We start from the raw sequence: 57,297 nt of genomic DNA on the forward strand, positions 1-57,297 counted from the left end.
GTCGCCGTCAACAAGGACCCCGAAGCCCCCATCTTCGAACTCGTCGACTACGGCGTCGTCGGAGACCTCTTCACCGTCCTCCCCCAGCTCACCGACGAGGTGAAGGCCCGCAAGGGCTGATCCCGCAGCGAGCCGGAGGGCGCGGTCCCCGCGGGGACCGCGCCCTCCGTCGTCCGTGCGGGTCAGCGGCCCGCGAGGGAGCGCACGAAGCGGTTGCCGTCGATGGTGCCCAGGCCGGAGGCCAGGTCGTAGCCCTTGGTGGCCTGGTAACCCGTCACCGCGTCCCAGGAGTTGTCGCCCGCGGTGACGTCGGTGATGCCGCTGAGCCGGGAGGGCAGCAGGGCCAGCCCGTACAGGCGCGGGTTGAGCTGGCCCAGGCGGTGGCCCGCCAGCTGGGCGGCCAGCGCGACGACGCCGGAGAAGACCGGGGTCGCCTCGCTGGTGCCGCCGACCAGGTGCCAGCCGACCGCCGTCGGGTCGTACGACTCGTACGTCCAGGCCGCGCCGTCCACCGCCGCGCTCATCGAGATGTCCGGGGTGCCGCGGTGGTTGCCGGTGGTGCCCGCCACGGCGGCCTGGTACCAGGGGCGGGCGAAGACGCCGGAGACGCCGCCGCCCGCCGCGCCGTAGTCGTCGTGCCAGACCTGGTCGGGGGCGGTGCGGTTGCCGCTGTCGTCCAGGGTCAGCCGGGTGCCGCCGACCGAGGTGACCAGCGGGTCCGCGGACGGCCAGGAGTTGACCTTGTACGGGTACAGGTCGCTGCCGTTGTCCATCGCGTCGGTGGCGCCGTCGTCGCCGGACGCGGCGAGCACCGTGACGTCCTCGGCGGCGGCGTACTGGAAGGCGTAGCGCAGCTTCTCGATCGACTTGAAGTCGCCCTTGGCGTAGCCCGGGAAGGTGTTCTCGGTGGCGCCGAAGCTCTGCGAGACCACGTCCACGTCGTGCGACTTCATGACGGCCTTCTCGGCGTCCATCATCTCCGGCAGGCCGGTGACGCCCTCGGTCTCGGCGACGCCGGTCTCCACCAGCACGATGTGCGCGTCGGGGGCGATCGCGTGCGCGTACTCGACGTCCAGGGTGCTCTCGCCCGCCCAGCCGGTGTGGTCCTCGTCGGTCGGGTCGAAGACCGGGACGTTCCCCCACTTGACCACCTCGACCCGGGTGTCCGGGATGCCCCACTGCCGGTCGAACACCTCCAGGTCGTGCTGGATGGTCGGCGAGCCGAAGGAGTCCACGATCACGATGGTGCGGCCCTTGCCCGTCACGCCCTGCCGGTACAGCGGGTCCAGGTGGTACGCGGTGCGGTACTGCAGCGGCGAGTAGCAGTGGATGCCGATCTGCGTGACGCAGTCCGAGGTCGATATCGGCGCGACCCGGCCGACCGCGTCGATCTGCCCGGCCGAGGCGGGACGCAGCTTGAAGACCGGCGGGCGGGCGGCGGACTGCGCGGTGGCGGTCGCGCCGGTCAGGGCGGTGGCCCCGACGGCGAGCAGCGCGGCGGCCCGCAGCGCGGTGGAGCGTCGGGTGCCCGCGGTGGCGGGGTGCATGCCCAAGGAGACTCCCAGAGGAGAAGGGGCCCGGGCCGGGTCCGGCCGGGACGGCCCCTATCCCATCGGCAGCGGACGGCCCCTTCCATAGTCCGAGCGGGCCGCCCCGATGGCCCCGCCCGGCCACCGGATTCGGTAAAGGGCGCGGCTGGGTTCGGTAACGCCCCAGCTCGGGGACGGCGCGCGGGGCGCTGCTGCGCGCGGGCGGGCCGGGCTCGTAGAGTCGGGCGGCATGGGACTGCTGACAGCACTCGACGGCGGGTACGGGGACCGGGCGGACGCCCTGGTGGTGGACGGGACCGCCCTGTCCCGGGAACAACTGCTGGGCGCCGCCGGGGCGGTGGCCGAACGCGCCGCCGGGGCGCCCGGCCTGGCCGTCCTGGCCCGGCCGACCGCCGAGACGGTCGCGGCGGTGGTCGGCGGCCTGCTCGCGGGCGTGCCGGTGGTGCCGGTGCCGCCCGACTCCGGGCCGCTGGAGCGCGCCCACATCCTGCGCGACAGCGGCGCCACCCTGCTGGCCGGCACCGGACTGCCCGAGGACGCCGACGGGTTGACGCCCCTCCCGGTCTCGCTGGCGGACCGCCCGGGCGGCGGCTGGCGGCCCGCGGCCGAGGACGGCGACCGGACCGCCCTGGTGCTGTACACCTCCGGCACCACCGGCGCCCCCAAGGGCGCGCTGCTCCCGCACCGGGCGCTCGCCGCCGGGCTCGACGCGCTCGCCGACGCCTGGCGGTGGGACGCCGACGACACCCTCGTCCACGGCCTGCCGCTGTTCCACGTGCACGGCCTGGTGCTGGGCGTGCTCGGCGCGCTGCGCACCGGCAGCCGGCTCGTCCACACCGGACGGCCCACCCCCGCCGGGTACGCGGCCGCCCGCGGCAGCCTGTACTTCGGCGTCCCCACCGTGTGGTCGCGGATCGCCGCCGAGACCGCCGCCGCCCGCGAACTGGCCGCCGCCCGGCTGCTGGTGTCCGGCAGCGCGCCGCTGCCGGTGCCGGTCTTCGAACGGCTGCGGGACCTCACCGGGCAGGCCCCCGCCGAGCGCTACGGCATGACCGAGACGCTGATCACCGTCGCCACCCGGGCCGACGGCGAGCGCCGCCCCGGCGCGGTCGGCGTGCCGGTGGCCGGGGTGCGCACCCGGCTGGTCGGCGAGGACGGGCAGCCGGTGCCCTCCGACGGGGAGAGCGTCGGCGAACTCCAGGTCCAGGGGCCGACGCTGTTCGACGGCTACCTCGGCCGCCCCGGGGCGACCGCCGCCGCCCGCACCGCCGACGGCTGGTTCCGCACCGGCGACGTCGCCGTGATCGGGCCCGACGGCTTCCACCGGATCGTCGGCCGCGCCTCCGTCGACCTGATCAAGAGCGGCGGCTACCGGATCGGCGCCGGCGAGGTCGAGGCCGCGCTGCGCGACCACCCCGGCGTGGCGGACGCCGCCGTGGTCGGCGTCCCCGACCCGGACCTCGGGCAGGCGGTGGTCGCGTACGTGGTCGTGGCGGACGGCGGCTCGGGCGGCTCGGTCGGCTCGGGCGGTTCGGGTGGCGTGGGCGGTTCGGGCGGCTCGGTCGGCGAGCGCGAGCTGATCGACTTCGTGGCGCGGCGGCTGTCCGTCCACAAGCGGCCCCGGCGGGTGGTGCTGGTCGACGACCTGCCGCGCAACGCGATGGGCAAGGTGCTCAAGAAGCAACTCCTGGACGAGGGACGGTGACCCGCCCCCCGCCCTTTCAGGAGGGCGGGGAGTGGGTACCACAGGGGTGGCGCGGGGGCCGGTGCCCCGCGCTGCCCGGCGCACCGCCGGGCCGGTACCACGGAGGGGCAGGGGATGCTGTGATCGTCTGGATCAACGGGGCGTTCGGGGCGGGCAAGACGAGTGTCTGCCGCGAGCTGGTCGGACTGCTGCCGGGGAGCCTGCTGTTCGACCCGGACACCCTCGGGCCGGTCCTGCGGGCCGCCCGGCCGGGCGCCGAACCGGGGGAGCTCCAGGACTCGCCCGCCTGGCGGCGGCTGGCCGCCGAGACCGCCGCCGCGCTGGCCGCCGAGGCCGACGGACCGGTCGTCGTCCCCGCCACCCTGCTGCGGCAGGAGCACCGCGACGAGATCTTCGGCTCGCTGGCCGGCCGCGGCATCCCCGTCCACCACGTCGTCCTCGACCCCGTCGAAACGATCCTGCGGGCCCGGATCGCCACCCGCGAGGACGTCCCCGGCGACCCGGAGGCCACCGCCCGGCTCCGCCGCCGCGCCCGCGAGGCGCTGCCCGCCTACCTCACCGCCCGGGGCTGGCTGGCCGGGGACGCCCGGATGGTCGACAACGGGGTGCTGACGCCCCGGCAGACCGCCGAACGGATCGCCGACCTGGTGCGCAGCGGCGCCGCGCGCTGCCCGATCGTGCGCAGCGAGGGCGGCGACGGGGACACCGTCGCCGCGGCGGTCCTGCTCTTCGACGACCGGGACCGGGTGCTGCTGGTCGACCCCGCCTACAAGCCGCACTGGGAGTTCCCCGGCGGCGTCGTCGAGCGGGGGGAGGCGCCGACCGCGGCCGGCATCCGGGAGGTCGCCGAGGAACTCGGCCTGCGGCTGCACCCGGAGGAACTGCGGCTGCTCGCCGTCGACTGGGAGCCCGGCGCCGGACGCGGACGCGGCGGCCTGCGACTGGTCTACGACGGCGGCCGGCTCGGCCCCTCCCAGGTGCTGCGGCTGCGGCTGCCCGCCGGGGAACTGCGCGACTGGCACTTCGCGACCCTCCGGGAGGCCGCCGAGATGCTGCCCGCCGGGCGGATGCGGCGGCTGACCGCCGCGCTGGAGGCCCGGGCGGTCGGCGAACTGCGCTACCTGGAGGGCGGGCGGCCCGCCGCGACGGGGGCGGCCTCGGCGCGGTGAACGGGAGGCGGTGAGCGGGAGGCGGTGACCGGACGGCGGTGGGTGCGCGGCGGTGGGTGCGCGGCGGACGGCCTCGTGCTGCGCGGGGCGGGGGCGTCGGCGGGCAGGATGGGGGGATGCCGTTCACCCTGAGCCACGCCGCCGCCGTCCTGCCCGGCCTGCGGGCCGCGAAGCGCAAGGGCGCGCTGGTCGCCGCCGGACTGGTCGCCGGTTCGCTGGCGCCCGACGTGCCGTTCTTCGCGGAGTCCCTCGTCCGGGGCGTCTACCGGCACGGCGCGTTGACGCACCGCTGGTGGGCCGCCCCGACCCTCGACGTGGCGGTCGGCGCCGGGCTGGTGGCCGGCTGGTACGGCCTGTGGCGCGAGCCGCTGCGGGCGGCCGTGCCCGGGCGGTGGAACCAGGTGGCCCCCGAGGGCCGGCCGGACGCCGGTGAACTCCTGCTGACCGCCGGGGCGTTGGCCGCAGGCGCGACCACCCACCTGGTCTGGGACTCCTTCACCCACCACGGCCGGGCCGGCGTCCGGGCCCTCCCGGCCCTGGAACGCCGGGTCGCGGGCGTGCCGCTCTACACCGCCCTCCAGTACGGCACCTCACTGGCCGGCCTGGCCGTCCTCGCCCGGTACGCCGGACCCTGGCGGGAGAGCCGCAAGGGCCCGGCGGCCCTGCTCGCCGCAGCCACCCTGGCGGGGGCGGCCGAACGCGTCCTGCGCGCCGAACGCGGCGTCATCGCCGAGACCTGCTTCGGCGCGGGCACGGGCCTGGCGGTCGGCGCGGCCGTACTCGGACTGTGCGGGGGAACCCGGAAGCCCGAACCGGAGTAGGACGGCAGGGGCTAGAGGTAGCCGTTGGTGGAGAGGTGGGCGCCGATGGCGTGGTAGGCGGCGGGGTTCTCGGGGGTGGGGGTGGCGAGGCCGTCGACGTAGCGGTTGTACATGCAGAAGGCGGCGGCGATCAGGACGGTGTCGTGGATGGTGTCGTCGTCGGCGCCGGCGGCCCTGGCGGTGGCGATGTCCTCGGGGGTGACGGACAGTCCGCTCTCGGCGACCTTGCCGGCGAGTCGGAGCAGGGCGCGCTGGAGGTCGGTGACGGGGGCGGTGTCGAGGTCGCGCTGGACGGCTTCGACCAGGGCGAAGTCGCCGTCGAGGCGGTGGGCGGCGGTCGCGCCGTGGGCGCCGGCGCAGTAGCGGGTGCGGTTGAGGGCGGAGACGTGGGCGGCGATCAGTTCGCGTTCGCCGACGCTCAGCGGGGAGTCGCCGCGCAGGAGTTGTTCGGCGAGTTCGCTCAGGCGCTGGCCGGCGGCGGGCCTGGCGAGGAGCAGGGCGCGCATGCCGGGCTGGCCGGCCGGGAGGTCGATGTGGGGCATGCGGGTCACTGAAGCGGTTCGGTGCGGGGTTGGCAACCCCTTGACCTGGGAAGGCGGAGTCGCACACGCGGGGGCGGGTGCGGGCCGTAGCGGAAGGCGGGCAGATTAGGATGGGCGACCGTGACTGACACCGGTAGCACCAAGGACCTGGACCCCGTCGAGCCGGTCGCGGCCCTCGCCGACGACGCCGGTGACGGGGCGTCGGAGGAGTTCGCGGACGCGGACCCGCAGGACCCGCAGGACGGGCAGGACGGGCAGGACGAGCAGGAGGAGCGGGAGGCGTCGGCGCTGCCCGACGGGGTGTGGGACGTCGTGGTGGTCGGCGCGGGCCCGGCGGGCTCCTCGGCGGCGTACGCGGCGGCCTCCCGGGGCCGGCGGGTGCTGCTGCTCGACAAGGCGGAGCACCCCCGGTACAAGACCTGCGGCGGCGGCATCATCGGCCCGTCCCGGGACTCGCTGCCGGAGGACTTCAAGCTGCCGCTGCAGGACCGGATCTCGGCGGTGACCTTCGCGCTGAACGGCCGGTGGACCCGGACCAGGCGTTCGAAGCGGATGCTGTTCGGCGTGGTCAACCGGGACGAGTTCGACCTGCGTCTGGTGCAGGCCGCCGAGCAGGCCGGCGCGGTGCTGGTGACCGGGGTGACCGCGACCGGGGTGGAGCAGAGCGGCGGCGACAGCCGCACGGTGTTCGTGACGCTCGCGGACGGGCGGAGGGTGGAGGCGCGGGCGGTGGTCGGCGCGGACGGTTCGGCGAGCCGGATCGGCCGGCACGTCGGCGTCACCTTCGACCAGATCGACCTGGGCCTGGAGGCGGAGATCCCCGTCCCCGAGGCGGTGTCGCGGCACTGGGCGGGCCGGATCCACCTGGACTGGGGCCCGCTGCCGGGCAGTTACGGCTGGGTCTTCCCGAAGACCGACTCCGGGACGCTGACGGTCGGGGTGATCTCGGCGCGCGGCGAGGGCGAGCGGACCAAGGAGTACCTGGCCGACTACGTCCGCCGCCTGGGCCTGTCCGGGTTCGAACCGCTGGTGGAGTCCGGGCACCTGACGCGCTGCCGGGCCGAGGACTCGCCGCTCTCGCGCGGCCGGGTGCTGGTCGCGGGCGACGCGGCCGGGCTGCTGGAGCCGTGGACCCGGGAGGGCATCTCGTACGCGCTGCGCTCGGGCCGGCTGGCCGGCGAGTGGGCGGTGCAGGTGGCCGAGGCGGGCGGCGCGGCGGACGTGCGGCGGCAGGCGCTGAACTACGCGTTCGCGATCAAGGCCGGGCTGGGCGTGGAGATGCGGGCGGGCAAGGTGATGCTGGCCTCGTTCGAGAAGCGCCCCTACCTGTTCCACGCGGCGGTGTCGCTGATCACCCCGGCGTGGCGGGCGTTCGCCCGGACCACCCAGGGGCACACGACGTTCGCGCAGCTGATGCGGGACCACCGGGCGGCGCGCAAGCTGGCCTCGATCGCGGGGCGGTAGCCGGTAGGCGGTAGCGGGTCGGGCCCGCCCGGGAGGAGGTTCCCTCCCGGGCGGGCCGTTCGGACGGGCGCGGGGGTTGGGGTTCGGGGGGCCGCCGCGCCCGCGTTCCCGGGGTCACCGCAGGCCGGCGTCCAGGGCGTTGATCAGGGTGCCGGAGGGGGTGTCGCCGGACATCTCCCAGACCATCGCGCCCAGCAGGTTCTTCGACTTCAGCCAGGCGGTCTTCTGGGCGATCGACCAGGTGTCGTCGAAGGTCCACCACTGGCCGCCGTTGCCGGTGTAGCCGTAGGTGGAGACCGAGGCCGGGTCGTGGTAGACGGTCAGGTTGGGCACCGAGGCGATCAGGTTGTTGTAGCCGCGGGTGCCGGCCTCCTCGGCGAACTGGCCGGGCGCGGCGCCGCCGGCGGCCTGCCAGGCGCCGTGCGCGCCGCCGTCGGTGACGTTCTGCCAGCCGCGGCCGTAGAACGGGAAGCCGATGGTGAGCTTGCGCGGGTTGACGCCCGCCGCCAGGTAGGTGTCGACGGCGTTCTCGACCGAGAAGTGGAACGGGTACGGGTCGTTCGGGTCGGCGTACAGGTTGGCCTGCTGGCCGGTGCGGTCGGGCTCCCACGAGTTGTCGCTGCCGGAGCCGTGGAAGTCGTAGCCCTGGACGTTGGCGATGTCGAGGGAGCGGAAGATCTGCGTGAGGTCCCAGCCCTGGCCGATCTTGGCCGGGTCGGCGGGGGTGAAGGCGGTCAGCAGCTTGTGCGAGCCGCCGAGGGCGTCGAGCTGGCGGCGGAACTCGGCCAGCAGCAGGGTCAGGTTCTGCTTGTCGGCGGCGGAGTAGTGGTTGCCGGGGTGGCCGTCGGGGGAGCCGGGCCACTCCCAGTCGACGTCGATGCCGTCGAAGATGCCGGCGGCCGTGCCGGGGCCGCCCGCGCCGTTGTAGGCGGGCAGGTTGCCCTTGATCCAGATGTCGATGCAGGAGGAGACCAGCTTCTTGCGGGAGGCGTCGGTGGCGGCGGCGTCCGAGAAGTACTTGGAGTAGGTCCAGCCGCCGAGCGAGACCACGACCTTGAGGTTCGGGTACTTCGCCTTGAGCTTCCTGAGCTGGTTGAGGTTGCCGCGCAGCGGCGACCAGCCGTCGTCGGCGACGCCGTCCACGGACTGGGCGGCGCTCATCGGGCGGGCGTAGTCGGCGTCGGCGTCCCCGGCGCCGGTGCCCTGGTCCGGGTCCTCCGGGTCGGCGGTGGTGCCCTTGGTGACGCCGGCCAGGCAGGTCAGGTTGACCGGGTCGATGTTCTCGAAGGCGTAGTTGACCACGTCGAGCTTGGCGGCGCTGCCGGAGGTGTCGAGGTTCTTGACGAAGTACTGGCGGCCGTAGATGCCCCACTGCACGAAGTAGCCGACCCGGGAGTACTTGCCGGGCCCGGCGAGGTCGCCGGTGGTGACGTTCAGGGTGGTGGAGGCGGGCGAGGCGTTGTCGGCGGCGTCCCGGGCCCGGACCGTGAAGGCGTACGGGGTGGCGGGGGAGAGCTGGCCGACGGTGGCCGAGGTGGTGGTGACGGTCTGCACCAGGGTGCCGCCCTGGTAGACGTCGTACGCGGCGACCCGCTTGTTGTCGGTGGCGGCGTCCCAGGCCAGCGCGACGCCGGTGCTGGTGACGCCGGTGGAGCGCAGGTTGCCGGGCGCGGTCGGCGGCACGGTGTCGGTGGCCGGGTCGACGGTGGCGGCGCTCAGCGCGGGCCCGGCCGGGCCGGTGTTGCCGCGGGTGTCCCGGGCCCGGACGGTGAGGCTGTACGCGGTGGCCGGGGTCAGGCCGGTCAGCGTGGTGGAGGTGCCGGTGGCGGTGCCGAGGATCACCGAGCCGTTCAGCACGTCGTACGAGGCGACCGGGAAGTCGCCCTTGGCCGCGGCCGGCCAGCTCAGCGCGAGGGTGTGCGCGGTGGCGTCGACCAGGGTCGGGGCGCCCGGCGCGGTCGGCGGCACGTCCGGGGTGCCGTCGCACTTGTCGCCGTTGACGCGGCAGTTGAGCGGGGCGGTGATCGGGCCGTTGCCGATGAACCAGAAGCTGTAGGGCTCGGTCGAGCCGTTCGCGGGCACCGTCGCGTTGTAGTAGGCGTTGGTGGCGACCACGTGGCTGCCGGTGGTGGTGGAGGTGCCGTTGTAGGTGCCGGTCATGGTGACGCCGGCGGGCAGGTCGAACTCCAGGGTCCACCCGGTGACGGCGGTGGCGTTGGGGTTCTTGACGACGAAGGTGCCCTTCCACCAGGACCCGTAGTTGTCGCCGGTGAAGGCGGCGGTCAGTTTGGCCGCGGCGTGCGCGGGGGTGGCGGCGAGCAGGGCGATCGGCAGTGCGAGCGCGGCGAGCAGGGCCAGCAGGCGGGCCCTGAGCCATGGCCTGGAGCGGACGTGCATCGGTACTCCCTGTCTGGTGTGGGGGATTCCGTACAGGGGTGCCGGGAGCGGCACTCAGGAGGGTAAGTGGACTGGACCAACTCGTCAACAGGTCTATACCGGAAGTGGGTTGACGATCTGTCAGCACCTTGATCCGCGAGGGTGTCGGCGGCGGCGCGGCACTCGGTGCGGGGCGGTGCCGGTGCTCTGCTGCGGCCCCGGTGGCGGGGGCTCAGGGGCCCAGGAGCTGTTCGGCCAGCGGGCTGCGGGCGTAGAGCACCAGGCGGCCGTGCCGGGCCCGGGTGACCAGGCGGGTGGCGTGCAGGACGGCCAGGTGCTGGCTGACCGCGCCGGGGGTGACGCCCAGGCGGCGGGCGAGTTCGGTGGTGGCGGTCGGTTCGCGCAGCAGGGCCAGCAGCCGGGCCTTGGGCGCGCCGAGCAGCTGCTCCAGGGCGCGCGGGGCGGGCGGCGGGTCGGGCGGGCCGGTCAGGGTGCCCTGGCCGCGGGCCACGTAGGTGATCGACGGGGTGAGGTCCGGGCCGATCGCGGTGATCGCGCCGCGCGCGAAGCAGGTCGGCAGCAGGGCCAGGCCGCGCCGGTCCACCACGATGTCCAGGTCGCCGACGCCCCAGTTCCGGTCGATCGCCAGCACCCCGTCCGACCAGCGCAGCCGGGCGTCGAGGTCGGCGAACAGCCCGGCCGCGCCGCGCTCGGCCAGCACCCGGGAGCGGTGCACGATGTCGGCGCGCAGCACCGAGCGGGCCCGCGGCCACCAGGCGGGCTCCAGGACGTGCGTCCAGTACGCCTGGAGCGCGTCGGCGACCTCGGCGATCAGCGCGGCGGGCTGGTCGGCGCGTTCGGCCAGCAGCGGCGGCAGCGCCCGGTGGTGCGGGAGGAAGGTCGCCGCCAGCTCGTCGGCCAGCCGGGCCGGGTCGAAGGCCCGGACCACCGCCAGCTCGGCCCGGAACTCCGGGAACGGGACGGCCGGACGGGGCGTCAGGAAGTCCGGCACGTACTTGTTGCCCGCGACCAGGGCGCGCAGCAGCGGCGCCTGCGGCAGCGCCTCGAAGGCCGGGCGCATCGCCGCGAACGCCGCGCCGTGCGGGTACTGCCCCGGGTGGGTCCACATCCGCAGGCTGAGCACCGCCTCCTGGAGCGGCGAGCAGGCGAAGTAGGTGGCGGCCAGGTCGACCAGCCCGAGCCGGAACCGCAGCACCACGACGCCTCCCGGGTGGTCCGTCCCGCGCCGACGGTTCAGGCGGGGGCTAAATCAATACCACGGCCGCTCCGTACCCGGTCTGATCGGGGCATGACCGCCACTGAACCCGCGGCCGCTCCGGCCGTGCCGCTCCCCCCTGCCCGCAGCCGGTTCGCCCGGCTGCTCCCCGAGGACCCGGTGCTGCGCCGGCTGTCCGCGATCACCCTGGTCAACACCGTCGGCAACGGCCTCGGGATGACGCTCGGGGTGGTGTACTTCACCCGGATCGTGGGCTTCGGCGTCGGCACGGTCGGCCTGGTGCTGACGCTCGCCGGGGCCTGCGGGGTGGCGGCGGGCGTCCCGGCCGGGCGGCTGTCCGACCGGTACGGCCCCAAGCGGGTGCTGGTCGCGCTGCTGGCGGCGCAGGCGCTCTGCGCGGCCGGGTACGTGCTGGTGCGCGGGCTGGCGGTGTTCGCGGTGCTGGCCTGCCTGGCGGCGGTCGCCGACCGGGGCGGCTCGGCGGTGCGCGGGGCGCTGTTCGCCGAGGTGCTGCCGGCCGACGGGCGGGTGGCCGGCCGGGCCTACCTGCGCTCGGTCACCAACGTCGGCATCTCGGTGGGCACCCTCGGCGCGGCCGCCGTCCTGCAACTGGACACCCGGGGCGCCTACCTGACGGCGCTGCTGGTCGACGCGGTCTCGTACGGGGCGATCGCGGTGCTGTACGTGCTGCTGGTGCCGGCCACGCCGCGCACCGCCGAGCAGGTCCGGCGGGCGGCCGACGGGCCGAACCCGGCGCTGCGCGACCGGGCGTTCCTGCTGCTGACCGGCCTGAACGGGGTGATCACCCTGCAGTTCGTGATGATCGAGGTCGGGCTGCCGCTGTGGGTGGTGCGCGACACCGACGCGCCGCGCTGGATGGTCGCGGGCGGGATGCTGGTGAACACCGCGCTGGTGATCGTCCTGCAGGTGCGGGCCACCCGGGGCACCGAGCGGCCGCGGGCCGCGGCCCTGGTGTTCCGCCGCGGGGCGCTGCTGGTGGCCGCGTCCTGCCTGGTGCTGGGCCTGGCCGCCGGGCTGCCCGGCTGGGCGGCGGCGCTGCTGGTGGCGGCCGGGGTGGGCTGCCAGGCGCTGGGCGAGGTGTACAGCCAGGCGGGCGCCTGGGCGCTCAGCTACGACCTGGCGGAGGACGGCGCGCACGGCGCCTACCAGGGCGTCTTCAACACCGGCATGTCGGGCGCGCTGATGCTCGGCCCGGTGCTGATGACCTCGGTGGTGCTCGCCCACGGCCTGCTCGGCTGGGCGCTGCTGGCGGCGCTGTTCGCCGCCGCGGGCTGGGGGATGACGGCGCTGGTGCGGCGCTGAACGCGCGGACGGGGCGGCGGGGCTGACCGGTCGTCAGCCTCGCCGCCCCGTCCGTCAGGGCGTCAGCAGCTCAGGTTCGAGCCGGTGGGCACGCCCAGGATGGAGGTGAAGCTGGTGTACGCGTTGATCCGGCTCTGCACCTGGGCGGGGTTGCCGCCGTTGCACTCGATGGAGCCGTTGATGGAGCGGATGGTCTCGCCGAAGCCGCTGCCGTTGACGATGGCGTTGTGCGGGGTCATGGTGCCCGGGCCGTTCTGGGTCATCCAGTACCAGATGCCGGTCTTCCAGGCGACGGCCGGGTCGGTCTGCACCAGGTTCGGGTTGTGCAGCAGGTCGATGCCCAGCGCGTCGCCGGCCGCCTTGTAGTTGAAGTTCCAGCTCAGCTGGATCGGGCCGCGGCCGTAGTACGCGGCCTGGCCGGCCGGGCAGCCGTACGACTGGCTGGTGTCGCAGTAGTGCGGGTAGTTGGCGGTGTTCTGCTCGACGATGTAGACCAGGCCGCCGGTCTCGTGGCTGACGTTGGCGAGGAACGCCGCCGCCTCCTGCTTCTTCACCGTGTCCGAGCCGGTGTTGGCGAACGCCGGGTAGGCGTTCAGCGCCGCGACCAGGCCGGAGTAGGTGTAGAAGGAGTTCCGGCTCGGGAACATCTGGTTGAACTGGGCCTCGGAGACCACGAACCCGCCCGGGTTGGGGGTGGTGGACGGGCTCGGGCTGGTGCCGCCGCCGGTGCAGGTGTACGGGCTCCAGTACCAGGTCGAGACGGTCGGGTCGTAGCCCGGGTTGTCGTGGGTGGCGATGTAGTACTGGCCGTTGGGCGCGTACTTGACGATCGCGCCGGTGGCGTACTGGGTGCCGGCCACCCAGGTCGGGTGGTTGCAGGTGCCCTGGGTCGGGGTCGGGCTGGTGGTGGTGCCGCCACCCCCGCCGCAGGCGCCCTGGTCGGCCCAGACGCCGGAGCCGCCGGTGCTCGGGGTCTCGCCCTGGGTCCACCACTTGGCGTTCCAGTTGTGCCCGTTGTAGGAGGCGGACATCCCGCCGGTGTACACCTGGGTCGCCGAGTACGGGGTGGTGCAGGCGGCGGCCGCGGTCGAGGTGGTGGGCACCATGACGGCCAGGCCGGTCGCGGCCAGCGCGCCGGTCAGCAGCGCGGCGATCCGGCCGCGGCGGGAGGCGGCGCGGTGCGCCGGGCGGGGGGAGGTGCGGGTGTGGGGCATTCGGCCACTCCTTGTGGGGGAACGAGCGGTGTACCCAGCACTCAAGCGAGTCTGTCCGCTGACTGTCAATAGGTCTAGACCTGAAGGAAGTTGAGGACGTGTACGGAACTTCGGGCGGCGCAGTGCGGCGGGAGGCGGCGGGAGGCGGCGGGATCGCGCCCCGCCGCCGGGCGGCGCGCGCCGGGGGAATCCGGTACTGGCCAGTAGGGCCGGGGTGTGCCAGGGTGCAGACGACGCCCCTCCGACCCACCCTCAGCCGGAAAGGCAGGCCCGCCCGATGACCCGCGAAGTGCCGCTCGTCCGCCGTACCACCGCCGACGCCGTCGCCACCCTGGAACTCGACTCCCCGCACAACCGCAACGCCCTCTCCGGCCGCCTGATGGCCGAGCTCACCGCCGGGCTCGCCGACGCCGCCGCCGACCCCGGGGTCCGCGCCGTCGTCCTCGGCCACACCGGCCGGGTGTTCTGCGCCGGCGCCGACCTCTCCGAGGCCACCGGCGACGACCCCACCGTCGGACCGCGCGGCCTGGTCGCCCTGCAACGCGCCCTGGTCGACTGCCCCAAGCCGGTCATCGCCCTGGTCGACGGCCACGTCCGGGCCGGCGGGCTCGGCCTGGTCGGCTCCTGCGACCTCGCCGTCGCCGGACCGGACTCCACCTTCGCCTTCACCGAGTCCCGCCTCGGCCTGGCCCCCGCCGTCATCTCGCTGCCGCTGCGCCCCAAGCTCGACCCGCGCGCCGCCGCCCGCTACTACCTCACCGGCGAGACCTTCGACTCCGCCGAGGCCGCCCGGATCGGCCTGGTCACCGAGGCCGCCGACGACGCCCCCGCCGCGCTGCGCACCCTGCTGGACGCGATCCGGCTCTGCTCGCCGCAGGGCCTGGCCGAGTCCAAGCTGCTCGCCAACGCCGCCGTCCGGGAGTCCTTCGACCGGCACACCGAGGAACTCGTCGCGCTGTCGGCGAAGCTGTTCGGCTCCGAGGAGGCGCAGGAGGGCATGCGGGCCTTCCTGGCCAAGCGGCCCGCCCGCTGGGTGCGCTGACCGGCGACGGCGCCAAGTTACCGGCCGGTGTGAGTTTGCTCCCGTTGCCGTTCCCCGGCCCGCACCGGCCGGTACGGTGAGCGCATGTCGATCGTCCGCAGGCTGCTCGGACCCGTCCGCGAGAGGTCGCGCCGGGCGGCCGGGCGCGCCGTGCACCGCGGCTGGCGCTGGGCGCAGGAGGCGGGCGCGGTCAGCAACCGCAACCCCGGGCCGTACCGGTTCGGCGAGCTCGGCGACGGCACCAAGCTCGCCTTCCCGCTCGGCACCGTCTTCAACGAGCGCTGGATCACCATCGGCCCGTTCGCCATCATCGGCGAACGCGTCACCCTGTCGGCAGGGTTCCTGCCCGGGCTCGACCTCGGCCCCGAGCCGATCGTCCGGATCGGCGGCGGCTGCGTGATCGGCCGCGGCAGCCACATCGTCGGCCACCAGCGGATCGAGCTCGGCGACGACGTGTGGACCGGCCCCGGCGTCTACATCACCGACCAGGCCCACGAGTACCGCGACACCGAGCTGCCGATCGGCAAGCAGTGGCCCCGCAACGCGCCCGTCTCGATCGGCGCCGGCTCCTGGATCGGCACCGGCGCGGTGATCCTCCCCGGCGCCCGGATCGGCCGCAACGTGGTGGTCGCCGCCAACTCCGTGGTGGCCGGCGAAGTCCCCGACTACGCCGTGGTGGCCGGCGCCCCCGCCCGCCAGGTCCGCACCTGGAGCCCCGAACAGGGCTGGCAGCCCCCCATCCGCCACGAGCCCCCCCGCCCCGTCCCCGACGGCGTCACCGCCGAACAGCTCCGCGCCCTGGTCGGCTGGGACCTGCGCCTCCCCGGCGAACAGCCGGCCCCCGAGTAGCGCCGCCGTCGGCGGCGGCCCGGACGGCGACGCGTCGGAGCGGACCGGCACCGGGCGGCCCGGAACCGTCGGCCCGGAACTCCGGCCCGCGCGGATCGCGCACCTGCGCCCGCGACCCCGCCGGACCTCGCGGTGCCGCGCCCCCGCCCGCGCTGCGGTGGCTGGATCCGGCGGGTGGCCGACTCGCGGACCCGGGCGTGCGGGGAGTCGACGGCCCGGCCGGTCCGCCACGGACGGCGGGACGGCGGGACGGCGGCCCGGGCGCGTGGGGGCGTCCGGGCCGCCGTCGTCGTGTTCCGGTGCTCTCCGCGGTGCGGCCGGAGGGGGTGATTGGCCGTCAGGCGGCGCGGTGGCGGCGGACGGTGAGGGCGAGCAGGCCGGCCAGGGCGGAGCTGGCGGCGACGGTGAGGAGGGCGGCGGGCAGCGAGAGGGCGTCGGCGAGGAAGCCGATCACCGGGGGGCCGATCAGCATGCCCGCGTAGCCCAGCGTGGAGGCGGTGGCCACGCCCTGCGGGCCGGCGGTCGCGCCGGCCCGGGCGATCGCCAGCGGGAAGACGTTGGCCAGGCCGAGGCCGACCAGGACGAAGCCGGTCAGCGCCAGCGGGACGGACGGCGCCAGGGCGGCGGTCGTCATGCCCGCGCAGGCGGCCAGGCCGCCCAGCAGCATCACCCTGGTCTGGCCGAGCCGTTCGGAGAGCCAGGTGCCGGAGAGCCGGCCCGCCGTCATGGCGAAGGCGAAGGCGGCGTAACCGGCGGCGGCCGTCGCGGTGCTGGCGTGCACGTCGTCGGTCAGGTGCAGGGTGGCCCAGTCGGCGAGGGCCCCCTCGCCGTACGCGGTGCACAGCGCGGTCAGGCCGAGCAGGACGACCAGCAGCCGGGCGTGCCCGGACAGTCCGGCGGGCGCGGCGGCGGCGGGCGCGGCGCTCTCGTCCGGGGCGGGGCGGACGGCGGCCGGGGCGCGCAGCAGGGCGGTGCCGGCCAGTGCGACCACGGCCAGGCCGAGCGCGCCGGAGGCGGCCAGCGCCCAGGAGGCGCTGATCCGGCCCGCGAGCAGGCCGCCGACCGCGGCGCCGAGCAGGCCGCCGAGGCTGTAGCCCGCGTGGAAGCTGGGCATGACGGGCCGTCGGAGTTCGGCGACCAGGTCGACCGCGGCGCTGTTCATCGCCACGTTGGCCGCGCCGTAGCCCGCGCCGAACAGCAGCAGCACCGCGCCGAGCGCGAGCACCGAGTGGGTGTGCGCGGGCAGCGCCACCGCGAGCGAGAAGACGGTGACCGCGGCGACGGTGACCCGGCGCGAGCCGTACCGCAGGCACAGCCGTCCGACCAGGGCCATGGTGGCGACCGCGCCGGCCGAGATGCACAGCAGGGCCAGGCCCAGCGCGCTGTGCGAGGCGGAGACCTGGGCGCGGACGTCCGGGATCCGGACCACCCAGGCGGCGAACAGGAAGCCGTCGACGGTGAAGAAGGCGGTGAGGGCGAGGCGTGCCGCCGACCAGGAGGAGCGTCGGCCGGACGGGGAGGTGGGGGAGGCGGGACGGGCTTCTGTTTTGTTTAGTAGCGGCACAAAGTCAGAATAGGGGAGTGCCGCACACACCTTCAAGCCCGAATCCCAGCCAGAATCCGAGCCCGAGCCCGAGCCCGGCCCGGCGGCCCGCGCCCGACCGCGGCCGCACCCTGCTCGGACCGGCCCTGCGCCTGATCCACACCGGACAGGCCCCCACCCGCTCCGCGCTCACCGGCGCCCTGGACGTCACCCGCGCCACCGCCGGCGCCGTCACCGGCGAACTGGAGGCGCTCGGCCTGATCACCGTCGACTCCCGCCCGGCCGGCGGCGGCCGGGGCCGCCCCTCGCACCGCCTCGCCCCGGCCGACCCCGGACCGGCCGTCCTCGCCGCCCAACTGCACGCCGACGGGATCTCCGCCACCCTGGCCGGACTCGGCGGACGGCTCCTCGACCCCGTCCACCTGCCGCTGCCCGCCGACACCTCGCCCGCCGCGCTGCTCGGCACCGTCGCCGAGGCCGGCGCCCGGCTCGCCCGCGACAGCCGCCGCCGGGTCCTGGGCTTCGCGCTCGCCCTGCCCAACCCCGTCACCGAACCCGACGGCACCGCCCTCGCCGCCCTGCACTTCGGCTGGCCCTCCGGCACCCCCGCCGCCGCGCTCTTCGCCGAACGGGTCGCCCGCACCGACCTCGGTCCGCGCGCCCGCACCGCGCTGCCCACCGCCGTCGCCAACGACGCCAACCTCGCCGCCCTCGCCGAACACCGGCACGGCGCCGGCCGCGGCGCCCGCCACCTGCTGCTGGTCACCTCCGGCCACCGCGGCGTCGGCGGCGCCCTGGTCATCGACGGCCGCCTGCACACCGGCAGTTCCGGCCTCGCCCTGGAGGTCGGCCACGTCACCGTCGACCCGCTCGGCCGCCCCTGCGCCTGCGGCAACCGCGGCTGCCTCAACGCCGAGACCGACACCGGCGCGCTGTTCGCCGCCGCGGACCGCCACCCCGACCCGGACCGCCCGCTGCTCCCGCAGGCCCGCGCGCTGGCCCACGACCCGACCGCCGCCGACGCCCTCGAACACGTCGTCGACCGGCTCGGCCTCGGCCTCGCCGGGCTGGTCAACATCCTCAACCCCGACCGGATCGTGCTCAGCGGCCTGCACCTCGACCTGCTCGCCGCCGCTCCCGACCGGCTCGCCGCGGTGGTCGCCGAACGCTGCCTGTGGGGCCGCAGCGGACGCATCCCGATCGTCCCCGCCCAGGTCGTCCACGCCGGGCTGGTCGGCGCGGCCGAACTCGCCTGGGAGCCCTACCTGGACGACCCGCAGGCCGTCGCCGCGCCCTGAACCGCCCGGAGCGGAGAACGGGAACCGCCCGGAACGCGAGCGGGGAGCGGGGCCGGAGAGCGGAACGGCGCGGGCCGACGTCCCGTCACCCGCGCCGTCCGGCGGCCCCGCGGAGCCGCCGCGCCGACTGCCCGCCTGCCGGTCTGCCTGCCTACTTGTCTACTTGCCTACTTGCCGAAGCGGAGCTTCCAGGGGGCCACCGCGGACTCCAGCTGCACGCCCAGGCTCATCTTCGACATGCCCTCGACCCGCTCCTCGAAGCGGATCGGCACCTCGGCGATCCGCATGCCCTGCCGGACCACCCGGTGGTTCATCTCGACCTGGAACGAGTAGCCGTTCGAGCGCACCGAGTCCAGGTCGACCCGGCGCAGCGCCTCGGCCTCCCACGCCTTGAAGCCGGCCGTGGCGTCCTTCACCTTCAGCTGGAGGATCGCGTTGACGTAGAAGTTCGCCCAGGCCGACAGCGCCTTGCGATGCCACGGCCACTCCGAGGCGGTCGAGCCGCCCGGCACGTAGCGCGAGCCCAGCACCACCGAGGCGTCCGTCCCCGTCAGCTTCTCCACCATCGCCGGGACGGCGGTGTGCGGGTGCGACAGGTCGGCGTCCATCTGCACCACGATGTCGGCGCCGTCCTCCAGCGCCCGCGACATGCCCGCGATGTAGGCCCGGCCCAGGCCGTCCTTCTCGGTCCGGTGCAGCACCGAGACGCTGCCGCCCGACTCGGCCGCCAGCTTGTCCGCGACCTCGCCGGTCCCGTCCGGGGAGTTGTCGTCGACGACCAGCACGTGCAGGTTCTCCATGCCGAGGTCGGCCAGCCGACCGACCAGGACCGGCAGGTTCTCCCGTTCGTTGTAGGTCGGAACAACCACAACTACCTTCGGGTGGACCTCAGCCATGTTCTTCTTTCCTCGATGCCGTGCGAGCGGGATGCGGCAGTCTAGCGTTCCCGTCCGAACGCCCGTCCCCCCGGGCCGTTCCGGCCCCGGCACCGGCCCCGGCGGGGCCCCGGGAATCACCGGCCCCGGCCGTCCCGTTCAGCAGGCATGACCCCCACCGCACCGGGCCACCGTCCCGAACCGCTGCACTACGCCGCCTTCACCGCCGACCCGGCCGGCGGCAACCCCGCCGGGGTGGTGCTGGACGCGGCCCCGTTCACCGACGAGGAGCAACTCGCCCTCGCCGCCCGCCTCGGCTACTCCGAGACCGCCTTCCTCACCGCCGACCCCGACCGGCCGCGGGGCTACGCCGTCCGCTACTTCAGCCCGCTGGCCGAAGTCCCGTTCTGCGGCCACGCGACCATCGCCGCCGCGGTCGCCCTCGGCGAACGGCACGGCCCCGGCGAGTTCCTGTTCACCACCCAGGCCGGGCCGGTGCCGGTCACCGTCACGGGGAGCGCCGCGGACGGCTACCGGGCCACCCTGACCAGCGTCCCCGCGACGGTCGAGGACGCGGCGGAGGACGACGTCGCCGAGGCGCTGGCCGCGCTGCGCTGGCGGGCGGAGGAGCTGGACCACCGGCTCCCGCCGCGGATCGCCTACGCCGGTGCGCGCCACCTGGTGCTCGCCGCGGCCACCCGGGCCCGGCTCGCCGACCTCGACTACGACTTCGACGCGCTCGCCGCGCTGATGCGGCGGCTCGACCTGACCACCCTCCAGCTGGTCTGGGAGCAGGACGCCGCCACCTACCACGTCCGCGACCCGTTCCCGGTGGGCGGCGTGGTCGAGGACCCGGCCACCGGCGCCGCCGCGGCGGCCTTCGGCGGCTACCTGCGCGAGCTGCGCGGCCTCACCGCCGCCCGCCTCACCCTCCACCAGGGCGAGGACCTCGGCCGCCCGGGCGTGCTCACCGTGGACCTGGTCGAGGGCGACGGCCGGGTCCGGGTCACCGGGCGGGCGGTGCCCATGTAGCGGGCGCCCGACGCCCCACCGGCCCCGGCCTCCCCGCTCGTTGACGCGCGTTGCCACGCGTTGCCATAAGGGGAAGCTGGGGCTTCGGTAATCGTCACTTATCGTAGTCGACTGTTACACTGGGTGGGGAATTCGGGGGTCCGGGCCGGGGTACCCGGCACCGGAGCCCCGGCGGGCGGCGAGGAGAGCGTGCGATGAGCGACCACACCCAGGACGTGGACCGGACCGACCCCGAGTACCGGGCCTGGCTCAAGGAAGCCGTCCGCCGCGTCCAGGCCGACGCCAACCGCTCCGCCGACACCCACCTGCTGCGCTTCCCGCTGCCCGCCGAGTGGGGCATCGACCTGTACCTCAAGGACGAGTCCACCCACCCCACCGGCAGCCTCAAGCACCGGCTGGCCCGTTCGCTGTTCCTGTACGGCCTGTGCAACGGCTGGATCCGGCCCGGCGCGCCGGTCATCGAGGCGTCCAGCGGCTCCACCGCCGTCTCCGAGGCGTACTTCGCCCAGCTCATCGGCGTCCCCTTCGTCGCCGTGATGGCCCGCGGCACCAGCCGCGCCAAGATCGAACTGATCGAGTTCCACGGCGGCCGGTGTCACCTGGTCGACAACGCGGGCCAGGTCTACGCCGCCGCGGCCGAACTCGCCGCCGAGACCGGCGGCCACTACATGGACCAGTTCACCTACGCCGAGCGGGCCACCGACTGGCGCGGCAACAACAACATCGCCGAGTCCGTGTTCGCCCAGCTCCGCCTCGAACCCCACCCCGAACCGGCCTGGATCGTCGCCACCGCCGGCACCGGCGGCACCTCCGCGACCATCGCCCGCTACGTCCGCTACATGCAGTACGACACCCGGATCTGCGTCGCCGACCCGGAGAACTCCTGCTTCTTCGAGGGCTGGGTCCACCACGACCCCGAGGCGCACTGCCCCACCGGCTCCCGGATCGAGGGCATCGGCCGCCCCCGGATGGAGCCCTCCTTCGTGCCCGGCGCGATCGACCGGATGATGAAGGTCCCCGACGCGGCCTCGATCGCCGCCGTCCACCTGCTGGCCGACGTCCTCGGCAAGAAGGCCGGCGCCTCCACCGGCACCGGCCTGTGGAGCGCGCTGCGGATCGTCGCCGAGATGCGCGCCGAGGGCCGCACCGGCAGCGTCGTCACCCTGATCTGCGACCCGGGCGACCGCTACCTCGACAAGTACTACTCGGACGGGTGGCTGGCCGCCGAGCACCTCGACCCCCGGCCGCACCGCGCCGCCCTGGAGGGGTTCCTCGCGGGCGGCGACTGGGCCGAGGGCTGAGGGCCGGGGGCCGGAAGCAGGGGGCCGGAGGCAGGGGGCCGGAGGCAGGGGATCGAGGGCCGGGGGCCGAGGGGGCGTCAGGCCGGTTCGCCGGTGCGGCCCGCGGTGGCGGCGCCCGGGGTCACTGGACCCTGGGCAGCACGAACGGCATCTCCTGGCCCGGCTGCACGGTGACGTTCTCCCCGACGTGCCGGGTGATCTGCCCGCCGGAGTAGGTCTTGCCCAGCACGGGGAAGGAGATCGGCTCGTGGCCGGCCCGCAGCGTGGCCAGCGGGGCGTGGGTCTGCTCCAGCCAGTTGATCAGCTTGAGCCCGAGGCTGTGCGCGACCGCCTTCTGCTCGCCCGCCAGGTCGTGCGTCTCGCCGAGGTCGTTCACCAGGTCGTACAGGGCGGCCGAGTGGGTCTCGTAGTCGAAGACCAGCTTCCAGCGGCCCGAGCGGATCACCGACTGCGGGCGCTGGTCGCGGCCGTTCTCGGCGAGGTAGCCGGGCAGGTGCCAGTAGAGGGCGTCGCGGTCGACCGTCGCCGCCGGGTCGGCGAACAGCCGGCTGAGGTCCTTCCCGTCCAGGGGCTGCCCGGCGGGGAGGGCGGCGCCGGCCAGCGCGGCGAAGGTCGGGTAGTAGTCGATGGTGTCCACCGGGGTCGAGTCGACCCGGCCGCCCCGCACCAGTGCGGGGTTGGCCGACCAGGCGATGAGCGGGACCCGCAGGCCGCCCTCGTGCAGCTCGCCCTTCTGCCCGCGCAGCGGGCCGTTGTCGGTGTAGGTGCCCAGGCCGCCGTTGTCGGAGGCGAAGACGACGACGGTGTTGTCGGCCAGCGCGTGGCCGGGGTTGCGCGGGTCCGGGGTGGTCTCCAGGTGGTCGACCACCCGGGCGACGCCCTGGTCGAGCCCCTCGGTCAGGGCCGCGTAGGCCGCGTTCGAGATTCCGGTGCCGGGCTTCTTCTGCCGGTACTTGGCCAGCAGGTCGGCGCGGGCCTGCCCGGCGCTGACCGGGTTGTGCACGGCGTAGGAGCCCATGAACGCGAAGAAGGGCGCGTCCTTGTGCCGGTCGACGAAGTCGATGGTGGCGTCCGTCACCGCGTCGGTGACGTGCTTGTCGGTGCCGACCAGGGCGTTGACGGCCGCCGGGTCCTCGCCGCGGGCGTACGGCTTGATGTTCGCGTCCACGTACTGCTGGGTGTAGGGGGCCCCGAAGGCGTCCAGCCCCGGCCCGATCTCCGACGCGAACACCCCGCCCTTGGCGTGGTAGGCCCCGGGCTGGCCGGCGGAGGAGCCGCCGATGTTCTCGTCGAAGCCGTGCACCGAGGTGATGTCGGAGTCGTGCTCGGCGACGTGGAACTTCCCCACGTACCCGGTGGTGTAGCCGGCCCCCCGCAGCGTCTCGCCGACGGTGGTCACCCGCCCGGGCAGGTCGGGCGCGCCGTCGGGCAGGCCCTGGGCGGGGCCGACCAGCAGGGTCTCGCTGCCGCCCCGGTTGAGGTCGTCCACCTGGTAGATGTTGTTGTCCGGCCGGGTCGGGTAGAGGCCGGTGAGCAGTTCGGCCCGGCTCGGCGCGCAGTTCTGCGAGGCGTACGCGTTGTCGAAGGCCACGCCCTGCTGGGCGAGCCGGGCCACGGCCGGGGTCTCGATGTAGTCGTTCGGGTGGCCGGCGGTGGTCAGCGGGGTGCTGACGTCGGCCCAGCCGAGGTCGTCGGCCAGGATCAGCACGATGTTCGGTTTCGCCGGTGCGGCGGAGGCGGTGGAGGCGGCGGGCCGGGCGGGTTGGGCCGTGGCCGGGGCCGCGAGGACGGAGAGGGTGAGCGCGGCCGGGAGCGCGAGCGCGCCGAGGGCCTTGCGGCGGGTGCCGGTCATGGGGTCACGGGGTCCTTCCGGAGGGTGGGGTGCCCGCGTCGGTGCGGGTGTCCGGGCCGACGCGGGTCGTGCGGGTCGTGCGGGTCAGCGCGGGGCGTCCGCGTCGTTGGCGCAGCGGAAGCCGATGTTGGCGGCGGCGGATTCGGGGGTGTTGCCGGAGCGGGCCGCGACCCGGTAGCGGTAGCAGTACGAGTCGTGGCACAGGTACGAGCCGCCCCGCATCACCCGGGCCCCGGCGGGGCCGCTCAGCGGTCCGCGCGGGTCGTGCACGGGCGGTCCGCCCGCGCGGGCGGCGTAGGTGTCGGCGGCGAAGGCGTCGGCGCACCACTCCCAGACGTTGCCGACCGGGTTCCACAGCCCGTAGCCGTTGGGCCGGTACGACCTGGCGGGGGCGGTGGCCAGGTAGCCGTCCTCGGCGGTGTTGCGGGACGGGAAGTCGCCCTGCCAGATGTTGCACAGCCAGCGCCCGCGCGGGGTGAGGTCGTCGCCCCAGGGGAACCGGTTGCCCACCCGGCCGCCGCGGGCGGCGAACTCCCACTCGGCCTCGGTGGGCAGCCGCTTGCCCGCCCAGGCGCAGTACGCCTGGGCGTCGTGCCAACTCACCTGCACCACCGGGTGGTTCTGGAGTTCGCCGATGGAGGAGAGCGGTCCGTAGGGGTGGCGCCAGCAGGCGCCCCGGACGACCAGCCACCACGGCGTGCCGGTGGCTCGGCCGAGCACGTCCGCCGGGCGGGCCTGGACGGTGAGGTGGAAGACGGCGGACACGCCGAGCCGCTCCGCCTCGGTCACGTAGCCGGTGGCCTTGACGAACGCGGCGAACGCGGCGTTGGTGACCGTGGTGGCGTCGAGGTGGAAGGGGTCCAGGCGCACCTCGTGCACGGGCCCCTCGCCGTCCTGCGGGTAGCCCTCGCCGAAGGCGTCGCCCATCGCGAACGTGCCGCCCGGCAGCAGGAGTTGGCCCCGGGTCCGGCGCGCCTCGGGTGCCGGGCGGAAGGGGGCGGGCGGGGGCGGCGCGAGGGTCGGCAGCGGCAGCGGCCCGCCGTCGCACGACGCGGCCCCGGCGGACGGGGAGCAGCAGTGCACGTCAGCCCCCGGCGACCGCGTCGGCGAGCAACTGCTCGGCCTGGCCGACCAGGTCCGGGTGGGCGGTGGCCACGTCGCTCCGCTCGCCGATGTCGGCGAACACGTCGTAGAGCTCGACCGGCCCGCCCGCCGGGCGCACCCCCTTCCACCGGCCGAAGCGCACCGCCTCCGCCCCGTCCTCGGCCCGCCAGTACAGCGGCGGCCGGGCGGGCTGCCCGGGGCCGGTCAGCGCGCGCCGGAACGACACCCCGTCCAGGCCGGGCGGCGTGGCGCCGCCGCCGAACTCGGCCAGCGTGGGCAGGAAGTCCCACACGGCCACCCGGTCGCGCAGCACCGTGCCGGGCTTCGGCGTGCTCGCGGTCCGCAGGGACGCGGGGAGCCGGACGATCAGCGGGACCCGGACCCCGCCCTCGTACACCGAGAACTTGATGCCGCGCAGCGGGCCGTTGCTGTCGAAGAACTCCGGGTCGTGCGGCAGCGTGCTGCCCACGTGCTCGAAGTGGGCCCCGGCGGCGTGCGGCCCGTTGTCGCTGACGAAGACGACCAGGGTGTCGTCGGCGAGGCCGCGCTGGGCCAGCCGGTCCAGCACCGTGCCGATCCGGGTGTCGGTGTAGGTGATCTGGGCGGCGTGGTTGCGCTCGCCCTGCGGCCACGGCTCGGCGGAGTACGGCGCGTCGTCGGGGATCTCGTTGGGGGCGTGCGGGGTGTTGTAGTTCAGGCTGAGGAAGAACGGCCCGTCCTGGTGGCGGTCGATGAAGTCCAGTGCCTCCCGGGTGAAGAGGTCGACGGCGTACGTGACGTCGGCGCCCTCGTTCTCGGGGTGGTCGACCCGCTCGCCGTTGCGCCACAGGTAGGTCGGCCAGTAGTCCTGGGCGTGCACCTGGTCGATGTAGCCGAAGAAGTGGTCGAAGCCCTGCCGGTTGGGGTGGCTGGGGCTGTCCCCGGTGTCGGGCCCGAGGCCCCACTTGCCGATCAGGCCGGTGGCGTAGCCGGCCGCGTGCAGCACCTCGCCCACGGTCACGTCCTCGGCGGCCAGCCCCCGGGCGGCGTCCGCGTTGGACTTCACCCGCGAGTGGCCGGTGTGCCGGCCGGTCAGCAGCGAGGCCCGGGTCGGCGCGCAGGAGGGGTTCGCGTACGCCTGGGTGAACCGCACCCCCTCGGCGGCGAGGCGGTCGACCACCGGCGTCCTGATCACCCGCTGGCCGTAGCAGCCGAGTTCGTTCCACCCGAGGTCGTCGAGCACGATCAGCAGGATGTTCGGCCGCCGGCCGCCCGCGGTCGGTGCGGTGGCGGTCGGTGCGGTGGCGGTCGGTGCGGTGGCGGCGGCCGGGGCGGCGGTGGCGCCGGGAGCGGTGGCCAGGCCGGCCAGCGCGGTCGCGACGGCACCGGCGAGGAGGGCGCGGCGGGACGGGCCGGTGGTCGACCGGCCGGAGGGGTTCCGTGAGGGCATGGGGAGACGACACCACGTATGCGATATCCGAATCAACGGATTCCGGTAGATGGCAACGTAGCAGACATGTGGGGTAACACCCGGCGGCCCGCCGCCCCGGCTCCGGGCGTCCGGCGGGGTGCGGCCCGCGTGCCAGCGCCGTGCCAGCGCGGTGCCAAGGGCCCCCGGGAGGGTGGGGGAATCGGCACGGATGTCCTGGAGGGCGTGATGGTGGAAGCGGTTGGTTCGGCCCGGCGGTGGTGGGCGCTGGGGGCGTTGGTGGTGACCGTGCTGGTGATCGGGCTGGACGGGACGATCGTCAACGTGGCGCTGCCGACGCTGGCCCGGGACCTGGGGGCGGACAGCACGGAGCTGCTCTGGATCGGCGGCGGCTACCTGCTGACGTTCAGCGTGGCGATGCTGCCGGTCGGACGGATCGGGGACCGGCTCGGGCACAAGCGGGTGCTGACCGCGGGCGTCGGCCTGTTCGGCGCGGCCTCGCTGGCGGGGGCCTTCACCGGGTCCGCCGGCGGGGTGATCGCGGTGCGGACGGCGATGGGCCTCGGTGCGGCGATGATCATGCCGATCTCGATGGCGCTGCTGTCGCGGATCTTCCCCAAGGAGGAGGTCCCCCGGGCCATCGCGGTCTGGACGGCCGCCGCCGCGCTGGGCATGCCCGCCGGGCCGGTGATCGGCGGCTGGCTGCTCGACCACTTCTGGTGGGGCTCGGTGTTCCTGTTCAACGTCCCGGTGGTGGCGGTCGCGCTGCTGGCGGGCACCCTGCTGCTGCCCGGCGACGGCCCGCGGGACCGGACCCGCACGGCGCCGTTCGACGGGCTCGGCACCGCACTGGGCACGGTCGGCCTCACCGCGCTGGTCTACGGGACGATCCTGGTCCCGACCGACGGCTGGACCGACCCGTCGGTGCTGGGCGCGCTGGGCGCGGCGGCGGTGCTGCTGGCGCTGTTCGTGCGGCAGCAGCGCCGGGCCGCCGAACCGCTGGTCGACCCGGCGCTGTTCGCCGACCGCCGGTTCTCCTGGGGCACGCTGACGGCCGTGTTCGGCAACTTCACGGTGATGGGCATCCTGTTCGTGGTGCCGCAGTACCTGGAGACCGTCCAGGGGTACGACGCGTTCGGCACCGGCCTGCGGGTGCTGCCGCTGATCGGCGGGCTGATGGTGTCCGCCGCGCTGAGCGAGGGACTGGTGCCGCGGATCGGCGCCCGGGTGGTCGCCCCGGCCGGGCTGGCGGCGCTGGCGGTGGGCGTGTTCCTCGGCGCGGGCGCCGGGCCGGACAGCGGGTACGGGTCCACCGCGCTCTGGCTGGCGGTGGTCGGCGTCGGCTTCGGCCTGGTCGTCGTGCCGTCCACCAGCATCGTGATGGCCTCCCTCCCGGAGGCGAGGACCGGCGTCGGCACCAGCCTACTGGAGACGCTCCAGCAGGTCGGCGGCGTACTCGGAGTCGCGGGCCTCGGCAGCCTGCTGAGCGCCGGCTACCTGGCCCGGATCGACGTGGACGCCCTGCCGGGACCCGCCGCCGCCACCGCCCGGGACTCGGTCGCGGGCGCCGACGCGGTCGCCGCACGCCTGCACGACCCCGCCCTGTCGGCCTCCGCGCACGGCGCCTTCGTCCACGGCATGAGCGGGGTCCTGACCGCCTGCGGCGCGGTCGCCCTGCTGGCCGCGGTCCTCGCCGCGCTGTTCCTCCCCGGCCGGACCGCGGCACCGCTGCCGGACACCACCGCCGACGAGACGGCGCCCGCCGCGGTGTAGACCGCGCGCCGGGGGGCGGGAGCCCTGCGACGCGAGTGCGCCGTCCCTCCGGAGCGCGTGCCCGGCCGGGCGGGCGGGGCCTAGCCGCGCAGCTCCGGGGGCTGGTGGCGGCCGTGGGCGTACGCGGCGGCGAAGGCGGTGGGGCCGAGGGCGCGGGTGGCGGCTTCGGTGGCCCGGGTGGCGTCGGGGCTGCGGGTGGGGCGGTACCCGTGCAGGGTGTGGGCGGCGCCCAGGAGCGCGGCGGCGTGCCGGTGTTCGCCGCGGGCGGCGGCGAGTGCGGCCAGGCCCTCGGCGAGGACGGCCCGGGTGCGGCGGTGCGGGTCCTGGCCGAGGGCGGCCAGGGCTTCGGCGTGCCGGCGGGCGGCCTCGGCCAGGTCGTGCTGCTGTTCGGCGAGGCAGCCGAGCCGGCTGTGCACCAGGGCCGCCGCCCGGCGCAGTTCGGCGCGGCCGGTCCGGGCGTCGAGCGACTCCAGGGCGTGCAGCAGCGGTGCGCGGGCCGCGGCCGGGTCGCCGGAGCGGCGGGCGAGGTCGCTGAGGGCGAGCAGTCCGGCGGCGGCGTTCGCGTGCTCGCCGAGGCGTTCGGCGATGCCGACGGCCCGTTCGAGGTCCTGCCGCCCGCGCACCGGGTCGCCCGCCTCGGCCCGGGCCCGGCCCAACTGGACCAGCACCGGGGCGCAGTGGTCCGCTCCGGCCGCCGCGCCCGTCCGGTACGCCTCCTCGCCGAGCCGGACGGCCGCCGGGCCGTCGCCGCGGATCAGGGCCAGTTCGAGCAGCCCGCCGATCGCCGCGTTGCGGCCCCACCGGTCGCCGATCCGCTCGAACGCCCGGCTGCCGCAATCGAGGTGTTCGGCGGCCGGCTCCAACCGGCCCTCGTCCAGGGCGAGGTGGCCGAGCCCCAGGTGGGCCGCCGCCCGGACCCACGGGTCGGCGTGGCCGAGCAGTTCGCGCAGGCCGCGCAGGCCGGCCGGCCGGTCGTCCAGCAGCAGCGCGCAGCCGGGCCGGAGCAGGTGCAGCACCGGGTGGGCCGGCCGGTCCGGGACGGTCGCCAGGACCGTCGCCACGGCCTGCCGGACCGCCGCCGGACCGGGCTCCTCCGGGCCGCCCACGGTGCCCACCAGGACGGCGACGGTGGTGCACAGCGCGTGGGCGTCGGCCAGGCCCGGCGGGACCCGCCCGCCGACCAGTTCGCGGACGGCGAGCGCCCAGCCGCCGGCCTCGCCCGCGCGGTCGCCGGTGATCCAGAACCAGACCAGCGCGCCCGCCAGCCGCAGCGCGCCCGCCGCGTCGCCGGCCGCGACCAGGTGGCCGAGCGCGGCGTGCAGGTTGTCCCGCTCCGCGTCCAGCCGCGCCGACCAGCGCACCTGCCCCGGGCCGCGCAGCTCCGGTTCGGCCCGCTCGGCCAGCGCCAGGAAGCAGGCGGCGTGCGCGTCCGCCGTGCGGGCCGCCGCGCCGGACTCCGCCGACTTCTCGGCGGCGTACGCCCGGACGGTCTCCAGCAGCTGGTAGCGGACCTCGCCGCCCGCGCCGTCCCCCACCGCCCGCACCAGCGACTTGTCGATCAGCGCGGCGATCACCCCGACCACGTCGGCCCCCGGCGCCAGCGGCCCGCAGACCCGCTCGGCGTGCTCCGGCGTCGCCCCGCCCGCGAACACCGACAGCCCCGCCAGCACCGCGCGTTCGGCGTCCTCCAGCAGCTCCCAGCTCCAGTCGACCACCGCCCGCAGCGTCCGGTGCCGGGGCAGCGCCGCCCGGTCGCCGCCGGCCAGCAGCCGGAAGCGGTCGTCGAGCCGGTCCGCGACCTGCCGCAGCGTCAGCGACCTGGTCCGGGCCGCCGCCAGCTCGATCGCCAGCGGGATGCCGTCCAGCGCCCGGCAGATGTCCACCACCAGCGGCGCGCAGTCCGCGTCGACCCGGAAGCCCGGCCGGACCGCGGCCGCCCGGTCCGCGAACAGCCGCACGGCGGGGGAGCCGAGCACCGCGTCCGGGCCGTCCGCGGCCTCCGGGGTGAGCGGTGGCAGCGGCAGCGAGGGCACCGGGCACAGCGACTCGCCGGTCAGCCCGAGCGGCTCCCGGCTGGTGGCCAGCACCCGGACGTGCGGGGCCCGGGACAGCAGCCCGGCCGCCAACTCGGCCGCCCCGTCCAGCAGGTGCTCGCAGTTGTCCAGCACCAGCAGCAGCCGGCGGTGCTCCAGGGCCGCCGCCAGGCGCTCGACCGGCGGCGGCAGCACGCCCAGCGGCTCGCCCACCCGCAGCACGTCCGGGACGCCGACCGCCAGCAGCGCGGCCTGCGCCACCTCGGCGGACGAACCCACCGGCGCCAGCGGCACCAGCCACACCCCGTCCGGGTACCGGTCCGCGAGCTCCGCCGCGACCTCCACCGCCAGCCGGGTCTTGCCCGCCCCGCCGGGCCCGGTCAGCGTCACCAGCCTTGCCGCGCCGAGCAGTTCGCGCACCGCCGCCCGTTCCTGCTCGCGGCCGACGAAACTGGTCAGCGCCAGCGGCAGGTTGGAGCGGCGCGGCCCCGGCCCGGCGGCGGGCGCGGGCACGGGCGCGGAGACGGGCTCGCCGCGCAGCAGCGCGAGGTGGAGCGCGGCCAGGTCGGCGGACGGGTCCACGCCGAGCTGCTCGGCCAGCGCGCGCCTGGTCCGCTCGTACCGCTCCAGCGCGGCCGCCCGCCGACCGGAGGCCGCCAGGGCGCGCATCAGCAGGCCGTGCAGCCGCTCCCGGAGCGGGTGCGCGGCGGCCAGCCCCTCCAACTCGGCCACCAGGCCCCGGTGCAGGCCGAGCGCCAACTCGGCCTCCACCCGGTCCTCGACGGCCGCCAGCCGCAGCTCCTCCCAGCGCCGCGCCGCGCCGTCCGCGAACTCCGCACCGGCGAACTCCGCCAGCGCCGGACCGCGCCACAGCCCCAGCGCCCGCCGCAGCACCACCAGCCGCTCCGCCGGGGCGGCCAGCGCGCGGGCCACCCCCAGCAGCCGCTCGAACTCCACCGCGTCGACCTCGCCCGGCCCCGCGCCCAGCCGGTAGCCGCCCGCCACCGCCACCACCACGTCCCGCCCGCCCAGGGCCCGCAGCCGCGACACCAGCGTCTGCAACGCGTTGCCCGGCGCGGCGGGAGGCGCACCGCCCCAGAGGTCCTCCACCAGCCGTTCGGACGGCACGGCCCGGCCCGCGTCCACCACCAGCCGCACCAGCAGCCCCCGCAGCCGCGCCCCCGCGACCTCCGACCCCCGGACCTCCAACGGGCCCAGCACACCGATCCGCACCCGGGACCACCCCCGCCGGCCAGTGTGCCAGCCCCCGCCCGCGACCGTTCACCGGGGCGCGGGCCGCCGCCGGGGCCCCGCGCTCAGCGGCCGACGCGGGACCAGTCCAGGTCGCCGGCGCGGTCCAACTCGCTCAGCAGCACGCCCTGGAGGCGGTCCCAGACGCCGGTGTCCTGCCACTCGCGCAGGCGGCGCCAGCAGGTCATCCCGGAGCCGAAGCCCAGCTCCTGCGGCAGCCACTCCCACTGGATGCCGGTGTGCAGCACGAACAGGATGCCCTGGAGGCACCCCCGGTCGCCCAGCGACGGCCGTCCCGCCCCCGTCCGCCGCCGCACCGGCAGCAGCGGCTCCACCTCGTCCCACAGCTCGTCCGGCACCAGCCACGGCGGTCGCTTTCCCACGCCGGGCTCAACGAGCCGGCCGGCGATCGGACATGGGAGGAGCGGAAGAGCGGGGCGGGACGGCGGCGGTCAGCCCGGCAGGTCGGCCGGGACCAGGAGCTGGAGGTCCTCGGTGGTGGGGGAGGGGAGGTGGGCGACCCGGGAGGCGTGGCGTTCGACCATGGTCTCGAAGACCTGGCGGGCGGTGCGGCCGTTGCCGAAGCCGGTGCTGCGGTCGATGGCGGTGAAGTGGCGGAGCAGGGCGGTCTCGGTGGCGTCGGCGAGCCGGTACTCGTGCTCGGCGGCCTGGGCGCGGGCGATGTCGAGGAGCTCGTCGGCGGTGTAGTCGGGGAAGGTGACGGTGCGGGAGAAGCGCGAGGAGAGGCCGGGGTTTGCGGACAGGAAGCGCTCCATCTCCGCGGTGTACCCGGCCACGATCACCACGACCGCGTCGCGGTGGTCCTCCATCAGCTTGACCAGGGTGTCGATCGCCTCCCGGCCGAAGTCCCGGCCGCCGTCCTCCGGGGCCAGCGCGTACGCCTCGTCGATGAACAGGACGCCGCCGCGGGCCCTGTCGAAGGCGGCGGCGGTGCGGATCGCGGTGGAGCCGATGTGCTCGCCGACCAGGTCGAGCCGGGCGACCTCGACCAGGTGGCCGCGCTGCAGGACCCCGAGGGAGGCCAGGATCTCGCCGTAGAGCCGGGCGACGGTGGTCTTGCCGGTGCCGGGGGAGCCGGTGAAGACCAGGTGGCGGCGCGGCGAGGGGGCCTTGAGCCCGGCCCGCTGGCGGGCCCGGCCGACCGAGATCAGGTCGATCAGGGTGCGCACCTCCTGCTTGACCGTGGCGAGGCCGACCAGGGCGTCGAGTTCGGCCAGCGCCACGTCCGCCGGGCGGCAGTCCGGGATCGGCCCGATCACGGCGGTGGCGGCGGCGGTGGCGGAGGTCTGCACCAGGGTGGCCAGCGGCGGGGCGGCCGGCCCGGGCACCGCCCCGACGGGCAGGGCGGGCAGGCCGGGTCCGGCGGCCAGGGCGGCCGGGGCCGGGGACCCGAGCGGCGCCGCGTCGTCCGAGGTGCAGCCCTCGGCGACCGGCCCCGGCTCGGAGAACTCGAACCCGGCCCGGGCGTTGCGCTCGGCCCGGCAGCGGATCAGCCGGGTCCGGCAGCCGTCGATCACGTGGAAGCCGAAGCCGCCCTGCGAGACCCGTACGGTGTCGAACTCGCCCCGGCCCTGCGCCGACACGTACACCCCGGCCTCGCTCGCGCCGCGCACGGTGCACTCGCGCAGCACCGGGTCGGCGCCCTTGGTGACGATCACGCCGGTCGCGACGTCGGAGATCTCGCAGTCGGTCAGCAGGCCGCCGGAGCCGTGGTCGCGGAACCACAGGCCGGTGCCCGCGCCCTGGATCCGGCAGCCCGACAGGTTCGCGCTGGCACCGCCGCTGACCGAGACGGCGGAGGAGCGGATTCCGCTGAACGAGCAGTCCCGGGCGGTCGCGGACGAGCCCTGGTCGAGCACGAACAGGGCGTCCGGGAGGTCGTCCAGGGCGCAGTCGGCGAGCTCCACGGCCGCGCCGTCGCTCACCCACAGCGCCGGGTAGTCGCCCTGCGCGGAGTGGAAGCGGCAGCCCTCGGCGACCACCCTGGTGCCGCCGTCCCAGACCGAGAGCGCGCCCCGGCCGAAGCCGTGCACGGTGACCTGGCGCAGCGTCAGCTTCGCGCCGCCGCGCAGGTCCGCCGCGTTCTCCGGCACCTCGTGCACCCGGCAGGAGGAGAGTTCCAGCTCGGCGCCGGTGTCCAGGCTCAGGCCGTTGCCGGAGACCCGGTGCACCGTGCAGTCGGTCAGCCGCCCCACCGCCTGCGCCTCGGCCTGCACGCCCGAGCCGCGCACCTCCGCGATCTCGCAGCCGATCAGCTCCGCCAGCGTCCCCGGGTCGGCCAGCAGGACGCCCGCCCCGCCGGCCCGCCGGACCTTGACCCGCTCGGCGCGCAGCCGGGAGCCGGCCAGCACCGCCAGGCCGCTCTGCCCGGCCGCGGTGACCTCGCAGTCCAGCAGTTCGGCCCGGGACCGGGCGCGCAGCCGCACCCCGAGGCCGGTCGGGTTCTCCACCACGCAGTCCACCAGCCGGGCGTCGGTGCCGTCGTCCAGCTCCACGCCCACCGCGGCGGCGGCCTCCACCCGGCACTCGGCCAGCACCGCGCCGTCCGCGCCCGCCAGCAGCACCGCCGGGGCGGAGCGGTCGGAGCCCTCCACCACCAGGCCGCGGACGGTGGCCGCGGCCGTCACGGTCAGCGCGGTGCCGCCGCGCACCGCGCTCTCCGGCGGGGAGATCCGCACGCTGCCCGGCCCGTCCTCGGCCACCAGCGTCACCGCCCGGTCGACCAGCACCGCCTCGCGGAACGTCCCGGCGCGGAGCGTCAGGGTGTCGCCGGGCTCGGCGGCCTCCAGGGCCTCGCGGAGGGTGGCGTACTCCCCGCTGCGCCGGCGCCAACGCGAGGCGCTGTCCTGCGTGACCCGGACCCTGAGCTCACCCATGACGATCTGTCATCCCCGCCTTCGTCGGTCGCGTCGGTTGCGTCGGGACGCTGCGCGATCACCCCACCGTAGCGCGCGGGGCGTTCCCGGCGGACCGCCGTCCGGGTCCGGCGCCCGGTTCAACGACCGAGGCCGGGGGTGGTTCCGGGTGCACGCGGCTGACGGCGCGGGCGGGCGGCCCCGCGGCGGCGCGTCGGCGCCGGTCGGCGCCGGTCAGCGGCGGTCAGCGGCGGTCCGGCAGCGGCGCCGGGGCCTCCTCCAGCACCTCCACCCGGTCGCCGACCGCCAGCGTCCCCAGCACCTCGGCGGGCGCGGCGGGGCGGACCGGGACCAGGTTCTGGCCGAACACCAGCTTCTGGCCGAAGCGGTGGTGGCGGCCCAGCGCCCGCAGCGGCTCGGGGCCGCGCCGCTCGCCGGTCTCCTGGTCGGTGGTGGTCACCACGCAGCGCCCGCACGGCTTCGCCACCCGGAACTCCAGCCCGCCGACCCGGATCCGCCGCCAGCCGTCCTCGGCCCACGGCGCGGTGCCGGACACCACCAGGTTGGGGCGGAAGCGCTCCATCGGCAGCGCCGCGCCCTTGCGCGGGTCGTCGGGGTGGTCGGCGGCGATCCGGGCGTTCAGCTCGTCGAGCGAGGCGGTGGTGGTGAGCAGCAGCGGGAAGCCGTCGGCCATCGAGACGGTCTCGTCCGGGTCGGCGTACTCCGGGTTGATCGGGCGGCTGGTGGCCGGGCGGTCCAGGTGGACCAGCCGGACCTCGCCGAGCTTGGCGGGCAGCCGTTCGGCCAGCCAGGCGGAGGTGTCCTTGCCGGCCTCGGCGGCGGAGAAGCGGGTGCCGAAGACGCTGACGTCGGCCTCGGGGGCGCCGGCGGCGAGGCTGGGCGCGGGCAGGGTGTGGACGTCGCCGTCCGGGCCGGTCAGGGTGAGCGACGCGCCGTCGGCGGACGGGGCGGGGCGGAACTGCCCGATCGCGGGCTCGTCGCGCTGGGTGAGGGCGGTGCCGTCGGCGTCGACCAGCATCCAGCGGCGGTCCCCGGCCAGGCCCCAGGGCTGCACCGCGGCGGACGGCGGGCTGAGCCGGTACATCGACTTGACGGGGTACAGGTGCAGGGCGGCGAGACGGGGCATGGCGCCCATCCTGCCAGGCGGGCGGGGGCCGCGGCAGGCGGGTACGACGGTTCCCCGGGCCCCTGGCGGGGCACGGGGAACCGTGGCGGTGCGGGTCCGCCCCGGTGGGGTGCGCGGGCGGACGGGTGGGGGAGAAAACGCTCCGTTGCGTGGTGACCTCGCCCCCCGGAGGGGTTCTCAGCCTGCCTGCGGGTACTGCCGGTACTGCGGGTACTGCTGCGGGGCGGCCGCCGGGCGCAGGGTGTTGCCGCCGAAGGACTGGTCGCCGAACGACTGCTGCTGCGGGGCGGGCTGGGCGCCGAACTGCTGGGAGTTGAAGGTCGGCGTGAAGCTCTGCGGGGCCGCGGCGAAGCCGCCGGGGGCCTGCGGGGCCGGGTAGCCCTGCCCGGGCTGCGGGTAGGCCGGGGCGGCCGGGCGCTGGCCGAAGCCCTGCGGGGCGCTCGCGTAGCCGGGCTGCGGGGGCTGCGGGGCGTGGGCGTAGCCGGGCTGGGCCGGGATGTACGGCGCCGGGGCCGGGGTGCTGCTCGGGCCGGGGCCGAGGGCGAGACGGGCCGGGGGCAGGGCGGGCAGGTTCGACTGGGAGGAGTCGGGACCGGTGCCGAAACCGCTGCCGTAGGCGGAGGACCAGGACGCGGCCGGGAGGGCCGGGGGCACGTTGATGGGTGCGATCTGCGGGATGCCGCGCTCTGCGACCAGGCTGTCGTAGATGGGCGTGCCGGAGGAGAAGGACGGAGGGGGGTAGCCGACTCCGTCGTAGGAGCGGGGCGAGGTCATGGGGCATACCGTAAGCCCACAACGTGCCTGCTGAGGAGAGCGGAACGGCCTGGAGTTCAACTGTTTACAGACTCTTCGCTCGCCCGAATCGGGCAATGCCGTACAGAGTCGGGCGAATGGGCGTCCGGTTTCGGTCATCCGGGGTCCACCGGCCGTGCACCCCGCGCTCATCCGGGCCCGTCCGGGGGTGGACAAAAGCCACCGATCCGGTCAGCCGAAAGGCTGCGCCAAGGTTCCGTTAAGGCGCGGTGAGGCACGGGGGCCCGGACCGCCGCCGGGAAGCGGTCCGGCCCGGACGGCGGGAGCCGTCCGGGCCGGGGGTCGTGCGGAAAGGGCGCTCAGCGGGCGGTCGCGCTCGCGACGGCCTGGGCGGGGAAGCCCGGGCGGCCGGCCAGTTCGGTGGTGCAGTGGGCGCACCGGGTCGCGGCGGCCGGGACGGTGCTGAGGCACTCGGGGCAGTCGGCCTTGGCCACCGGGGTGTCCTTGACCGGGTTGAAACGGTTCTGCAGCCTGCCGACGGGCACCACCACGGCGAAGTAGATCACCGCGGCGACCAGCACGAAGCTGATCAGCGCCTGGAGGAACGCGCCGTACGGGAAGGTGACGCCGGCGACGTCGAACGTCTCCTTGCTGAAGTCGCCGACCGCGCCGGAGGCGATGCCGATCAGCGGGGTCAGGAAGGCTGCGACGAAACCGGTGACGACGGCGGTGAAGGCGGCGCCGATGACGATGCCGACCGCGAGGTCGACCACGTTGCCGCGCAGCAGGAAGCTGCGGAATCCCTTGAACATGGCGGCCATCCTGGCGCGTCAACCTCCCCCCGGTCCAACCGAGTTCACCTGATCCGACCAATGCCCGAACCGCCTTGCGAGAGTCGATCGGACGGGCCCGGCGGTCGGGCCCGGCGGACCGCCTCGGCCGCGCGCCCGGACCGGCTCAGCCGCGCGCCGCGCCCGCCGCCAGCTCGGCCGCGAAGGGCTGGACGCGCACCACCGCGTCGGCGACCCGGCGGACCGTCGCGGCGTCCATGTGCGACCACAGCGGGACGGTCAGCACCGAGGCGGCCAGCCGGTCGGTGCGGGGCAGGCCGTCCGCCTGGCCGAGGTGGGCGTACGCGCGCTGCCGGTGCACCGGCGGGAAGAAGTAGCGGCGGGTGTCGATGCCCTCGGCCCGCAGCGCGTCGGCGAGTTGGCGGTTGTCGAGGCCGAAGGCGTCCGGGTCCAGGATCAGCGTGAGGTCCTTGAAGGTGGAGGTGTCGCCCTCCTCCGGCAGGGCCAGCCGCAGGCCCGGCAGTCCCGCGGTGGCGCGGGCGAACTCGGCGACCAGCGCGCCCCGGTGGGCGACCCGCTCGGGCAGGCCCGCCAGCCAGGTCAGGCCCACCGCGGCGTGCAGCTCGCTCATCCGGGCGTTCAGGCCGGGGAACAGGGTGTCGTAGTCGCCGGGGTTGCCGTAGTCGCGGGCGGTGCGCAGGGTCCGGGCGAGCGCGGCGTCCCGGGTGGCGACCAGGCCGCCCTCGCCGGCCACCGCGACCTTGGTCGGGCTCATCGAGAACACCTCGGCCAGGCCGAAGCCGCCCACCGGCACGCCGCGCCGCTTCGAGCCCAGGCCGTGCGCGGCGTCGTACACCAGCGGCAGCCCGGCCGCGTCGGCGACCCGCTGCAACTCCTCGGTCTGGCACGGCGTTCCGTACACGTGGGTGGCCATCAGCGCGGCGGGCGCGTCGGCGGCCTTCAGCCGGGCCTCGGCGTCGGCCGGGTCCAGGGTGATGTCCTCCTCCCGGGCCTCGGCGAACAGCGGGGTGCCGCCGGCCCAGTGCGCGGCGTGCGCGGTCGCCGAGAAGGTGAAGCCCGGCATCAGCACCGGCCGCCGCCCGTCCACCCCCGCGGCCTGGAGCACCAGCATCAGGCCGGCCGTGCAGTTGGAGACCGCCACCACGTGCGGCACCTGCATCAACTCGGCCGCCCGCTCCTCCAGTTCGCGCACCAGCGGGCCGTTGGTGAGCATCCCGGAGTCGAGCACCCCGGCGAGCCGCCCGAGCAGCGCCTCCCGGTCGGGCACCCGGACCCGGGTCAGCGGCAGGCCGTCGGGGAAGGCGGGCGCGCCGCCGAGGGCGGCGGGGCGGTTCTGGTCGGTCGTCATGAGGTCGAGCCCCCCTGGGTTCGGGACGGATCCGGCGCGCCGACGGCGGCCGGGGGTTCGGGGCCCGGGCGGGCGGCGCCCCACTGGCCGGGCTGGGCGCGCCAGAGCGGCGGCCGGCGGCGGCGCACCGGCCCGGCGGCGGCCGGCCGGGGGATCGCCAGCAGCACCAGGACCAGCGGCAGCACCTGCACCCGTTCGCGGGACAGGATGCCCATGTTGTTGATGGTCGAGAACGCCCAGCAGAACAGCAGCGCGTACACCACGGTGAAGGCCACGTAGGAGCGCTGGACGAACAGCCGCGGGATGCGGGCCAGTTGCGGCCAGGCCCGGATGAACATCACCAGCAGCGCGAAGCACTCCACCGACTGGATCAGGTTCTGCACGTTCGACGCCTCGAACGGGAACGGCCGGAACAGCACGCTGACCACCGACATCGGCAGCTTGAGCGGGTTGAGGCTGAACGCGGGCGCCGGCTCGTCCGCGGTCGCCGCGTTGATCACCGAGTCGCCCTGCGAGGTGCGCCGCGAGGTCTCCGACAGCACCTGGTTGACGGCGTCCCCGCCGGTGCCGTTGGTGCCGAAGAAGGTCGACACCTGCTGGAGCATCAGCATCACGCCCACCGCCAGCACCGCCGCCGTCAGCACCGTGCGCAGCGGCCCCAGCGCCGACACCTGCCGCGGCCGCTTGCGCAGCAGGTACGCCACGCTCAGGCCGGCCCCCGCCAGCACCGTCACGTGCGGGCGCACCATCGCGGTGCCCAGCGAGCCCAGCGCGATGCAGGCGAACGCCCCGAACCGCCGGTCCAGCAGCCGGGCCACCCCGTACGTGGTCAGGCCCAGGCAGAACATCATCCAGGCGTCCTTGCCGATGCTGGACGGCCAGAACAGCAGCGAGGGCAGGAAGAACACCAGCTTCGCGTAGCGCCGGGAGTCGGCCTCCGGGAAGGCGATCTGCAGCGCCCGCCAGAAGAACAGCAGCCCCCAGAAGCCGATCCAGGAGAACACCAGGAAGCCGCCGACCAGGGTCGGCCCGGTGACCGCGTAGACCACGCCGGTCACGATGATCACGAAGCCGGTGCCCGCGACCTTCATCCCCAGGTCGTAGTGCAGCCCGGCGGAGAGGTCGGCGGTGGTCAGGTACCGGGCCAGCTCGGAGCCCTTCTGGTCGTACATCTTCGCGTCCGCCGCGCCGCCGTACAGCACGAACGCCATCAGGTAGCGCGGGAAGGCGCAGGCCAGCTTCGCCGCCATCGCCACCATCAGCAGCTTGAACACCCCGCGCTCCGGGTTGCCCGCCGCCACCCGGGCCAGCACCGGCGTGCCGACCGCCATCAGCGCGGGCGCCACCAGCAGCGCCCCCCAGGTGTCGTACGTGGTGTGCACCATCGCCAGCACGAAGACCGTGACGTAGCCGAGCACCACCGCCCAGGCCAGCGCCGCCGGCCGGCCGCGCCGCAGCACCGCGCCCAGCCGGGCCGGCGGGCGGGGGCGGCGGCGCGCACGCCGGTGGGCGGGGGCGGCGGCGGACGGGGCCGCCATCAGAAGACCTCCAGGTCGCCGAGGCTGAACCGCCAGTCGGCCAGCGTGCGTTCGGCCGGCAGCGGGCCGGTCGGGGTGCGGGCGGCCAGCACCATGCCGGTGCGCGGCGCCCGCACGCAGCCCGCCCGCAGCCCGGCCGCGGCGGCCTCGGTGCCGGGGGACAGGTGCGTCGCCGCGTGGTCGCAGCCCGCGCCGGCCGCCGCGCGCAGCAGCCGACCGGCGGCGTCCCGGTCGCCCGGGCGGACGATCAGCTCGGACAGCGTGAACTCGGCCAGCGGGCCGCGCCGCCGGGGCCGCCCGAACGCCACCCCGACCAGCTCGCCGCCCCGCTCCACGGTCGCCACCCGGTAGTCCAGGCCCGGCGCCGCCCCGTACCGCCAGGCCAGGTAGCCGGCGGTGCGGACGGTGTGCAGCCGCGGATCGGCCGCGTCCGCCCGGGCCCGCTCGGCCAGCAGCTCCGCCAGCCGGGCGTCCGGGGCCGCCAGCCACCCGGCGGCGGACGGCAGTTCGCAGCGCGGCGGCCCCGCCGGGCCGGGGCGGCGGGCCAGTGCCGACCGGGCGCCCCGGGCGAACGACACCGGCCGGGCCACCCGCAGCGCCACCGGCACCCGGCCCAGCTCCCGCCAGCCCATCCGCAGGTAGCCCGGCAGGCTGTCGCCGTTCGGCGTGTTGAACACCAGCTCGGCCTCGCCGGCGACCTCCGCCAGCAGCTCGGTGGTCAGCCGGCGGAAGATCCCGCGCCCCCGGAAGTCCGGGTGGGTCGCGGTGTCCACCGGGCGCACCGCCCGCACCGTCCGCCCGTCGCCGCCGCGCCACTCCCAGCGCAGGAACAGCCGCACCCCCGCGATCCGCCCGTCCTCCGCGACCGCGACCAGGCCCGGGCTCGCCCCGAACGGGCCGTCCCGGTGCTTCCAGTCGAAGAACTCCGCGCTGCGCCGCCCGGTCGGGCCGCCCGCCAGCGAAGCCGTCAACAGCTCCAGCACCGCCGGCACGTCCCCCGGCTCCAGCCGGCGGTACGTCAGTCCACCACCCACGTCGTGCTCCGCCCCACCCGTCGGTTCAGTTCGCCAGGACCCGGGCGTACACCCGCTCGACCGCCCGCTGCGCGCCCGCCACGTCGAAGGACTCCGCGCGCCTGCGGGCCGCCGCGCCCATCCGCTCCCGCGCACCCGGACCGGTCAGCTCGCCCAGCGCGGCGGCCAGCGCCGCCGGGTCGCCCGGCGGCACCAGCCGGCCCTCCACGCCGTCGTCCAGGATCTCCGGCACGCCGCCGACCCCGGTCACCACCGACGGCAGCCCCGAGGCCATCGCCTCCATCAGCGCCACCGGCAGGCCCTCCTGACGCGAGCTCAGGCAGAACACGTCCCAGCCCGGCAGCAGCTCCGGCACGTCCGCGCGCGTCCCCGCGAACAGCACGCCGTCGCCCGCCCGGGCCCTCAACTCCGCCTCCAGCGGCCCCGAGCCGACCAGCACCAGCCGGGCGTCCGGCTCCCGCCCGCGCAGCATCGCGAACGCCGCCAGCAGCGTCGCCTGGTCCTTCTTCGCGGTCAGGTTGCCGACCGTGCCGACCACCAGCGCCTCCGGCGGCAGCCCGAGCCGCTCCCGGGCCGCCCGCCGCGCCGCCGGCCCGGACGGCGCGCCGCCCAGGTCCGGGCCGTGGTGCACCACCGACAGCCACTCGCCCGCCCGCCGCCGCCCGACGCCCGCCGCCACCGCGTGCGACACCGCGATCACCGCGTCGTTGCGCCGGTAGGTGAGCGCGTTCGCCCAGCGGGTCGGCAGCCGGTAGCGCTCCCACAGGTTGTGCTCGGTGTGCACCAGCCGGGGCCGGGGCCCGGCGGGCCGCAGCAGCCGGGCCGCCACCGCGGGCACCGGCATGTGGGTGTGCACCAGGTCGTAGCGGCGCTCCGCCAGCAGCCGCCGCAGCCGCAGCGGCCAGCGCCGCCCCGGCGCGCCGCCCAGGCAGTGCACCGGCACGCCCGCCGCCGCCAGCGCCGGCACCAGCGCGTCCTTGTGCGGCAGCACGTACGCCACCTCGATCTGGTAGCGCTCCCGGTCCGCGTGGCGCACGCAGTTCACCAGCAGCTGCTCCGCGCCGCCCCGGCCCAGGCCCTTGGCCAGCCAGAGCACCTTCGTCCGCCGCCCGCTCACCGCTCCTCGCCCAGCCGCAGCTGCAGGGTGGTCTCCACCGGCTCCTCCGGCGGCAGCTCCGCCGGGCGGCGGCCCCAGCTGGCCGCCCCGTCCCGCCGGGTGCCGCCCTCGCCGGCCCCGTACACCGGCTCGCCGCGCCGGGTGTCCGCCGCCCGCTGGTGCTCGGCCCGGCGCGGCCCGTCCGGCCGGGGCCCGGTGCGCCGCGGCTCCGGCCGGGGCTCGGCCCGCCCGGCCGCCCCGGCCGCCGCCGGGCGCGGCAGCTCCGGCCGGGACGGCAGCGGGCCCAGCGGCGGCCGGCCGCCCAGCCGGCCCGGCAGCCGCAGCGAGCGGTTCCGCCGCCCGGTGGCGACCTCGGTGCCCAGCAGCGCCACCCCCGCCACCGGCACGCCGGTGCGGGCCAGCAGCTCGGAGACCCGGTCGGCCTCCTCCGGGCGGACGTTGCCCGCCATCACCGTGACCAGCACCGCGTCCGCGTGCTGCACCAGGTCGTACGCGTCGTTGGCGTGCAGCAGCGGCGAGGAGTCGATCAGCACCACGTCCGCGTGCCGCCGGGCCAGCGCCAGCACCTCCCCGGCGCGCAGCACCAGCGCCGCCGGGTACGCGGTGGCGTGGCCGCCCGCGATCATCGCCACGTTCGGCACCCGGGTCGGGCGGATCAGGTCCACCAGGTCGGTCAGCTGCTCGCCGGAGAGCAGCTCCGCCATGCCCGGGCCCTCGTCCATCCCGAACCGCGCGTTCAGCTCCGGCTGCCGGAAGTCGCAGTCCAGCACCAGCACCTGACGGCCGGTTTCGGCCAGCGCCGCCGCCAGGTTCGCCACCGTGGTGGTCCGCCCGTCGCCCGAGCGGCCCGACATCACCAGCACCACCGGCGCCGGCTCCACCGCCCGCCGCACCCGCCGGTCGTCGTGGTCCAGGCCGCCCTGGCCGAGCTGGGAGGAGAGCGCCTCCGGGCCGGTCAGCAGCAGCGTCGAGCGCAGCGAGCGGAACGCCTCGGTCGCCGGGTCCTCCGGACGGGCCGTCACCAGCGGCTCGCGCAGCCGCCGCAGCCGCCGCGACAGGCGCGGGATCTCGCCGATCACCGGCAGGTTGAACGCCTCCTCGGTGCCGTCCCGGGTGCGCAGCCGGGTGTCCATCCGGGACAGCATCAGCGCCGCCACCACGCCCAGCGCCAGGCCCAGCACCACCGCCAGGGACAGCCGCACCCCGCGGGTCGGCGAGGTCAGCAGGCTGCCGCCGAGCTCCTTGGCGTCGATCGAGCCCCACTGCTGGATCGCGTCGGTCTGGCTGTAGTTCTGCAGGTCGGCGATGGCCCCGAGGGTCTTGGTCAGCGCCGCCGTCGCCGTCGACAGCTGCGGCTGCAGCTTGGCCTGATCGCTCGCGTTGGCCTTGCTGAACGACTTCTGCAGGTCGTCCAGCTGCGACTGCTGGGCGTCCGCCTGGGTGCGCAGCCGCTTGATCGACTCGTCGGCGCTCCGGCGCGACTCCTGGGCGTAGCCGGTGATGGTCGCCTCCGACAGCGCCGCCGCCAGGTCCGCGCAGGTCTGCTGGGTGGGGCCGGTGGTGGTGAACAGCAGCATCTGGGTGGACTCCGCCGCCACCGTCCGGCGCGCCGTCAGCGCCGCCACGTCGGTGATGTGCAGCTTCTGCGCCGCCGCCGTGGTCACCGCCGAACCCTGGGCGTACGACAGCACCTGGTCGGCGCGCACGGTGTCCGCCGCGCCGGCCACCGGCGTGATCGCCACCTTGCACTGCCACTTGCCGTTGTCCACGGCGTCACCGGCGGGCGTCAGCAGGAAACCGACGACCAGCGAGGCCGCCGTGCAGGCGGCCAGCAGCCGCCAGTACCGTCGCAGAACGGTGAACAGATTTGCCGGTTCCACCGGTTGGTTCCCCTCGCCTCGTCACGGTGCACACGCGCCCACGGCCGCACCCGCCCCCCCCGGGCGGCGCGCATCGATGCGGCCGGTCCGGCCACCCCGGACCTCGGATCCCCCCGGGAACGGCACCGGGCCGAGCCCCGTACCCGCCCCCGGCTGCGGCGGAGGGAAAGTCGAACGCACGAGGCCGCCCCCACGGCCCTCCCCTGCGCCCGATGCTTCCCGCCCCGGACCTGCGGCGCAAGCACTTTGGCCATACTGACACCTGGTGCGGGGCTGATTCCGGACGCCCGCACCCGAACTGACGTGCAGTCATCAAACGCCCGGACGCGCCTCCCGGCCGCCCGGCCGACCACCCGACCGCCGGCCTGACCACCCGTCCCGCCACCGGTCGGACCGCCGCGGTCGGTGGCCGAACCGCCGCGGTCGGTGGCCGAACCGCCCGCCCCCCGTCAGGCCAGTGCGCGCCCGTAGAACTCCACCATCCGCGCCGACACCCGCTCCAGCGTGTACCCCGCCAGGAAGCGCGCCCGGGCCGCCTCCGCCCGCGCCAGCGCCTCCCCGCGCTCCTCCAGCGCCCGCACCAGCGCCCCGGCCAGCGCGTCCGGCCGCTGCGGCGGCACCAGCAGCGCGCACCCCTCCGAACCCACCGTCTCGCGCAGCGCCGGCACGTCCGCGCACACCAGCGGCACGCCCACGCCCATCGCCTCCAGCGCCGCGCTGCCCAGCCCCTCCCAGCGCGAGGGCACCGCGCACACCTCCACCGCCGCCATCAGGTCGAACACGTCGTCCCGCGGCCCCAGGAACCGCACACCCCCCGTCTCCGCCGCCAAGCCCTCCAGCCGCGCCGTCTCCGCCCCCCGGCTGCCCGCCAGCAGCAGCACCGCGTCCGGCCGCGCCGCCCGCACCCGCGGCCACGCCGACACCAGCACGTCCAGGCCCTTCTGGTACTGCTGCCGGGCCGCCGCCAGCACCACCGGCACCCCCTCGGCCAACCCCAGCGACTTCCGGACCTCCGCCCGCCGCTCCGCCGTCACCCGCCCCAGCAGCCGCGGGTCCCGCCCGCGCGGCACCACGTCGATCCGCCGCCGCGACACCCGCAGCCGGGCCGCCATCACCTCCGCGACGTGCTCGGTCAACGCGTGGAAGCGCCGCACCCCCTGCGCCGTCACCGCGTCCACCGCCTGCGCCGCCCGCACCTTCCACGGACTCAACCCGCGCGCGTGCAGGTGCTCCGGCCCGTACGCCGAGTTCACCAGGCTCGACACCACCGGCACCCGCGCCGCGAACGCCGCCGCCCGGCCCAGCACGTCCGACTCGTACAGCGTGGTGTGCACCAGGTCCGGCCGCAGCCGGCGGAACTCCGCCCGCAACCCCGCCGCCCGCGCCCCCCGCGAACCCCCCGCCACCGCACGCACCCCGGCGCCCGCCGCCCGCAACTCCTCCTGGAACCCGCCCGGCGACTCCTTCAGGAACGCCACGTGCAGCTCCACCCCGGACCGCACCAGCAACGGGGCCATCGCCACCAGCCCCTGCTCCGCCCCGCCCACCCGGCTCACACTGTCGATCACGTACACCACGCGCACCGCGCCAACCCCCTCGCCCGGGCCACCCCCTGACCGCCGCTCAGCATCCCAGCCCGCACCACCCCGCGTCCGCCGAACCGGAGGAAACCCCGGAAGCGGCCGAGGGCCCCGGATCGCCCCACCCGACCGCCCCCCGCTCGGTAGTCTCGACGCCATGGCCGAGCCGCGGGTACTCCACGTCATCACCGACCCGCGGGCCCGCGGCGCCCAGCGCCTCGCCCGCGACCTGCACGAGGAACTGCTGCGCCGCGGCCAGCACTCCGCCCTGGTCGCCCTGCACCCGCACCCCGACGCGGCCGCCGGCGCGCCCGTCCCCGTGCTCGGCCCCTCCCGGCACCACCCCGCCACGCTGCGCGCGCTGCGCCGCGCCGCCGCCCGCGCCGACGTGGTGGTCGCGCACGGCTCCTCGACCCTCCAGGCGTGCGCGCTGGGCCTGTTCGCCGCCCGCACCCCCTTCGTGTACGTCAACATCGGCGACCCCCGGCACTGGACCGCCGACCCGCTGCGCCGCCTGCGGGTCGGCGCCCTGCTGCACCGGGCCGCGGCCGTCGCCGCGATCTCCCCGCACGCCGTGGAGCTCCTGCGCACCCGCTTCCGGCTCCCCGCCCGCCGCCTGCGCGCCCTGCCCAACGCCCGCCCCGCCGACCGCTTCCCGCCCGCCGCCGACCGCACCGAGCGGGCCGCCGCCCGGGCCGCCCTCGGGCTGCCCGCCGACGCCCCGCTGATCGCCTGGATCGGCGCGCTCAGCCCCGAGAAGCGCCCCGACCTGGCGCTGGCCGCGCACGCCCTGCTGCCCGGGGACGTCCACCTCGCGCTGGCCGGGGAGGGCCCGCTGCGCCCCGCCCTCGTCCCCGGCCCGCGCACCCACCTGCTCGGCCCGCTCGCCGACCCGGCCGCGCTCTACCGGGCCGCCGACCTGCTGCTGCTCACCAGCGACTCCGAGGGCGTGCCCGGCGTCCTGATCGAGGCCGCGCTGGCCGCCGTCCCCGCCGTGGCCACCGACGTGGGCTGGGTCTCCGACGTGGTCCGCCCCGGCGAGACCGGCCTGCTCGCCCCGCCCGGCGACCCCGCCGCGCTCGCCGCCGCCCTGCGCACCCTGCTGGCCGCCGACCGCACCCGCTACGCCGCGGCCGCCCGCGCCCACGCCCTGGCCCACTTCGACCTGGCCCCCGTCACCACCGCCTGGCAGCACCTGCTGCGCGAGGTCGCCCGCCCGCGCTGAACCGGCCGTCCCCGGACGGCGGTCGACGCCGCGTCCGGGTTCCGGTGCGACGGCGCGTGTCACAGCGCCGTACCGGACGTCCGGGCCCGCAACCGCCCGACAGCCGGACGCCGTGGTGATGCTTGCCGCCGACCGGCGGCCACCGAGACCCACCGCAGGAGCCCGAGATGAACGTCCGCAAGCCCGCCGCCCTGGCCGCCCTGGCCGCCTGTGCCGTGCTGGCCCTGACGGCCTGTGACCCGGAGGACGGCGGCACCGCCGCGCCCGCCGCCCCCACCGCCGCGAGCACCCCCGCCGCGCCGCCCGCCGCCACCCCGTCCGGTGCCCCCGGCGGCACCGGCGGCTCGGCCACCGCCCCCGCCGGGGGCACCGGCGGCACCGAGAACACCGGCGGCACGGTCGCCGCCGACGTGCCGCTCTGCGGCAACTCCGAGAAGGAGAGCGACGTCAAGGCCGAGCTGACGCTCGACAAGAGCGCCGACCCGCGGATCAACGGCGTCCTCAAGCTGACCAACACCAGCGGCCACGACTGCGTCGTCTACGGCGGCCCCGACCTGCGCACCGACCACGTCCCCGGCACCTTCACGAAGCTCAGGAGCGGTGTGCTGGGCGGCGGCAGCTTCGCCACCGACCGGGCCCACGGCACCGTGCTGCACCCCGGCACGCCCGTCTACCAGGCCGTCAGCTGGCTCTCCGCGCCGCCGGTCGCCGCCAACGCCACCTGCACCACCGGCGACGTGCTGGAACTGGTCCGCAACGGCGAGGTGCTCGGGCTGACCGTGCAGGTCGAGGACGGCCGCTACTGCCCGATCGCCGAGGAGGGCTCCGACCAGATCCGGATCGGCGTCCCGAAGGCCGGCGAGGCCGAGGCCCGCGCCCAGTGGAAGCACGACGGCAAGTAACCCGCCGTCCCCCGACGCAGGTGGGCGCCGGAGCGGGGGCGCGCCCGCCCACCGAGCCCGGGGGACCGCAGTCACCGCCAGAGCCGTCATCGCACCACCGCACCACCGCACCGCCGCAGCCGCCGACCGCCGTCGCGGCAGACGGGGCCCCGAACGCCCGACGAACGTTCGAACCACCGCCCCGGCGCGCTGCTCCGATCCGGCGAATTCCGCCGACCGGGGCCCGATCACCTGGAACGCCGCACGCCCGGCCTGCCAGGCTGCCCGGGTGAAGTCGCTGCTCAGAACCACTGTCCTGCTCGCCGTCGCCGGGGGCCTGTTGGCCGCCCCGGCCGCCGCCGGGGCCGCGTCCGCCCTCCCCGCGCTGCCGCACGGCCAGCAGCTGCCGACCCTCGGTCACCAGTTCCCCGCCGTCCAGCCGTCCGGGCCCACCCAGCAGCACGTGCCGGTGCCGGTGACCCGCCCGCTGGACCCGGCGGCCCCGCTGCCGGCCGCGCCGAAGGCCCAACGCGCCCACGAGGCGGTCGAGTTCTTCTGGTACGACTGCTCGCACTCCGCCCTGCTGGAGCAGCCGCTGACCCGCTGGGCCGCCGAGCACCAGGCGGACGTCACGCTGCGCCGGATTCCCGCGGTCTGGACCGGCAGCCCCGACGAGGCCGAACAGCGGGCCCACGCACGGCTGTTCTACGCGCTGGACCGGCTCGGCGAGGTCGACCGGCTACAGGCCGCGGTGTTCCGCGCGGTCCGCGAGCAGGGCGCCGACCTGACCACCGAGCAGTCCGCCGCCGACTGGGTCGCCACCCAGGGCGTCGACGCGGCGAAGTTCCGGGCCGCGTACCGCTCCGCCGAGGTCGACCGGGCCGTCGAGGACGCCCCGGAGCTGTTCGCCCGGAACCGGATCGCCGAACTGCCCACCGTGGTCGTCGACGGCACCGGCCGGACCTCGCCCACCGAGGCCGGGGGCGTCGAGGGGATGCCCTCCGCGCTCGACCGGCTGGTCGCCGACCGGCCCGCCGCCTGACCCCCGCCTGACCGCCGTCTGACTGCCCTCTGACCGCCGCCGTTCCCGGACCGCCCGCACCGCCCGCCCACCGCCCGCCCTCCGGGCGCCCACCCGAACTCCCTGGCCGGAAAGGGCGGTTCGGTCCGGAACCGTCCCGAACCGGCCTGAGCTGCCGCAATCTTCACCGAACCCGCCCCCGGCCCGCACACTCTGTGTCATTGTGGTCCGCGGGTCGGCCCGACCGGGGGGAGCGGCCGGACCCGAGCCGCGCGGAGCACCGCGCGACCGGCAGGGCCGGGCGGACGCCGGGCACCTGCCCGGCAGACGGCAGTCAGACGGCACAGGCGCCGGGGGAGGGCACCGCCCCCGGGGAGGGCGGGAGTCCGTGGGGGGACAGCGCGCACAGCTCATCGACGAGCGCGGGAGCCAGGTGGCCCCACCGGGCGCCGCGGCCCCGGTCGGGCCACCGCCCGAACTGGTCTTCAAACGCCGGCTCCGCCCCCTCCGGGTCGCCCACGAGCTGTGGGCCGCCCGCGAGTTGGTGCGGGCGCTGGCCGAGCGCGACCTGCGCGCCCGGTACAAGCAGGCGGTGCTCGGCTTCGCCTGGGCGGTGCTCACCCCGCTCGCGCTGTGCGCGATCTTCACGCTGGTGTTCCACCGCGCGGTCAAGATCGAGACCGGTGACGTCCCGTACACGCTGTTCGCGTACCTCGGCCTGATCGTCTGGCAGTTCTTCTCCAACACGATGAACCAGGGCGCGCTCAGCCTGGCCAACAACCTGAGCCTGCTGAACAAGGTCTACTGCCCGCGCGAGGTGTTCCCGCTCGCCACCATGCTGGTCGCCACCGTCGACATGGTGATCGGCGTCGGCGTGCTGGGCCTGATGTTCCTGGTGTTCTGGACGGCGCCCGCCGCCACCTTCCTCTGGGTGGTGCCGCTGCTGCTGATCCAGTTCGCCTTCACCTACGGGATCGCGCTGGTCCTCTCGGTCGCCGTGGTCTACCTGCGCGACGTCCGGCACCTGCTGCCGATCATCACCCAGATGGGCGTCTTCGCCACCCCCGTCGCGTACCCGCTGGCCAAGATCCCGCAGCGCCTGCAGGAGGTCTACGTCGGCGTCAACCCGCTCGGCGCGGTCATCGAGGGCTACCGCAGGGCGCTGCTGTACGGCGAGGCGCCCGACGCCCGGCTGACCCTGATCGCGGCGGTCAGCTCGCTGGTCTTCCTGGTCGGCGGCTACCTGCTCTTCAAGAAGCTGGAAACGGGGATCGCCGATGTCGCGTGACTACCCTGCGGGCACCATCCGCACCGAGCAGGTCTGGAAGCGGTTCCGCGCCGACCAGCAGCGGATGCTGCTGCGCGACCGGGTCGACCAGGCCGTCCGCCGCCTGCGCGGCGACCGCGGCGAGGACTGGCGCTGGGCGCTGCGCGACGTCAACCTGCACATCGAGCCCGGCGAGTCGGTCGGCCTGATCGGCTCCAACGGCTCCGGCAAGTCGACGCTGCTGAAGATGCTCACCCGGGTGATGTACCCGTACGCGGGCGTGATCGACGTGCGCGGCCGGATCGGCGCCCTGATCGAGATCCGGGCCGGCATCCACCCCGATCTGACCGGCCGGGAGAACATCTACCTGTTCGGCGCGCTGCTCGGCCTCAAGCGCCGCGAGGTCGCCGGGCGCTTCGACGACATCGTCGAGTTCGCCCGGCTCGGCGGCGCGATCGACCGGCAGGTCAAGTTCTACTCCTCCGGCATGCAGATGCGCCTGGGCTTCGCGGTCGCCGCCTACCTGGAGCCGCACGTCCTGCTGGTCGACGAGGTGCTGGCGGTCGGCGACGCGGTCTTCCAGCAGCGCTGCCTGGACCGGATGCGCGAGGTCGCCGAACAGGGCACCACCATCGTCTTCGTCTCGCACGACCTGCCCGCCGTGCAGTCCATCTGCCGCCGCGGCGTCTGGCTGGAGCAGGGCACCGTCCGGGTCGACGCGGGCATCAAGGACGCGCTGGCCGGCTACCGCGACTCCATCGAGGCGCAGTCCGAGGCGGGCGCCCTGGTCGGCGAGCCGCTGCAACTGCTCAAGTACGAGGTGCGCGGCGAGGACGGCGACGCCGCCACCCTGCACACCGACGAGCCGGTCACCGTCGAACTCACCCTCGGCGGCGACTACCGCGGCGACGCCACCCTGCACCTGGGCGTCAGCGAGGGCACCTCCAGCCCGATCTTCCAGATCAGCCACGAGATCCGGCTGACCGGTGGCGACCACCGGGTCGCCTGCGTCATCCCCCGGCTGCCGCTGCCGCGCGGCCGCTACACCCTGTGGACGGGCGTCTACTCGATCGGCAAGACCGACGGCGGCACCCTGATGAGCTGGCACTCGGCCGGCCAGTTCGACGTGTTCGGCCCGGTGCTCGACACCCCGCCGCGCGCCGTCGTGATGGCCGCGCCGGTCTTCGTGCCGCACCAGTGGGAGGACTGAGCATGCGATCCGTCCGGGTGCTGGTCCACCTCAACAACCTCGCCCTCGGCGGCGCCCAGCTCAACGCCGTCGACATCGCCCGCACCCTGCGCGACCGCGGCCACCAGCCGGTGCTCTTCGCCCAGGGCGTCGACGGCCCCGCCCCGCTGGCCGACCTCGCCGCCGAACACGGCCTCGACCTGGTGGTGGCCGGGGAGCCGGGCACCCCGCACGCCGTCATCCGGGCCCGCCTCACCCGGCTCGCCGACGAGCACGGCTCCCAACTCGTCCACGCCTGGGAGGTCCGGGCCGCCCGGAACGCCTACTTCGGCCCCGGCCGCCAGGGCCGCCTGCCGGTCGTCACCACCTTCTACGGCATCCGGATGCTCCGCGGCATGCCCCGCCACCAGCCCCTGGTGCTCGGCCTGGGCGCCCTGCTGCCCGACGGCCGCGCCTTCGGCCACCGCGACCTGCGGCTGATCGAACCCCCCGTCGACACCGACGCCGACGCGCCCGGCGCCGTCTCCGGCGCCGAGTTCCGGGCGGAGGTCGGCGCCGGACCCGACCAACTGCTGCTCTGCATCGTCACCCGCCTGGTCTCCGGCCTGGAGAAGGACGCCGGCGTCTCCCGCACCATCGCCGCCCTCCGCCTCCTCGACGACCCGGCCCTCGTCCTCGCCGTCGTCGGCGGCGGCCCCAGCGAGGCGCACCTGCGCGCCGAGGCCGCCCGCGCCAACGAGGAACTCGGCCGCGAGGCGGTCGTCCTCACCGGCCAGCGCGCCGACCCCCGCCCCGCCTACCAGGCCGCCGACCTCGTCCTCGGCATGGGCGGCTCGGCCCTGCGCGGCCTCGCCTTCGCCAAACCCGTCATCGTGCACGGCGCGGGCGGCTACACCGCCCTCCACGAACCCGGCCCGCTGGTCGAACCGCACGCCTCCCGCTGCATGTACGGCCACGGCGACCACCCCGCCGACGCCAAGGCGCTCGCCGCCCAGATCCGCACCCTCGCCGACAGCCCCACCCGCCGCGCCGAGCTGGGCAGTTGGGGCCGCGACTGGGTCGTGGGCCGGTTCTCCCTCAGCCACGTCTCCACCGCCTTCGAGGAGATCTACCGCGAACTCCTCCACCGGCCCCCCGGCCGCACCGCCTGGCTCCGCGACCTCGAACAGATGTCCCGCTACGAGTTCGTCAAGCCGACCGCCCGCCGCCTGCTCGGCCGCTGAGACCGCCTAAGCGGGGTTCCGCCGCAGCACCAGCGCCACGAAGCCGAAGCCGTCGCGGTGGCCGGCCAGCCACTGCTCGCGGTGGGCGTCCGCCGCGCGCAGGGCGGCCTCGCGGTCGGGGCCCGGCGGCTGGTCGAGGGCCCAGTCGGCGAGGGAGCCGGTCCGGGCCCAGGCGTAGGCGTCGAGTTCGGCGCGGGTGGAGGTGTGGGCGGCGACCGGCAGCCAGCCGGCGGCCCGGACCGCGGCGACCGTTCCGGCCAGGTCGGCGAGGTCGGTGAGGTCGGCCAGGTCGGTGAGCTCTGCCCCGAACGACTCCCGTGCCTGCTGCGAGGGTTCACCGGTCCGGTAGGGGGCGCCGAGCAGCACCGCGCCGCCCGGGGCGAGCAGCGGGCCGATCGCGGCGAGGGCCGGGCCGGGGCCGCCGAGGGCCCGGGTCGCGCCCACGCACAGGACGGCGTCGAAGGGCTCGGCGGTGGTGAACTCCCGGGCGTCGCGGTGGTGCAGGCCGATCCGCCGGGCCACGCCGAGGCGCTGCGCGGTGTGCAGCGCGGTGCGCAGGGCGGCCGGGTCCGGGTCCACGCCGACCGCCCGCAGGGCGGGGTGCGCGGCCAACGCCCTCAGCAGCCAGGGTGCTTCGCCGCAGCCGAGGTCGAGCAGCCGCCCGTCCGACCGGCCGCGCAGTAGCCGCTCCAGCAGTTCCCGCACCGCCTCGTCGGACAGCGGGGCGGCGATCGGGTGGTCGCGGTGCGCGATCCGGGAGATGTCCTGACGCTCCATCGACTGATCCTGCCCGCCGGGCCGCCCGGCTATTCGGCCCGCTGCGGCCGCGGATAGGTGCGGCCCTTCCAGGCGGCGCCCCGGCCGCGCCAGTGCTGCACGGCGGAGTCGACCGTCATCAGCAGGTACAGCAGCGCGGTGAACGGCAGCAGCGGGGCGGCGAACACGGGCTGCCGGTAGTAGCGGAGCATCGGCGCGTACGTCCCGGCCATCACCGCCCACGCCGCCAGGCCCGCCCCGGCCGTCCACCACGCCCCGGCCGCCGCCCCGGCGACCGCGGCCACCGGCGGCACCAGGTAGACCAGCGCCAGGCCCGCCACCGTCCCGGCCAACAGCAGCGGCGAGTACCGGAGTTGGGCGTAAGCGCTGCGCGAGACCATCCGCCGCAGCGGGCCCGGCCCGGTGTACGGGCGGACGGAGTCGACCCGGTCGGCGAGGCCCAGCCAGGTCCGGCCGCCGGTGCGCTTGACCGCCCGGGCCAGCGACACGTCGTCGATCACCGCGCCGCGGATCGCCGCCACCCCGCCCGCCCGCTCCAGCGCCGCCCGGCGCACCAGCGAGCAGCCGCCGGCCGCGGCGGCCGTCCGGGAGCCGGGCCGGTTGGCCCGGCGGAAGGGGTACAGCTGGGCGAAGAAGTACACGAACGCCGGGACGATCAGTCGCTCCCAGCCGCTCGCCACCCGCAGCCGGGCCATCTGCGACACCAGGTCCAGCCCGCCGCCCTCCCCGGCCGCGACCAGCGCCCGCAGCGAGCCCGGGCGGTGCGCGATGTCGGCGTCCGTCAGCAGCAGCCACTCGGCGTCCCCGGCCTGCCCGACCCCGTGCCGCAGCGCCCACAGCTTGCCCGTCCAGCCCGCCGGCAGCGCCGGGGGAGTGGTCACCGCCAGCTCCAGCCCCCCGACCCGCCCGGCCAGTTCCCGCGCCAGCTCACCGGTCCCGTCCGTACTGTGGTCGTCCACCAGCACCACCCGCGCCCGCCCCGGGTACTCCTGGGCCAGCAGGCTCGGCAGCGACACCGGCAGCACCGCCGCCTCGTCCCGGGCCGGCACCAGCACCACCACCGACGGCCACGCCCCGGGCTCACCGCTCCCGCGCGGCAGCCGCTGGTCCGTCCGCCAGAACCCGCCGTGACCCACCGCCAGCCACACCCACGCCAGCAACGACACCACCGAGACCCACCACAGGACCGTCACCCCGGCAGTCTGCCCGATCCACCCCGGGCCGCCCCGGAGACACGACGGCCCGCCACCCGGCCCGGCGCCGCGCGGTCAGGACGACGGCTCCGGCGGCAGCGCGGCCACGGCCAGGGCGGCCGCCTCGGCGGGGGTCGTGACGGTGACGGGCCCGGTTGCGAGCCCGCGGACCAGGTAGCCCCCGGTGTGCAGTGGCTCGACGGCCGCGCCCACCCGCTCGAACGGGTAGTCGGACTTGGTGGAGAACCACAGTGTGAAGTGGCTGCTGACCGGCCGCAGCCGCCGCAGCCGGGGTTCCGCGAACGCGGCCTCCCACAGGGCCCGCACCTCGGCACGGGTGGGGTACGGGCCGTGCGCGAAAGCCTCCAGGCGCGTCCGCCAGTACAGTTCGACCCGGTCCAGCGGCGCGCGCTCGTGCACGAACGCCCAGTCCGGGACGTGCAGGAACGGGGCGGCCCGCCGGATCGCCGCCAGGTCCGCGCCCGCCAGCCAGGCCGCCGCCGCCCGGACGGCCCCGGTCAGGTCCGGTGCCCACCCCTGGGCCTGCGTCCCCCGGCCGCGGCGCAGCAGCAGGTGAGGGGCGGAGGCGTCCCGCTTCCAGCGGACGTCCGCCCGGTCGGGCACCGGCAGGGCCGCGCCGTCCGCGCCGTCCGCGCCGTCCGCGCTGTCCGGGCCGTCCAGCACGGTCGTTTCCCCGACGAACCCGGCCCGGCACCAGGACAGTTCGCGGGCCGGGGGCAGCAAGACACCGGCCGCGGCGGCGATCTGGGCCAGTTGGGCACCCAATTCGGCTGCGGCGGCGTCCCGTTCGTCCTGAGACGCGTAGCGGGGAGCGGTCATGGCGCGGAGTGTAGTGCCGGCCCGGCGCGGACGGTTCACCCGGTCGTCATCCGGGCGACGTCCGGTGGACGTGCGGGGAGCGGGCGGGGGTGGCTGGATGGGCGCGGCGGGAATCCGCCGATCCGATCAGCAGGAGAACAGATGATGACCGGCACCGCGTCCGCCGCCCCGTCGCGCCACCGTCACCCGAGCCGCCGGGCCGCGCTCGCCGCCGCGTCGGCCCTCGCCCTCGGCGGGCTGACCGGGTTCGCCGCCCCCGCCGGGGCCGCCCCCGCCGCCGGGGCCGCGCTCGCCGCGCAGCCCGGCCAACTGCTGGACGTGACACTCGACCAGCTGCACCCGACCCAGGACGCGGTCGGCTACGACGAGGTCTACTACAAGCTCGGCCGGTACGCCTCGGACAAGGACCGGCTCAACGGCGGCATCAACAAGCGCTTCGACGACTGGTGCGCCACCAACGGCCAGGGCGCGGTCGCCGCCGCCCCGGCCGGTGCCACCCTCGCCGACCCGGCCAGCTTCACCTGCACCGTCCCGGTCGGGCAGGAGACCGCGGCCAGCCGCGCCGAGATGAAGACCGTCGTGGTCGGCCCCGGCGGCGCGCTCTACCTGACGGACGGCCACCACACCCTCACCTCCTTCCTGGAGACCCCCGAGGGCGGGCCGAAGCTGCACATCCGGCTGATCGTCCAGGCCAACTACAGCGCGCTGTCGAAGGCCGCGTTCTGGCAGGCCATGCAGGACCACGGGTGGGTGCGGCTGCTCGACGAGCACGCGAACCCCCTCACCGTCGACCAGCTGCCGACCCGCCTCGGCCTGGCGAACTTCCACGACGACCCGTACCGCAGCCTGGTCTACTTCACCCGCGACATCGGCTACTCGGTGCCCGACGACGCCGCCGAGTTCCTCGAGTTCCAGTGGGGCGACTGGCTGCGCGGCCAGGGCATCGGCCTGCCCGGCTCCTACGACAGCAGCGACTTCGCCTCCTACCTCGACGCGGTGCGCACCGCCTCGCAGGCGATGTCCGCGCTGCCCGGCGACGCCGTGGTCTCCGGCGGCGCCACCGCCGACCAGCTCGGCCGGCTCACCCCCTGGAACGCGGGCAAGAAGCCCACCGGCGGCGAGTTCGGCAAGCTGAGCGCCCCGATCACCGACGCCAAGCCCGGCAAGCTCGCCTACGCGCTGGACTTCCGGTCCAAGCTGCCGGCCACCCCGGCCTGCACCACCACCGTGACCGGCGCCCACAACGGCCCGCTCACCGCCGCCACCGGCACCACCTGCCTGGTGAACGCCCGGCAGAACGGCCCGATCGTGGTCCGGGCCGGGGCGAACCTGGTGGTCGCGGGCTCCGACGTCAACGGCCCGCTGCAGGCCGTCGGCGCCGGGACGGTGCGGATCTGCGGCGCCGACTGGACCGGCCCGCTCAGCATCGTCAACACCCGCGACCGCCTCACCCTCGCGGGCCCCGGCTGCACCCCGAACCTGTTCACCGGCCCGCAGCAACTGGTCGGCAACCCGATCGGCTGACACCCCCGCCGAGCGGCGGGACGGGACGAGGCGGGACAGGGCGAGGCGGGACGGGGCGAGGCGGGACGGTCAGAGCCGGGCCGCAGCCAGCAGCCCGCCCTGCGGGTACGCGAGCGCCTCGGCCCGGAGCGCCGCCGGGCGGCCGGAGTGCAGCACGGTCAGCGTCCCGCCGCCGGGCGGCGTGGCGGGGGAGAGCCGGCGCAGCGTCTGCGCGGCGATCGCGTCCGCCGAGCCGTGCAGCCGGACCGGCCCGGCGAGCGCGGCGGCGATCCGGTCGTCGATCAGCTCGTAGTGGGTGCAGCCCAGCACCACGTCGGTGGTCCCGGCCGGGGTGCGGGCGGCGGCCGACGCGACGGCCGCGGCGATCGCGGCCTCGTCGGCCCGCTCGACGGCCTCGGCCAGCCCCGGGCAGGCCACCTCGTGCACCGCGGCGGCCCCGCCGAACTCGGCGATCAGCCCGCGCTGGTACGCGCTCCCGGTGGTCCGCGAGGTCGCCCAGATCGCCACCACCCCGCCGGCCGCGGCGGCCGGCTTGATCGCCGGGACCGTCCCGACCACCGGCAGCCCCGGCTCGAACTCGGTCCGCAGCCGCGCCAGCGCGTGCACCGTGGCCGTGTTGCAGGCCACCACCAGCGCCTCCGGCCCGTGCGCCACGGCGGCCCGGGCGCAGGCCAGCGCGCGCTCGACGATGTCCTCGGGCGTGCGCGGGCCCCACGGCATCCCGTCCGGGTCGCACGAGACGACCAGGTCCGCGTCGGGCCGGGCCCGGCGGATCGCGGCGGCGGCGGCGAGCAGTCCGATTCCGGAGTCCACGAGGGCGATCTTCACGAGCACCGACTCTACCCCGAACCCCTCGGCGGCCAGGCGGACGGCCGTTCCGGGGCCCGCCCCGGTTCGGCCGTCCGCCTGACGGCACGACCGCGCCGTGCGCGTGTCCCCGGCCCGGGGCGACGCGTCCCCGGAGGCTTGGGTCCCATGGGACAGCTGACAGCATCGAACGAACGGGTGCCGGCCGACGAACGGGTGTCGGGGACGGCCTACACCAACCTGGTGGTCGCCACCGTCGGCTTCGCGCTGACCTTCTGGGCCTGGAACCTGATCGCCCCGCTGGCGGGCGAGTTCGACAAGACACTGCACATGTCGTCGTTCGCGCAGTCGTTCCTGGTCGCGGTGCCGGTCATCGTGGGCTCGCTGGGCCGCGTCCCGGTCGGCGCGCTGACCGACCGCTTCGGGGCGCGGCTGATGTTCCCGCTGATGTCGGCGCTGACCATCGTCCCGGTGCTGCTGCTGATCCCGGCCCGCAGCTCGTA

General features: G+C 76.1%; 44 protein-coding genes and 2 pseudogenes (1 of these 46 only partly in view). 20 read left to right on the forward strand and 26 right to left on the reverse strand.

Features of this window, described 5'->3' with window-relative positions; translation table 11 throughout:
- Nucleotides 1-120 (forward strand): annotated as a pseudogene (locus ACIQVD_RS31715) (electron transfer flavoprotein subunit alpha/FixB family protein); the annotation flags it as partial.
- A 62-nt stretch (nt 121-182) separates the two neighbouring features.
- On the opposite strand, the gene ACIQVD_RS31720 reads toward ACIQVD_RS31715, so the two are convergent.
- Nucleotides 183-1,547 (reverse strand): S8 family serine peptidase, encoded by a 1,365-nt coding sequence (locus ACIQVD_RS31720; RefSeq protein ID WP_402292467.1) that lies wholly within the window; start codon nt 1,545-1,547, stop codon nt 183-185.
- 232 nt (nt 1,548-1,779) lie between these two features.
- Here ACIQVD_RS31720 and ACIQVD_RS31725 point away from each other — a divergent pair, with 232 nt between their 5' ends.
- From ACIQVD_RS31725 to ACIQVD_RS31735, 3 genes are all read left to right on the forward strand, one after another.
- On the forward strand, nt 1,780-3,255 hold the full coding sequence (locus ACIQVD_RS31725) for an AMP-binding protein (protein ID WP_402292468.1): 1,476 nt from the start codon (nt 1,780-1,782) through the stop codon (nt 3,253-3,255).
- A gap of 119 nt (nt 3,256-3,374) precedes the next feature.
- Nucleotides 3,375-4,424 (forward strand): NUDIX domain-containing protein, encoded by a 1,050-nt coding sequence (locus ACIQVD_RS31730; protein ID WP_400693194.1) that lies wholly within the window; start codon nt 3,375-3,377, stop codon nt 4,422-4,424.
- Nucleotides 4,425-4,540: 116 nt separating this feature from the next.
- On the forward strand, nt 4,541-5,245 hold the full coding sequence (locus ACIQVD_RS31735; RefSeq protein ID WP_402292469.1) for a DUF4184 family protein: 705 nt from the start codon (nt 4,541-4,543) through the stop codon (nt 5,243-5,245).
- Between the two features lie 11 nt (nt 5,246-5,256).
- Here the strand turns inward: ACIQVD_RS31735 and ACIQVD_RS31740 are convergent, their stop codons facing one another.
- Nucleotides 5,257-5,787: a carboxymuconolactone decarboxylase family protein gene (locus tag ACIQVD_RS31740; protein ID WP_402292470.1), complete on the reverse strand. Its 531-nt coding sequence runs from the start codon at nt 5,785-5,787 to the stop codon at nt 5,257-5,259.
- A 288-nt stretch (nt 5,788-6,075) separates the two neighbouring features.
- Between ACIQVD_RS31740 and ACIQVD_RS31745 the strand changes: the two genes are divergently transcribed.
- Nucleotides 6,076-7,251 (forward strand): geranylgeranyl reductase family protein, encoded by a 1,176-nt coding sequence (locus ACIQVD_RS31745; RefSeq protein ID WP_402292504.1) that lies wholly within the window; start codon nt 6,076-6,078, stop codon nt 7,249-7,251.
- A gap of 114 nt (nt 7,252-7,365) precedes the next feature.
- Here ACIQVD_RS31745 and ACIQVD_RS31750 read toward each other — a convergent pair whose 3' ends face one another.
- Entirely contained in the window at nt 7,366-9,648 is a 2,283-nt protein-coding gene (locus ACIQVD_RS31750) for a glycosyl hydrolase family 18 protein (protein WP_402292471.1), read from the reverse strand.
- Nucleotides 9,649-9,859: 211 nt separating this feature from the next.
- Complete coding sequence (locus ACIQVD_RS31755) at nt 9,860-10,846, reverse strand: ArsR/SmtB family transcription factor (protein WP_402292472.1); 987 nt, start codon at nt 10,844-10,846, stop codon at nt 9,860-9,862.
- Nucleotides 10,847-10,936: 90 nt separating this feature from the next.
- On the opposite strand from ACIQVD_RS31755, the gene ACIQVD_RS31760 reads away from it, so the two are divergent.
- Nucleotides 10,937-12,187: an MFS transporter gene (locus ACIQVD_RS31760; RefSeq protein ID WP_402292473.1), complete on the forward strand. Its 1,251-nt coding sequence runs from the start codon at nt 10,937-10,939 to the stop codon at nt 12,185-12,187.
- 62 nt (nt 12,188-12,249) lie between these two features.
- Here ACIQVD_RS31760 and ACIQVD_RS31765 read toward each other — a convergent pair whose 3' ends face one another.
- The gene (locus ACIQVD_RS31765) at nt 12,250-13,401 is read right to left on the reverse strand and encodes a glycoside hydrolase family 19 protein (protein WP_400693214.1); all 1,152 of its coding nucleotides are present in this window, start codon (nt 13,399-13,401) and stop codon (nt 12,250-12,252) included.
- Between the two features lie 277 nt (nt 13,402-13,678).
- Here ACIQVD_RS31765 and ACIQVD_RS31770 point away from each other — a divergent pair, with 277 nt between their 5' ends.
- Both ACIQVD_RS31770 and ACIQVD_RS31775 read left to right on the forward strand, forming a co-directional pair.
- Nucleotides 13,679-14,443 carry an enoyl-CoA hydratase family protein gene (locus ACIQVD_RS31770; RefSeq protein ID WP_400693217.1) on the forward strand — a complete coding sequence of 255 codons (765 nt, stop codon included), beginning with the start codon at nt 13,679-13,681 and terminating at the stop codon, nt 14,441-14,443.
- An 84-nt stretch (nt 14,444-14,527) separates the two neighbouring features.
- Nucleotides 14,528-15,292: a DapH/DapD/GlmU-related protein gene (locus ACIQVD_RS31775; protein ID WP_100835456.1), complete on the forward strand. Its 765-nt coding sequence runs from the start codon at nt 14,528-14,530 to the stop codon at nt 15,290-15,292.
- Nucleotides 15,293-15,629: 337 nt separating this feature from the next.
- On the opposite strand, the gene ACIQVD_RS31780 is transcribed toward ACIQVD_RS31775, so the two are convergent.
- Nucleotides 15,630-16,856, reverse strand: a complete 1,227-nt coding sequence (locus tag ACIQVD_RS31780; RefSeq protein WP_402292474.1) for an MFS transporter — start codon at nt 16,854-16,856, stop codon at nt 15,630-15,632.
- A 17-nt stretch (nt 16,857-16,873) separates the two neighbouring features.
- Here ACIQVD_RS31780 and ACIQVD_RS31785 point away from each other — a divergent pair, with 17 nt between their 5' ends.
- Complete coding sequence (locus ACIQVD_RS31785) at nt 16,874-18,133, forward strand: ROK family protein (protein ID WP_402292475.1); 1,260 nt, start codon at nt 16,874-16,876, stop codon at nt 18,131-18,133.
- Between the two features lie 167 nt (nt 18,134-18,300).
- On the opposite strand, the gene ACIQVD_RS31790 is transcribed toward ACIQVD_RS31785, so the two are convergent.
- Nucleotides 18,301-19,029, reverse strand: a complete 729-nt coding sequence (locus tag ACIQVD_RS31790; RefSeq protein ID WP_400693226.1) for a polyprenol monophosphomannose synthase — start codon at nt 19,027-19,029, stop codon at nt 18,301-18,303.
- 147 nt (nt 19,030-19,176) lie between these two features.
- On the opposite strand from ACIQVD_RS31790, the gene ACIQVD_RS31795 reads away from it, so the two are divergent.
- Nucleotides 19,177-20,040, forward strand: a complete 864-nt coding sequence (locus ACIQVD_RS31795) for a PhzF family phenazine biosynthesis protein (RefSeq protein ID WP_402292476.1) — start codon at nt 19,177-19,179, stop codon at nt 20,038-20,040.
- 194 nt (nt 20,041-20,234) lie between these two features.
- Nucleotides 20,235-21,341 carry a PLP-dependent cysteine synthase family protein gene (locus tag ACIQVD_RS31800; protein ID WP_402292477.1) on the forward strand — a complete coding sequence of 369 codons (1,107 nt, stop codon included), beginning with the start codon at nt 20,235-20,237 and terminating at the stop codon, nt 21,339-21,341.
- A 121-nt stretch (nt 21,342-21,462) separates the two neighbouring features.
- On the opposite strand, the gene ACIQVD_RS31805 is transcribed toward ACIQVD_RS31800, so the two are convergent.
- The 3 genes from ACIQVD_RS31805 to ACIQVD_RS31815 form a co-directional block, all read right to left on the reverse strand.
- On the reverse strand, nt 21,463-23,193 hold the full coding sequence (locus tag ACIQVD_RS31805; RefSeq protein WP_402292478.1) for a sulfatase: 1,731 nt from the start codon (nt 23,191-23,193) through the stop codon (nt 21,463-21,465).
- A gap of 84 nt (nt 23,194-23,277) precedes the next feature.
- On the reverse strand, nt 23,278-24,276 hold the full coding sequence (locus ACIQVD_RS31810) for a formylglycine-generating enzyme family protein (RefSeq protein ID WP_402292479.1): 999 nt from the start codon (nt 24,274-24,276) through the stop codon (nt 23,278-23,280).
- Between the two features lies 1 nt (nt 24,277).
- Nucleotides 24,278-25,726 (reverse strand): arylsulfatase, encoded by a 1,449-nt coding sequence (locus tag ACIQVD_RS31815; protein WP_402292480.1) that lies wholly within the window; start codon nt 25,724-25,726, stop codon nt 24,278-24,280.
- A 207-nt stretch (nt 25,727-25,933) separates the two neighbouring features.
- On the opposite strand from ACIQVD_RS31815, the gene ACIQVD_RS31820 reads away from it, so the two are divergent.
- Complete coding sequence (locus tag ACIQVD_RS31820) at nt 25,934-27,478, forward strand: MFS transporter (protein WP_402292481.1); 1,545 nt, start codon at nt 25,934-25,936, stop codon at nt 27,476-27,478.
- Between the two features lie 80 nt (nt 27,479-27,558).
- Here ACIQVD_RS31820 and ACIQVD_RS31825 read toward each other — a convergent pair whose 3' ends face one another.
- The 12 genes and pseudogenes from ACIQVD_RS31825 to ACIQVD_RS31880 form a co-directional block, all read right to left on the reverse strand.
- Nucleotides 27,559-30,744: a BTAD domain-containing putative transcriptional regulator gene (locus ACIQVD_RS31825; RefSeq protein ID WP_402292482.1), complete on the reverse strand. Its 3,186-nt coding sequence runs from the start codon at nt 30,742-30,744 to the stop codon at nt 27,559-27,561.
- 95 nt (nt 30,745-30,839) lie between these two features.
- A pseudogene (locus ACIQVD_RS31830) lies at nt 30,840-31,145 on the reverse strand (transposase); the annotation flags it as partial.
- A 69-nt stretch (nt 31,146-31,214) separates the two neighbouring features.
- Nucleotides 31,215-33,659, reverse strand: coding sequence for a right-handed parallel beta-helix repeat-containing protein (locus tag ACIQVD_RS31835; RefSeq protein ID WP_402292484.1), 2,445 nt, complete (start codon nt 33,657-33,659; stop codon nt 31,215-31,217).
- Between the two features lie 223 nt (nt 33,660-33,882).
- Nucleotides 33,883-34,785 (reverse strand): MOSC domain-containing protein, encoded by a 903-nt coding sequence (locus tag ACIQVD_RS31840; protein WP_400693251.1) that lies wholly within the window; start codon nt 34,783-34,785, stop codon nt 33,883-33,885.
- A gap of 177 nt (nt 34,786-34,962) precedes the next feature.
- Entirely contained in the window at nt 34,963-35,559 is a 597-nt protein-coding gene (locus ACIQVD_RS31845) for a DUF6643 family protein (RefSeq protein WP_400693253.1), read from the reverse strand.
- Between the two features lie 338 nt (nt 35,560-35,897).
- A complete protein-coding gene (gene mscL / locus ACIQVD_RS31850; RefSeq protein ID WP_100835442.1) occupies nt 35,898-36,350 on the reverse strand; it encodes a large conductance mechanosensitive channel protein MscL in 453 nt (150 codons plus the stop codon).
- A gap of 145 nt (nt 36,351-36,495) precedes the next feature.
- Nucleotides 36,496-37,698 carry a DegT/DnrJ/EryC1/StrS family aminotransferase gene (locus tag ACIQVD_RS31855; RefSeq protein ID WP_400693257.1) on the reverse strand — a complete coding sequence of 401 codons (1,203 nt, stop codon included), beginning with the start codon at nt 37,696-37,698 and terminating at the stop codon, nt 36,496-36,498.
- Complete coding sequence (locus tag ACIQVD_RS31860) at nt 37,695-39,236, reverse strand: hypothetical protein (RefSeq protein ID WP_400693260.1); 1,542 nt, start codon at nt 39,234-39,236, stop codon at nt 37,695-37,697. Before ACIQVD_RS31860 ends, ACIQVD_RS31855 begins: the two co-directional genes overlap by 4 nt.
- Nucleotides 39,236-40,270 carry a GNAT family N-acetyltransferase gene (locus ACIQVD_RS31865; RefSeq protein ID WP_402292485.1) on the reverse strand — a complete coding sequence of 345 codons (1,035 nt, stop codon included), beginning with the start codon at nt 40,268-40,270 and terminating at the stop codon, nt 39,236-39,238. Before ACIQVD_RS31865 ends, ACIQVD_RS31860 begins: the two co-directional genes overlap by 1 nt.
- 25 nt (nt 40,271-40,295) lie before the next feature.
- A complete protein-coding gene (locus tag ACIQVD_RS31870) occupies nt 40,296-41,387 on the reverse strand; it encodes a glycosyltransferase (protein ID WP_402292487.1) in 1,092 nt (363 codons plus the stop codon).
- Entirely contained in the window at nt 41,384-43,267 is a 1,884-nt protein-coding gene (locus tag ACIQVD_RS31875) for an AAA family ATPase (protein ID WP_402292488.1), read from the reverse strand. Before ACIQVD_RS31875 ends, ACIQVD_RS31870 begins: the two co-directional genes overlap by 4 nt.
- 449 nt (nt 43,268-43,716) lie before the next feature.
- Nucleotides 43,717-44,835 (reverse strand): glycosyltransferase family 4 protein, encoded by a 1,119-nt coding sequence (locus ACIQVD_RS31880; protein ID WP_402292489.1) that lies wholly within the window; start codon nt 44,833-44,835, stop codon nt 43,717-43,719.
- Nucleotides 44,836-45,004: 169 nt separating this feature from the next.
- On the opposite strand from ACIQVD_RS31880, the gene ACIQVD_RS31885 reads away from it, so the two are divergent.
- The 6 genes from ACIQVD_RS31885 to ACIQVD_RS31910 all read left to right on the forward strand — a co-directional run bounded on the left by ACIQVD_RS31885 (nt 45,005) and on the right by ACIQVD_RS31910 (nt 51,653).
- Entirely contained in the window at nt 45,005-46,072 is a 1,068-nt protein-coding gene (locus tag ACIQVD_RS31885; protein WP_402292490.1) for a glycosyltransferase, read from the forward strand.
- A gap of 167 nt (nt 46,073-46,239) precedes the next feature.
- Nucleotides 46,240-46,974, forward strand: a complete 735-nt coding sequence (locus ACIQVD_RS31890; RefSeq protein WP_402292491.1) for a hypothetical protein — start codon at nt 46,240-46,242, stop codon at nt 46,972-46,974.
- 268 nt (nt 46,975-47,242) lie between these two features.
- A complete protein-coding gene (locus ACIQVD_RS31895; protein ID WP_402292492.1) occupies nt 47,243-47,995 on the forward strand; it encodes a thiol:disulfide interchange protein DsbA/DsbL in 753 nt (250 codons plus the stop codon).
- Nucleotides 47,996-48,362: 367 nt separating this feature from the next.
- Complete coding sequence (locus tag ACIQVD_RS31900) at nt 48,363-49,262, forward strand: ABC transporter permease (protein WP_402292493.1); 900 nt, start codon at nt 48,363-48,365, stop codon at nt 49,260-49,262.
- Nucleotides 49,252-50,451 carry a polysaccharide ABC transporter ATP-binding protein gene (locus tag ACIQVD_RS31905; protein WP_400693285.1) on the forward strand — a complete coding sequence of 400 codons (1,200 nt, stop codon included), beginning with the start codon at nt 49,252-49,254 and terminating at the stop codon, nt 50,449-50,451. Before ACIQVD_RS31900 ends, ACIQVD_RS31905 begins: the two co-directional genes overlap by 11 nt.
- Nucleotides 50,452-50,453: 2 nt before the next feature.
- A complete protein-coding gene (locus tag ACIQVD_RS31910; RefSeq protein WP_400693288.1) occupies nt 50,454-51,653 on the forward strand; it encodes a glycosyltransferase family 4 protein in 1,200 nt (399 codons plus the stop codon).
- A 6-nt stretch (nt 51,654-51,659) separates the two neighbouring features.
- On the opposite strand, the gene ACIQVD_RS31915 is transcribed toward ACIQVD_RS31910, so the two are convergent.
- The 3 genes from ACIQVD_RS31915 to ACIQVD_RS31925 are packed head-to-tail and all read right to left on the reverse strand — an operon-like array spanning nt 51,660 to nt 54,463.
- Nucleotides 51,660-52,430, reverse strand: coding sequence for an SAM-dependent methyltransferase (locus ACIQVD_RS31915; RefSeq protein ID WP_402292494.1), 771 nt, complete (start codon nt 52,428-52,430; stop codon nt 51,660-51,662).
- Between the two features lie 29 nt (nt 52,431-52,459).
- Nucleotides 52,460-53,641, reverse strand: a complete 1,182-nt coding sequence (locus ACIQVD_RS31920) for a glycosyltransferase (protein WP_402292505.1) — start codon at nt 53,639-53,641, stop codon at nt 52,460-52,462.
- Between the two features lie 57 nt (nt 53,642-53,698).
- Nucleotides 53,699-54,463: a DUF6193 family natural product biosynthesis protein gene (locus tag ACIQVD_RS31925; RefSeq protein ID WP_402292495.1), complete on the reverse strand. Its 765-nt coding sequence runs from the start codon at nt 54,461-54,463 to the stop codon at nt 53,699-53,701.
- A gap of 144 nt (nt 54,464-54,607) precedes the next feature.
- On the opposite strand from ACIQVD_RS31925, the gene ACIQVD_RS31930 reads away from it, so the two are divergent.
- Complete coding sequence (locus ACIQVD_RS31930) at nt 54,608-55,987, forward strand: ParB/Srx family N-terminal domain-containing protein (protein ID WP_402292496.1); 1,380 nt, start codon at nt 54,608-54,610, stop codon at nt 55,985-55,987.
- 69 nt (nt 55,988-56,056) lie between these two features.
- Here ACIQVD_RS31930 and ACIQVD_RS31935 read toward each other — a convergent pair whose 3' ends face one another.
- A complete protein-coding gene (locus tag ACIQVD_RS31935) occupies nt 56,057-56,815 on the reverse strand; it encodes a glutamate racemase (protein WP_400693301.1) in 759 nt (252 codons plus the stop codon).
- Nucleotides 56,816-56,962: 147 nt separating this feature from the next.
- Here ACIQVD_RS31935 and ACIQVD_RS31940 point away from each other — a divergent pair, with 147 nt between their 5' ends.
- A protein-coding gene (locus ACIQVD_RS31940) for an MFS transporter (RefSeq protein ID WP_400693304.1) crosses the window boundary here: on the forward strand, nt 56,963-57,297 show its 5' portion. It continues 889 nt past the right edge of the window; the window shows 335 of its 1,224 coding nt (coding positions 1-335); it begins with the start codon at nt 56,963-56,965; the stop codon falls past the right edge of the window.

This window comes from Kitasatospora sp. NPDC090308 (assembly GCF_044769485.1).
GTDB classification, from domain to species: Bacteria; Actinomycetota; Actinomycetes; order Streptomycetales; family Streptomycetaceae; genus Kitasatospora; species Kitasatospora fiedleri.

What these genes read in the sequence shown, in the direction of transcription:
- ACIQVD_RS31720 (WP_402292467.1), bottom strand. Translation starts at nt 1,547, where the DNA reads ATGCACCCCGCCACCGCGGGCACCCGACGCTCCACCGCGCTGCGGGCC.
- ACIQVD_RS31725 (WP_402292468.1), top strand. Translation starts at nt 1,780, where the DNA reads ATGGGACTGCTGACAGCACTCGACGGCGGGTACGGGGACCGGGCGGAC.
- ACIQVD_RS31735 (WP_402292469.1), top strand. Translation starts at nt 4,541, where the DNA reads ATGCCGTTCACCCTGAGCCACGCCGCCGCCGTCCTGCCCGGCCTGCGG.
- ACIQVD_RS31740 (WP_402292470.1), bottom strand. Translation starts at nt 5,787, where the DNA reads ATGCCCCACATCGACCTCCCGGCCGGCCAGCCCGGCATGCGCGCCCTG.
- ACIQVD_RS31750 (WP_402292471.1), bottom strand. Translation starts at nt 9,648, where the DNA reads ATGCACGTCCGCTCCAGGCCATGGCTCAGGGCCCGCCTGCTGGCCCTG.
- ACIQVD_RS31760 (WP_402292473.1), top strand. Translation starts at nt 10,937, where the DNA reads ATGACCGCCACTGAACCCGCGGCCGCTCCGGCCGTGCCGCTCCCCCCT.
- ACIQVD_RS31765 (WP_400693214.1), bottom strand. Translation starts at nt 13,401, where the DNA reads ATGCCCCACACCCGCACCTCCCCCCGCCCGGCGCACCGCGCCGCCTCC.
- ACIQVD_RS31770 (WP_400693217.1), top strand. Translation starts at nt 13,679, where the DNA reads ATGACCCGCGAAGTGCCGCTCGTCCGCCGTACCACCGCCGACGCCGTC.
- ACIQVD_RS31775 (WP_100835456.1), top strand. Translation starts at nt 14,528, where the DNA reads ATGTCGATCGTCCGCAGGCTGCTCGGACCCGTCCGCGAGAGGTCGCGC.
- ACIQVD_RS31790 (WP_400693226.1), bottom strand. Translation starts at nt 19,029, where the DNA reads ATGGCTGAGGTCCACCCGAAGGTAGTTGTGGTTGTTCCGACCTACAAC.
- ACIQVD_RS31795 (WP_402292476.1), top strand. Translation starts at nt 19,177, where the DNA reads ATGACCCCCACCGCACCGGGCCACCGTCCCGAACCGCTGCACTACGCC.
- ACIQVD_RS31800 (WP_402292477.1), top strand. Translation starts at nt 20,235, where the DNA reads ATGAGCGACCACACCCAGGACGTGGACCGGACCGACCCCGAGTACCGG.
- ACIQVD_RS31805 (WP_402292478.1), bottom strand. Translation starts at nt 23,193, where the DNA reads ATGACCGGCACCCGCCGCAAGGCCCTCGGCGCGCTCGCGCTCCCGGCC.
- ACIQVD_RS31815 (WP_402292480.1), bottom strand. Translation starts at nt 25,726, where the DNA reads ATGCCCTCACGGAACCCCTCCGGCCGGTCGACCACCGGCCCGTCCCGC.
- ACIQVD_RS31820 (WP_402292481.1), top strand. Translation starts at nt 25,934, where the DNA reads ATGGTGGAAGCGGTTGGTTCGGCCCGGCGGTGGTGGGCGCTGGGGGCG.
- ACIQVD_RS31835 (WP_402292484.1), bottom strand. Translation starts at nt 33,659, where the DNA reads ATGGGTGAGCTCAGGGTCCGGGTCACGCAGGACAGCGCCTCGCGTTGG.
- ACIQVD_RS31840 (WP_400693251.1), bottom strand. Translation starts at nt 34,785, where the DNA reads ATGCCCCGTCTCGCCGCCCTGCACCTGTACCCCGTCAAGTCGATGTAC.
- ACIQVD_RS31845 (WP_400693253.1), bottom strand. Translation starts at nt 35,559, where the DNA reads ATGACCTCGCCCCGCTCCTACGACGGAGTCGGCTACCCCCCTCCGTCC.
- mscL (WP_100835442.1), bottom strand. Translation starts at nt 36,350, where the DNA reads ATGTTCAAGGGATTCCGCAGCTTCCTGCTGCGCGGCAACGTGGTCGAC.
- ACIQVD_RS31855 (WP_400693257.1), bottom strand. Translation starts at nt 37,698, where the DNA reads ATGACGACCGACCAGAACCGCCCCGCCGCCCTCGGCGGCGCGCCCGCC.
- ACIQVD_RS31860 (WP_400693260.1), bottom strand. Translation starts at nt 39,236, where the DNA reads ATGGCGGCCCCGTCCGCCGCCGCCCCCGCCCACCGGCGTGCGCGCCGC.
- ACIQVD_RS31885 (WP_402292490.1), top strand. Translation starts at nt 45,005, where the DNA reads ATGGCCGAGCCGCGGGTACTCCACGTCATCACCGACCCGCGGGCCCGC.
- ACIQVD_RS31890 (WP_402292491.1), top strand. Translation starts at nt 46,240, where the DNA reads ATGAACGTCCGCAAGCCCGCCGCCCTGGCCGCCCTGGCCGCCTGTGCC.
- ACIQVD_RS31905 (WP_400693285.1), top strand. Translation starts at nt 49,252, where the DNA reads ATGTCGCGTGACTACCCTGCGGGCACCATCCGCACCGAGCAGGTCTGG.
- ACIQVD_RS31910 (WP_400693288.1), top strand. Translation starts at nt 50,454, where the DNA reads ATGCGATCCGTCCGGGTGCTGGTCCACCTCAACAACCTCGCCCTCGGC.
- ACIQVD_RS31915 (WP_402292494.1), bottom strand. Translation starts at nt 52,430, where the DNA reads ATGGAGCGTCAGGACATCTCCCGGATCGCGCACCGCGACCACCCGATC.
- ACIQVD_RS31925 (WP_402292495.1), bottom strand. Translation starts at nt 54,463, where the DNA reads ATGACCGCTCCCCGCTACGCGTCTCAGGACGAACGGGACGCCGCCGCA.
- ACIQVD_RS31930 (WP_402292496.1), top strand. Translation starts at nt 54,608, where the DNA reads ATGACCGGCACCGCGTCCGCCGCCCCGTCGCGCCACCGTCACCCGAGC.